The 57339-nt window shown below is 60.4% G+C and carries 50 protein-coding genes and 1 pseudogene (1 of these 51 only partly in view); 22 read left to right on the forward strand and 29 right to left on the reverse strand.

Translation table 11 applies throughout. The features are described from left to right. Positions 1 to 87 precede the first annotated feature (87 nt). Entirely contained in the window at positions 88 to 468 is a 381-nt protein-coding gene (locus tag ACZRJ6_RS08340) for a COG4315 family predicted lipoprotein (RefSeq protein ID WP_463967585.1), read from the reverse strand. A 152-nt stretch (positions 469 to 620) separates the two neighbouring features. Here ACZRJ6_RS08340 and phoB point away from each other — a divergent pair, with 152 nt between their 5' ends. From phoB to ACZRJ6_RS08355, 3 genes are all read left to right on the forward strand, one after another. Further along, positions 621 to 1310, forward strand: coding sequence for a phosphate regulon transcriptional regulator PhoB (phoB, locus tag ACZRJ6_RS08345; protein WP_133100722.1), 690 nt, complete (start codon positions 621 to 623; stop codon positions 1308 to 1310). Between the two features lie 140 nt (positions 1311 to 1450). Then, positions 1451 to 2737, forward strand: coding sequence for a phosphate regulon sensor histidine kinase PhoR (gene phoR, locus ACZRJ6_RS08350; protein WP_463967923.1), 1287 nt, complete (start codon positions 1451 to 1453; stop codon positions 2735 to 2737). Between the two features lie 122 nt (positions 2738 to 2859). Then, positions 2860 to 4200, forward strand: coding sequence for a hemolysin family protein (locus ACZRJ6_RS08355; RefSeq protein WP_463967584.1), 1341 nt, complete (start codon positions 2860 to 2862; stop codon positions 4198 to 4200). A gap of 104 nt (positions 4201 to 4304) precedes the next feature. Here the strand turns inward: ACZRJ6_RS08355 and ACZRJ6_RS08360 are convergent, their stop codons facing one another. The 8 genes from ACZRJ6_RS08360 to ACZRJ6_RS08395 form a co-directional block, all read right to left on the reverse strand. After that, complete coding sequence (locus ACZRJ6_RS08360) at positions 4305 to 5000, reverse strand: M23 family metallopeptidase (protein ID WP_463967583.1); 696 nt, start codon at positions 4998 to 5000, stop codon at positions 4305 to 4307. 79 nt (positions 5001 to 5079) lie between these two features. Next, positions 5080 to 5979: a response regulator gene (locus ACZRJ6_RS08365; RefSeq protein WP_463967582.1), complete on the reverse strand. Its 900-nt coding sequence runs from the start codon at positions 5977 to 5979 to the stop codon at positions 5080 to 5082. A gap of 167 nt (positions 5980 to 6146) precedes the next feature. Further along, positions 6147 to 6908: a phosphate signaling complex protein PhoU gene (phoU, locus tag ACZRJ6_RS08370; protein WP_133100717.1), complete on the reverse strand. Its 762-nt coding sequence runs from the start codon at positions 6906 to 6908 to the stop codon at positions 6147 to 6149. A 115-nt stretch (positions 6909 to 7023) separates the two neighbouring features. Continuing rightward, entirely contained in the window at positions 7024 to 7857 is an 834-nt protein-coding gene (pstB, locus tag ACZRJ6_RS08375) for a phosphate ABC transporter ATP-binding protein PstB (protein ID WP_065883786.1), read from the reverse strand. A 91-nt stretch (positions 7858 to 7948) separates the two neighbouring features. Then, on the reverse strand, positions 7949 to 9619 hold the full coding sequence (gene pstA / locus ACZRJ6_RS08380; protein ID WP_463967581.1) for a phosphate ABC transporter permease PstA: 1671 nt from the start codon (positions 9617 to 9619) through the stop codon (positions 7949 to 7951). Positions 9620 to 9634: 15 nt separating this feature from the next. After that, complete coding sequence (locus ACZRJ6_RS08385; RefSeq protein WP_463967580.1) at positions 9635 to 11920, reverse strand: ABC transporter permease subunit; 2286 nt, start codon at positions 11918 to 11920, stop codon at positions 9635 to 9637. Between the two features lie 178 nt (positions 11921 to 12098). Continuing rightward, entirely contained in the window at positions 12099 to 13088 is a 990-nt protein-coding gene (locus tag ACZRJ6_RS08390) for a phosphate ABC transporter substrate-binding protein PstS (protein ID WP_463967579.1), read from the reverse strand. Between the two features lie 217 nt (positions 13089 to 13305). Beyond that, a complete protein-coding gene (locus tag ACZRJ6_RS08395) occupies positions 13306 to 14595 on the reverse strand; it encodes an MFS transporter (RefSeq protein WP_149412546.1) in 1290 nt (429 codons plus the stop codon). Positions 14596 to 15076: 481 nt separating this feature from the next. On the opposite strand from ACZRJ6_RS08395, the gene ACZRJ6_RS08400 reads away from it, so the two are divergent. After that, positions 15077 to 15481 carry an acyl-CoA thioesterase gene (locus tag ACZRJ6_RS08400; RefSeq protein ID WP_149412545.1) on the forward strand — a complete coding sequence of 135 codons (405 nt, stop codon included), beginning with the start codon at positions 15077 to 15079 and terminating at the stop codon, positions 15479 to 15481. A gap of 56 nt (positions 15482 to 15537) precedes the next feature. Further along, positions 15538 to 16437 carry a D-hexose-6-phosphate mutarotase gene (locus tag ACZRJ6_RS08405; RefSeq protein WP_463967578.1) on the forward strand — a complete coding sequence of 300 codons (900 nt, stop codon included), beginning with the start codon at positions 15538 to 15540 and terminating at the stop codon, positions 16435 to 16437. A 7-nt stretch (positions 16438 to 16444) separates the two neighbouring features. On the opposite strand, the gene ACZRJ6_RS08410 is transcribed toward ACZRJ6_RS08405, so the two are convergent. The 5 genes from ACZRJ6_RS08410 to ACZRJ6_RS08430 all read right to left on the reverse strand — a co-directional run bounded on the left by ACZRJ6_RS08410 (position 16445) and on the right by ACZRJ6_RS08430 (position 20181). Further along, the gene (locus ACZRJ6_RS08410; RefSeq protein ID WP_463967577.1) at positions 16445 to 16981 is read right to left on the reverse strand and encodes a DUF3299 domain-containing protein; all 537 of its coding nucleotides are present in this window, start codon (positions 16979 to 16981) and stop codon (positions 16445 to 16447) included. 86 nt (positions 16982 to 17067) lie between these two features. Further along, positions 17068 to 17313 carry a GlsB/YeaQ/YmgE family stress response membrane protein gene (locus ACZRJ6_RS08415; protein ID WP_463967576.1) on the reverse strand — a complete coding sequence of 82 codons (246 nt, stop codon included), beginning with the start codon at positions 17311 to 17313 and terminating at the stop codon, positions 17068 to 17070. A 99-nt stretch (positions 17314 to 17412) separates the two neighbouring features. Beyond that, the gene (locus ACZRJ6_RS08420; RefSeq protein WP_463967575.1) at positions 17413 to 18498 is read right to left on the reverse strand and encodes a 5-(carboxyamino)imidazole ribonucleotide synthase; all 1086 of its coding nucleotides are present in this window, start codon (positions 18496 to 18498) and stop codon (positions 17413 to 17415) included. Between the two features lie 12 nt (positions 18499 to 18510). After that, positions 18511 to 19002 carry a 5-(carboxyamino)imidazole ribonucleotide mutase gene (gene purE, locus ACZRJ6_RS08425; RefSeq protein ID WP_149412540.1) on the reverse strand — a complete coding sequence of 164 codons (492 nt, stop codon included), beginning with the start codon at positions 19000 to 19002 and terminating at the stop codon, positions 18511 to 18513. Positions 19003 to 19257: 255 nt separating this feature from the next. Further along, positions 19258 to 20181: a LysR substrate-binding domain-containing protein gene (locus ACZRJ6_RS08430; protein ID WP_463967574.1), complete on the reverse strand. Its 924-nt coding sequence runs from the start codon at positions 20179 to 20181 to the stop codon at positions 19258 to 19260. A 181-nt stretch (positions 20182 to 20362) separates the two neighbouring features. On the opposite strand from ACZRJ6_RS08430, the gene aspA reads away from it, so the two are divergent. The 6 genes from aspA to ACZRJ6_RS08460 all read left to right on the forward strand — a co-directional run bounded on the left by aspA (position 20363) and on the right by ACZRJ6_RS08460 (position 27968). Next, positions 20363 to 21787, forward strand: a complete 1425-nt coding sequence (gene aspA, locus ACZRJ6_RS08435; protein ID WP_133100705.1) for an aspartate ammonia-lyase — start codon at positions 20363 to 20365, stop codon at positions 21785 to 21787. A 334-nt stretch (positions 21788 to 22121) separates the two neighbouring features. Continuing rightward, the gene (locus ACZRJ6_RS08440) at positions 22122 to 23573 is read left to right on the forward strand and encodes an alanine/glycine:cation symporter family protein (RefSeq protein ID WP_463967573.1); all 1452 of its coding nucleotides are present in this window, start codon (positions 22122 to 22124) and stop codon (positions 23571 to 23573) included. Positions 23574 to 23642: 69 nt separating this feature from the next. Further along, complete coding sequence (locus ACZRJ6_RS08445; RefSeq protein WP_463967572.1) at positions 23643 to 24629, forward strand: asparaginase; 987 nt, start codon at positions 23643 to 23645, stop codon at positions 24627 to 24629. 61 nt (positions 24630 to 24690) lie between these two features. Continuing rightward, positions 24691 to 25683: an AraC family transcriptional regulator gene (locus ACZRJ6_RS08450; RefSeq protein ID WP_463967571.1), complete on the forward strand. Its 993-nt coding sequence runs from the start codon at positions 24691 to 24693 to the stop codon at positions 25681 to 25683. 156 nt (positions 25684 to 25839) lie between these two features. After that, entirely contained in the window at positions 25840 to 26880 is a 1041-nt protein-coding gene (locus ACZRJ6_RS08455) for a histone deacetylase family protein (RefSeq protein WP_463967570.1), read from the forward strand. Next, positions 26877 to 27968: a polyamine ABC transporter substrate-binding protein gene (locus tag ACZRJ6_RS08460; RefSeq protein WP_463967569.1), complete on the forward strand. Its 1092-nt coding sequence runs from the start codon at positions 26877 to 26879 to the stop codon at positions 27966 to 27968. The genes ACZRJ6_RS08455 and ACZRJ6_RS08460 overlap by 4 nt, the downstream gene beginning before the upstream one ends. 33 nt (positions 27969 to 28001) lie before the next feature. Here the strand turns inward: ACZRJ6_RS08460 and pdxR are convergent, their stop codons facing one another. After that, positions 28002 to 29555, reverse strand: a complete 1554-nt coding sequence (pdxR, locus tag ACZRJ6_RS08465; protein ID WP_463967568.1) for a MocR-like pyridoxine biosynthesis transcription factor PdxR — start codon at positions 29553 to 29555, stop codon at positions 28002 to 28004. A 104-nt stretch (positions 29556 to 29659) separates the two neighbouring features. On the opposite strand from pdxR, the gene ACZRJ6_RS08470 reads away from it, so the two are divergent. From ACZRJ6_RS08470 to ACZRJ6_RS08480, 3 genes are read left to right on the forward strand one after another with little or no spacing between them, the layout of a single operon-like run. Continuing rightward, positions 29660 to 30283 (forward strand): FMN-binding negative transcriptional regulator, encoded by a 624-nt coding sequence (locus tag ACZRJ6_RS08470; protein WP_463967567.1) that lies wholly within the window; start codon positions 29660 to 29662, stop codon positions 30281 to 30283. Between the two features lie 11 nt (positions 30284 to 30294). After that, the gene (locus ACZRJ6_RS08475; protein ID WP_463967566.1) at positions 30295 to 30741 is read left to right on the forward strand and encodes an N-acetyltransferase family protein; all 447 of its coding nucleotides are present in this window, start codon (positions 30295 to 30297) and stop codon (positions 30739 to 30741) included. A 10-nt stretch (positions 30742 to 30751) separates the two neighbouring features. Beyond that, complete coding sequence (locus ACZRJ6_RS08480) at positions 30752 to 31423, forward strand: GNAT family N-acetyltransferase (RefSeq protein WP_463967565.1); 672 nt, start codon at positions 30752 to 30754, stop codon at positions 31421 to 31423. 40 nt (positions 31424 to 31463) lie between these two features. Here ACZRJ6_RS08480 and ACZRJ6_RS08485 read toward each other — a convergent pair whose 3' ends face one another. Together ACZRJ6_RS08485 and ACZRJ6_RS08490 are read right to left on the reverse strand one after the other, a co-directional pair. Beyond that, positions 31464 to 31739 carry a helix-turn-helix domain-containing protein gene (locus ACZRJ6_RS08485; protein ID WP_149412530.1) on the reverse strand — a complete coding sequence of 92 codons (276 nt, stop codon included), beginning with the start codon at positions 31737 to 31739 and terminating at the stop codon, positions 31464 to 31466. Beyond that, a complete protein-coding gene (locus ACZRJ6_RS08490) occupies positions 31736 to 33076 on the reverse strand; it encodes a HipA domain-containing protein (protein WP_463967564.1) in 1341 nt (446 codons plus the stop codon). The genes ACZRJ6_RS08485 and ACZRJ6_RS08490 overlap by 4 nt, the downstream gene beginning before the upstream one ends. Positions 33077 to 33298: 222 nt before the next feature. Here ACZRJ6_RS08490 and ACZRJ6_RS08495 point away from each other — a divergent pair, with 222 nt between their 5' ends. Continuing rightward, positions 33299 to 36271 carry an autotransporter outer membrane beta-barrel domain-containing protein gene (locus ACZRJ6_RS08495; RefSeq protein ID WP_463967563.1) on the forward strand — a complete coding sequence of 991 codons (2973 nt, stop codon included), beginning with the start codon at positions 33299 to 33301 and terminating at the stop codon, positions 36269 to 36271. A 75-nt stretch (positions 36272 to 36346) separates the two neighbouring features. On the opposite strand, the gene oadA is transcribed toward ACZRJ6_RS08495, so the two are convergent. Further along, entirely contained in the window at positions 36347 to 38170 is a 1824-nt protein-coding gene (oadA, locus tag ACZRJ6_RS08500; RefSeq protein WP_133100694.1) for a sodium-extruding oxaloacetate decarboxylase subunit alpha, read from the reverse strand. A gap of 11 nt (positions 38171 to 38181) precedes the next feature. After that, positions 38182 to 39597: an acetyl-CoA carboxylase biotin carboxylase subunit gene (locus ACZRJ6_RS08505; protein WP_133100693.1), complete on the reverse strand. Its 1416-nt coding sequence runs from the start codon at positions 39595 to 39597 to the stop codon at positions 38182 to 38184. Positions 39598 to 39789: 192 nt separating this feature from the next. On the opposite strand from ACZRJ6_RS08505, the gene ACZRJ6_RS08510 reads away from it, so the two are divergent. Next, complete coding sequence (locus ACZRJ6_RS08510; RefSeq protein WP_463967562.1) at positions 39790 to 40764, forward strand: LysR family transcriptional regulator; 975 nt, start codon at positions 39790 to 39792, stop codon at positions 40762 to 40764. On the opposite strand, the gene ACZRJ6_RS08515 is transcribed toward ACZRJ6_RS08510, so the two are convergent. From ACZRJ6_RS08515 to ACZRJ6_RS08525, 3 genes are all read right to left on the reverse strand, one after another. Beyond that, positions 40694 to 40888 carry a PA3496 family putative envelope integrity protein gene (locus ACZRJ6_RS08515; RefSeq protein WP_463967561.1) on the reverse strand — a complete coding sequence of 65 codons (195 nt, stop codon included), beginning with the start codon at positions 40886 to 40888 and terminating at the stop codon, positions 40694 to 40696. The two genes, ACZRJ6_RS08510 and ACZRJ6_RS08515, sit on opposite strands and share 71 nt — an antisense overlap. Positions 40889 to 41020: 132 nt before the next feature. Then, entirely contained in the window at positions 41021 to 41887 is an 867-nt protein-coding gene (gene hexR, locus ACZRJ6_RS08520; protein ID WP_133100690.1) for a transcriptional regulator HexR, read from the reverse strand. 162 nt (positions 41888 to 42049) lie between these two features. Continuing rightward, a complete protein-coding gene (locus tag ACZRJ6_RS08525) occupies positions 42050 to 44923 on the reverse strand; it encodes an EAL domain-containing protein (protein WP_463967560.1) in 2874 nt (957 codons plus the stop codon). A 278-nt stretch (positions 44924 to 45201) separates the two neighbouring features. Here ACZRJ6_RS08525 and uvrD point away from each other — a divergent pair, with 278 nt between their 5' ends. The 3 genes from uvrD (at position 45202) to ACZRJ6_RS08540 (ending at position 48990) form a co-directional block, all read left to right on the forward strand. Next, positions 45202 to 47385, forward strand: a complete 2184-nt coding sequence (uvrD, locus tag ACZRJ6_RS08530) for a DNA helicase II (RefSeq protein WP_463967559.1) — start codon at positions 45202 to 45204, stop codon at positions 47383 to 47385. Between the two features lie 191 nt (positions 47386 to 47576). Next, positions 47577 to 48446 (forward strand): Tim44 domain-containing protein, encoded by an 870-nt coding sequence (locus ACZRJ6_RS08535; RefSeq protein WP_350615105.1) that lies wholly within the window; start codon positions 47577 to 47579, stop codon positions 48444 to 48446. Between the two features lie 136 nt (positions 48447 to 48582). Continuing rightward, positions 48583 to 48990 (forward strand): SMI1/KNR4 family protein, encoded by a 408-nt coding sequence (locus tag ACZRJ6_RS08540; protein ID WP_133100686.1) that lies wholly within the window; start codon positions 48583 to 48585, stop codon positions 48988 to 48990. A gap of 9 nt (positions 48991 to 48999) precedes the next feature. Here the strand turns inward: ACZRJ6_RS08540 and ACZRJ6_RS08545 are convergent, their stop codons facing one another. Further along, entirely contained in the window at positions 49000 to 50757 is a 1758-nt protein-coding gene (locus ACZRJ6_RS08545) for a cation:proton antiporter (protein WP_463967558.1), read from the reverse strand. A 293-nt stretch (positions 50758 to 51050) separates the two neighbouring features. Here ACZRJ6_RS08545 and ACZRJ6_RS08550 point away from each other — a divergent pair, with 293 nt between their 5' ends. Beyond that, positions 51051 to 51536 (forward strand): acyl-CoA thioesterase, encoded by a 486-nt coding sequence (locus ACZRJ6_RS08550; protein ID WP_463967557.1) that lies wholly within the window; start codon positions 51051 to 51053, stop codon positions 51534 to 51536. A 62-nt stretch (positions 51537 to 51598) separates the two neighbouring features. Here ACZRJ6_RS08550 and pdxY read toward each other — a convergent pair whose 3' ends face one another. Continuing rightward, a complete protein-coding gene (gene pdxY / locus ACZRJ6_RS08555; RefSeq protein WP_149412519.1) occupies positions 51599 to 52471 on the reverse strand; it encodes a pyridoxal kinase PdxY in 873 nt (290 codons plus the stop codon). Between the two features lie 117 nt (positions 52472 to 52588). Between pdxY and ACZRJ6_RS08560 the strand changes: the two genes are divergently transcribed. Further along, a complete protein-coding gene (locus tag ACZRJ6_RS08560; RefSeq protein ID WP_463967556.1) occupies positions 52589 to 52981 on the forward strand; it encodes a DUF3301 domain-containing protein in 393 nt (130 codons plus the stop codon). Here the strand turns inward: ACZRJ6_RS08560 and ACZRJ6_RS08565 are convergent. From ACZRJ6_RS08565 to dksA, 4 genes are read right to left on the reverse strand one after another with little or no spacing between them, the layout of a single operon-like run. Beyond that, positions 52975 to 53937 (reverse strand): CobW family GTP-binding protein, encoded by a 963-nt coding sequence (locus ACZRJ6_RS08565; RefSeq protein ID WP_463967922.1) that lies wholly within the window; start codon positions 53935 to 53937, stop codon positions 52975 to 52977. The two genes, ACZRJ6_RS08560 and ACZRJ6_RS08565, sit on opposite strands and share 7 nt — an antisense overlap. 45 nt (positions 53938 to 53982) lie before the next feature. Next, a complete protein-coding gene (locus ACZRJ6_RS08570; protein ID WP_463967555.1) occupies positions 53983 to 54627 on the reverse strand; it encodes a DUF1826 domain-containing protein in 645 nt (214 codons plus the stop codon). Beyond that, on the reverse strand, positions 54627 to 55835 hold the full coding sequence (zigA, locus tag ACZRJ6_RS08575) for a zinc metallochaperone GTPase ZigA (RefSeq protein ID WP_463967554.1): 1209 nt from the start codon (positions 55833 to 55835) through the stop codon (positions 54627 to 54629). Before zigA ends, ACZRJ6_RS08570 begins: the two co-directional genes overlap by 1 nt. Positions 55836 to 55861: 26 nt before the next feature. Next, on the reverse strand, positions 55862 to 56266 hold the full coding sequence (dksA, locus tag ACZRJ6_RS08580) for an RNA polymerase-binding protein DksA (RefSeq protein WP_463967553.1): 405 nt from the start codon (positions 56264 to 56266) through the stop codon (positions 55862 to 55864). Between the two features lie 132 nt (positions 56267 to 56398). Here dksA and ACZRJ6_RS08585 point away from each other — a divergent pair. Further along, positions 56399 to 56503: pseudogene (locus tag ACZRJ6_RS08585) on the forward strand (glutamine synthetase); the annotation flags it as partial. Here ACZRJ6_RS08585 and ACZRJ6_RS08590 read toward each other — a convergent pair. Continuing rightward, on the reverse strand, positions 56500 to 57339 hold the 3' portion of the coding sequence (locus ACZRJ6_RS08590; RefSeq protein WP_463967552.1) for an N-acetylmuramoyl-L-alanine amidase. Its footprint extends 372 nt past the window's final position; the window shows 840 of its 1212 coding nt (coding positions 373-1212); the start codon falls outside the window, past its right edge; its stop codon occupies positions 56500 to 56502. The pseudogene ACZRJ6_RS08585 and the gene ACZRJ6_RS08590 overlap by 4 nt on opposite strands.

Below are 57339 nucleotides of genomic sequence, written 5' to 3' on the forward strand. Positions count from 1 at the left end.
CGCTGGCAAGCCCGCCCCCACATTTTTGATCGCATGCAGTCAATGTGGGAGTGGACTCGCCCGCGATGATCTCAAGGGCGACGTGGATTAAGGCTTGGCCACCTTCCACGCCCCATCCATTTTGTCATCGCCGGTCTTGTCACCGGCCGCTTTATCCATGACGAAGGTGTAGAGCGGCTTACCGCTGTAGGCCCATTGGCTCTTTTGGTCGTCACGGGTGATCACGGTCCATTTGCCCATGGGTTTGTCGGTGGATTCAGCCATCAGCGGTGGCCAGTTGGTAGCGCACTTGTCATTGCACATGGACTTGCCGTCGGCATCCTTGGCGAAGGTGTAGAGCGTCATGCCCTTGTGATCCACCAACATCCCGTCTTTGGTCATCGCCGGATCAGCCGCAAAAGCCAGTGTTGGCAGCGTTAACGCCGTCGTTACCAGCAGGACTTTCCAGGAAAAAGTACTGTGAGTCATCGGAACCTTCCTTTTGTGGTTGTCAGGATTCGGACCCAAAGCGTAGTTCAGGACAGCGCCGATTGCGCAGGCTACTAAAATACTGTCACACGACTGCAATAATTCCGTTATCTAATGCGGCGCAAGACAGTTAAATGACAAGAGGACTTAGCATGGTTGGCAGGAGCATTCTGATCGTTGACGACGAAGCGCCTATTCGCGAAATGATCGCCGTTGCGTTGGAAATGGCCGGCTATGACTGCCTGGAGGCGGAGAACTCCCAACAGGCCCATGCCATTATCGTCGACCGCAAGCCAGACCTGATTTTGCTGGACTGGATGTTGCCCGGCACTTCTGGCATCGAACTGGCCCGGCGCCTCAAGCGCGATGAGCTGACCGGGGATATCCCAATCATCATGCTTACTGCCAAGGGCGAAGAAGACAACAAGATCCAGGGCCTGGAAGTCGGCGCCGATGACTACATCACCAAGCCGTTTTCCCCACGGGAACTGGTCGCCCGCCTGAAAGCCGTACTGCGCCGCGCCGGGCCCACCGATGGTGAAGCGCCTATCGAAGTTGGCGGCCTGTTGCTGGACCCCATCAGCCACCGCGTCACCATCGATGGCAAACCTGCCGAGATGGGCCCAACCGAATACCGTCTGCTGCAATTTTTCATGACCCACCAGGAACGTGCCTACACCCGCGGGCAACTGCTGGATCAGGTCTGGGGCGGCAATGTGTACGTGGAAGAACGCACCGTCGACGTGCATATTCGCCGCCTGCGCAAAGCCTTGGGCGAGTCCTACGAGAATCTGGTACAAACCGTGCGCGGCACCGGTTATCGATTTTCAACAAAAAGCTGATAAGGCAGCGGGAAGCTGCCAGCTACAAGCGGCAAGTCAAAAGCCGCATCGCTTTGACTTGCCGCTTGTAGCTTGAAACTTGCAACTGCTCCGAAGGACGCAAAGTGAACCAAAACTGGCACAGCACCCTAATCCGCCACATGCTCTTGTTGATCACCGGCTGTCTGCTGGTGGGCCTGGTCAGCGGCTTCTACGGTTGGAGCCTGGCCGTCGGCCTCGGCCTCTATCTGGGCTGGACCCTCAAGCAATTGCTGCGCCTGCACGAGTGGCTGCGCCAGCATAAATCCGACGAAGCGCCACCCGACGGCTACGGCCTGTGGGGCGAGGTGTTCGACAGCATCTACCACCTGCAACGCCGTGACCAACGGGTGCGCGGGCGCCTGCAGGCAGTGATCGACCGGGTCCAGGAATCCACCGCCGCGCTGAAAGACGCGGTGATCATGCTCGACAGCGACGGCAACCTGGAATGGTGGAACAGCGCCGCCGAAACCCTGCTGGGCCTCAAGACGCCCCAGGACAGTGGCCAACCGGTGACCAACCTGGTGCGCCATCCGCGCTTCAAGGAATACTTCGAGCAGGACAACTTTGAAGAGGCCTTGGAGATTCCATCGCCCACCAACGACCGGGTGCGCATCCAGCTGTACCTGACGCGCTACGGCAATAACGAGCATCTGATGCTGGTGCGCGATGTCACCCGTATCCATCAACTGGAACAGATGCGCAAGGATTTCGTCGCCAACGTCTCCCATGAACTGCGCACGCCACTGACGGTGATCTGCGGCTACCTGGAGACGTTGCTGGATAACGTCGAAGAGGTGAACCCGCGCTGGAGCCGGGCCCTGCAGCAGATGCAGCAGCAAGGCTCACGCATGCAAACCCTGCTCAACGATTTGTTGCTGCTGGCCAAGCTGGAAGCCACCGACTACCCCTCGGACAACCAGCCAGTGCCGGTACAGAGCCTGTTGCAGACCATCAAGAGCGACGCCCAAGCCTTGTCCGGGCAGCGCGAACAGAGCATTTCGCTGGAGGCCGACCCGTCGGTCCTGCTCAAGGGCAGCGAGGGCGAGTTACGCAGTGCCTTTTCCAACCTGGTGTTCAACGCGGTGAAGTACACCCAGGACAAGGGCACGATCCGTATCCGCTGGTGGGCCGATCACCAAGGCGCACACCTGAGCGTGCAGGATTCGGGGATTGGCATCGACAGCAAGCACTTGCCACGCCTGACCGAACGTTTCTACCGCGTCGACTCCAGCCGCAACTCCAACACGGGCGGTACCGGCCTAGGCCTGGCGATCGTCAAGCATGTGCTACTGCGCCATCGCGCACGCCTGGAAATCGGCAGCGTGCCAGGTCAAGGCAGCACGTTTACCTGCCATTTCCCGCCGGCGCAGGTGACACGCTCACGGGTAGTCAGCCAGAACGAGTAGCCCCGCCCGGCAGTGGGCACTAGGCAAGCGCCGGTTCAGCCGCTACATTGGCTGACTTGAGCCTGCCTTTCAGGCCCACCTGTTCACCCTTTTTGACTCGACGGAACCCGCAAAACCCCATCATGGACCCTTCCCCTAGTATCACCCTCGCGACACTCTTCGCCGATTTCGGCATGATTCTTTTTGCACTGATCCTGGTACTGCTCAACGGCTTTTTCGTTGCGGCGGAATTTGCCATGGTCAAACTGCGCTCCACCCGGATCGAGGCCATCGCCCACTCCAACGGCTGGCGCGGACAGATCCTGCGCACCGTGCACAACCAGCTCGACTCCTATCTCTCGGCCTGTCAATTGGGTATCACCCTCGCCTCCCTGGGCTTGGGCTGGGTCGGTGAGCCTGCCTTCGCGCACATCCTGGAACCGCTGCTGGGCGCCATGGGCGTCGAATCGACCGAAGTGATCAAGGGCGTGTCGTTCTTTGCCGCCTTCTTCGTAATTTCCTACCTGCACATCGTGATCGGTGAACTAGCACCCAAATCCTGGGCCATTCGCAAACCCGAACTGTTGTCGCTGTGGACCGCCGTGCCGCTGTACCTGTTCTACTGGGCCATGTACCCAGCGATCTACCTGCTCAACGCCAGCGCCAACGCCATCCTGCGCATCGCCGGCCAAGGCGAGCCCGGCCCGCACCATGATCACCATTACAGCCGCGAAGAACTAAAACTGATCCTGCACTCCAGCCGTGGCCAGGACCCCAACGACCAAGGCATGCGCGTATTGGCCTCGGCCGTGGAAATGGGCGAGCTGGAAGTAGTGGACTGGGCCAATTCCCGGGAAGACCTGGTGACCCTGGATTTCAACGCCCCGCTCAAGGAAATCCTGGCGCTGTTCCGCCGCCATAAATTCAGCCGCTACCCAGTGTACGACGCGGTGCGCAACGAATTCGTCGGCCTGCTGCACATCAAGGACCTGCTGCTGGAACTGGCGGCCCTGGACCACATTCCCGAGTCGTTCAACCTGGCCGAGTTGACCCGCCCGCTGGAGCGCGTTTCCCGGCACATGCCGCTGTCGCAATTGCTGGAGCAGTTCCGCAAGGGCGGTGCGCACTTTGCCCTGGTGGAGGAAGCCGACGGCAATATCATCGGCTACCTGACCATGGAAGATGTGCTGGAAGTGCTGGTGGGTGACATCCAGGACGAACACCGCAAGGCCGAGCGCGGCATTCTCGCCTACCAGCCGGGCAAGTTGCTGGTGCGTGGTGATACGCCGCTGTTCAAGATCGAGCGCCTGCTGGGTATCGACCTGGACCACATCGAAGCCGAAACCCTCGCCGGGCTGATCTACGAAACCCTCAAGCGGGTGCCGGAAGAGGAAGAAGTGCTGGAAGTCGAAGGCTTGCGCATCATCATCAAGAAGATGAAAGGGCCGAAGATCGTGCTGGCCAAGGTGCTGATGCTCGATTAACTGTAGGAGCGAGCTTCCTCGCGAAGAACCAGAGAGCGCCGTTGGGTGCCAGGTTCCCCGCGTCATCGTTAACGACCATCGCGAGCAAGCTTGCTCCTACAGCCTCATGGCGTGCCCAACGCAAAGTTGGGCAAAGCCTGCACCGGCTGATTGAACTCGTACGGAATCGACACCAACCCCAACCCGGTGTTGCGCTGCACCACAAAATGCAGGTGTGGCCCGCTGCTGTTACCGGTATTGCCCGACAGCCCCAGCGCACTGCCCACCGCCACGCGTTGCCCCTCCCAAACGCTGACCGAGCCTTGCTTGAGATGCAGGTACACGCCCATCGTGCCATCGTCGTGCAGCACCCGCACGAAGTTGCCCGACGGATCACTGCCACGTCCGGCCTGGTCATTCTCGGTTTTCACCACCACCCCGCGCCGCGCCGCGATTATCGGCGTGCCTTCGGGCATGGCGATGTCCATGGCGTAGCGGCTCTTGACGTCACAATGGCTGAAGGTGCCGTTCGCGCCTTGGGTAAGACGAAATGGGCCGCCCTGCCAAGGCAAGGGGTAACGATAGGATTGGGTACGGGCGGACGGGGCTTGCAGCGGGTTCTGATGCTTTTGGGGAGCGAGTATCTTCCGCTTCGGGTGCTCGACCATCCGATCCTGGAATACAAACGCCTGCGCCCCCGGGGTCTGTCGGTCGCTGAAAAAGACGACGCCGTCAGCATCGGTGGACTTGTAGAGGGTCATGGCCATCGCCGACGTGGCGACCGTGAACAGTCCACAGAAAAGCACTGAGCGCGCGAGCATAAGGTAGGCCTGCCGAGAACGACTGAATGGCAGGCTAACAAGGGATCATGACAACGCTGTGTGGGGTCATTTGGGGAGATCATGCACCCGGTACAAAATGCTTCTGCGCCGTGCCGCGGGCAATCAGCCGGGAGATATAGTCCAGTTTCTGCGCATCCTGGTCGATAAAGCGGAAGGTCAGTTGCAGCCAGTCGCTGTCGGGCCGGGGCTCAAAGGCGACGATGGCATGCAGATAGCCGTTGAGACGGGCCACTTCGGCGTTGTCGCCCTGTTCAAGGTCGAGCACCGCGCTTTCCAGCACCTGGGGCAAGACTTCACCGCGACGCACTACCAGCAGCGCTTCCTTGATGCTCAGGGCCTTGATCACGCATTGCTGGGTGCCGCTGGACAGGCGCAGTTGGCCCTGGCCGCGACCGCTGGCCGCCGATGCTGCTGCCGGCGCTTGCATGGGCGGGCTGTTGAGCAGTCCTTTGCTGGGCGCCGCCACCGGGGCAGGCTTGACTGCTTCGGGCTTGCCACCGGTGAGTGCGCTCAGGGAGTCGTTGCCGAAGGCCGAGTTCATCTTGGTCGGGGCGCTGGCGATCAGCGCATCGAGGCGACCGATCTTGTTCAGTGCCTGCTTGACCTTGCTCAGCAACTGTTCGTTGGTGAAGGGCTTGCTGACGTAGCCGGAAACACCAGCCTGGATCGCCTGGACTACGTTTTCCTTATCGCCACGGCTGGTCACCATGACAAATGGCATGGCTTTGAGATGAGGCTGTTCGCGGCACCAAGTCAACAGTTCCAGACCGGACATTTCCGGCATTTCCCAGTCGCACAGGACCATGTCGAAGGTTTCGCGCATCAGGATGGCCTGGGCCTTTTTGCCGTTCACCGCGTCTTCGAGCTTGATACCGGGGAAGTAGTTGCGCAGGCACTTCTTCACCAGGTCGCGAATAAACGAGGCGTCATCCACCACCAACACACTGACTTTGCTCATCGACCCTTCATCCTATAAAAACCCCGGCAAGCATAACGCTTCGCTGATGGCATTTCGCCAAAACTCTTCAGTCACGCCGGGACCTTACCTGCGTCCGCAGCGCAAAATTCATACGCCACAAACGAAAACGCCCGACCAGAGGCCGGGCGTTTATTTCTCGGGCAATCTTACTTATCGTCAGAAACGCCTGGAACATTAGGGATTTGATCGGCTGTACCTTCAACTTCGGCTTTCATGCGCTTGAGGCCCATGTGCCGCACGTCGGTACCACGCACCAGATAGATCACCAGTTCCGAGATATTACGGGCGTGGTCGCCGATACGCTCCAGGGAGCGCAGGACCCAGATGATGTTCAGTACCCGCGAGATAGAGCGCGGGTCTTCCATCATGTAGGTGGCCAGTTCACGCAAAGCCGTTTTGTATTCGCGGTCGATGATCTTGTCGTACTGGGCTACCGACAAGGCCAGGTCGGCGTCGAAGCGGGCAAAAGCGTCCAGGGCATCACGAACCATGTTGCGCACCTGATCGCCAATATGACGCACTTCCACGTAACCACGCGGCGCTTCGCCTTCTTCGCACAACAGGATGGCCCGGCGGGCGATCTTGGTGGCTTCGTCGCCGATCCGCTCCAGGTCGATCACCGACTTGGAGATGCTGATGATCAACCGAAGGTCAGACGCCGCTGGCTGGCGACGGGCGAGAATGCGCAGGCATTCTTCGTCGATGTTGCGTTCCATCTGGTTGATCTGATCATCAATCTCGCGCACCTGCTGGGCCAGGCCCGAGTCGGCCTCGATCAGCGCCGTGACGGCGTCGTTGACTTGCTTCTCCACCAGCCCGCCCATGGCCAGGAGGTGGCTGCGCACTTCCTCAAGCTCGGCATTGAACTGCGCGGAGATGTGATGGGTAAGGCCTTCTTTGCTAATCATGCGTTTGCTCCGCAAAAGCTGTAAGCCGCAAGCTACAAGCTGCAAGCTGATGTATGTCGTTCCGTAAAATCGCTCTTACTTGCCGCTTGAGGCTTGCGGCTCGCAACTGCCCCTACTAGCCATAGCGCCCCGTAATATAGTCTTCGGTCTGCTTCTTCGCCGGATTGGTGAACAGGGTATCGGTGTCGCCGAATTCCACCAGTTTGCCCATGTACATGAACGCGGTGTAGTCGGACACCCGAGCGGCCTGTTGCATGTTGTGGGTCACGATAACGATGGTGAATTTGGATTTCAGTTCGTAGATCAGCTCTTCGACTTTCAGCGTGGAGATCGGGTCGAGTGCCGAGCACGGCTCGTCGAGCAGCAGCACTTCCGGTTCCACGGCGATGGTGCGGGCAATCACCAGACGTTGTTGCTGGCCGCCAGACAGGCCCAGGGCCGATTCGTGCAGGCGGTCCTTGACCTCATCCCACAGCGCCGCGCCCTTGAGGGCCCACTCCACGGCTTCGTCAAGGATGCGTTTCTTGTTGATGCCCTGGATGCGCAGGCCGTAGACCACGTTTTCGTAGATGGTCTTGGGGAACGGGTTGGGCTTCTGGAACACCATGCCCACCCGGCGACGCAACTCGGCCACGTCTTCGCCCTTGCGGTAGATGTTGGTGCCGTAGAGGTTAATCGCGCCTTCCACACGGCAGCCGTCCACCAGGTCGTTCATCCGGTTGAAGGTACGCAGCAATGTCGACTTGCCGCAGCCGGACGGGCCGATAAAGGCAGTCACACGCTGCTTGGGGATGTTCATGCTGACGTCGAACAGCGCCTGCTTGTCGCCGTAGTACAGGCTCAGGCCCGGGACTTCGATGGCCACGGTTTCCTGGGCGAGGCTCAGGCTCTGCTTGTCGCGACCCAGGGCTGACATGTTGATGCCGTGGGAATGGGTTTCATGTTGCATGGGATGCTCCCTGTGCTACCAATTCGTTTCGTTGATCCGCTGGGTCAGCGGCTTACTTGATTCAGTGTCTGGTGCCATCTCCTGTGGGAGCTTAACTATCCAGCGCTTTGTATTTTTCGCGTAGGTGGTTACGCATCCACACCGCCGACAGGTTGAGCGTGGCGATCACCATTACCAGCAGCAGCGCGGTGGCGTACACCAGCGGCCGTGCGGCTTCGACGTTGGGGCTCTGGAAGCCAACATCGTAAATATGGAAGCCCAAGTGCATGATCTTCTGGTCCAGGTGCAGGTACGGATAGTTACCGTCCAGCGGCAGCGACGGTGCCAGTTTCACCACACCCACCAGCATCAGCGGCGCTACTTCGCCAGCGGCGCGGGCCACGGCGAGGATCATGCCGGTCATCATCGCCGGGCTGGCCATTGGCAGGACGATCTTCCACAGCGTTTCCGCCTTGGTCGCGCCCAATGCCAGGGAGCCTTCACGTACGGTGCGGGGAATCCGCGCCAGGCCTTCTTCAGTCGCCACGATCACCACCGGCACTGCCAGCAGCGCCAGGGTCAGGGACGCCCAGAGCAGGCCCGGCGTACCAAAGGTCGGCGCCGGCAGGGCTTCGGCGAAGAACAGCCGGTCCACCGAACCGCCCAGCACGTACACGAAGAAGCCCAAGCCGAACACACCGTAGACAATCGCCGGTACACCGGCCAGGTTGTTCACCGCGATACGGATAATCCGTGTCAAGGTGTTCTGCTTGGCGTACTCACGCAAGTAAACCGCCGCCAGCACACCGAACGGCGTCACGATAATCGCCATGATCAAGGTCATCATCACGGTGCCGAAGATCGCCGGGAAGATCCCGCCTTCGGTGTTGGCTTCCCGTGGGTCGTCGCTGAGGAATTCCCAGATCTTGCTGAAGTAAAAACCGACCTTGGTCATGTAACCCATGGCGTTCGGCTGGTAAGCGTGAACCACTTTGCCGATGCTGATTTCCACTTCCTTGCCGTTGGCATCACGGGCAGTCAGGGCGTCGCGGTTGAACTGGGTGTGCAGGTCGGCTAGGCGCGCTTCGATATCCTTGTAACGGGCATTCAATTCGGCGCGATCGGCATCCATGTCGGCCTGGGCGGCGGCGTCAAGCTTGCCTTCCATTTCCAGCTTGCGGCCGTGCAAACGGATGCGTTCCAGACCGGCGTTGATCGCCCCGATGTCCGACTTCTCAAGACTCTTGAGGTCGGCGGCGAGCTTGTTGACCCGGTCCACGCGGGCTTGCAGTTCCGGCCAGGCCGCCGCGCCTTCGGCGATGACCTTACCGTCCTGTTTGACGTTGACCAGGGTGCCGTAGAAATTGCCCCACTCGCGACGCTCGATAGCCATCAACTCGACCGGCGTGGTCTGGTTGGTCAACCACTCGCCGACGATCCAGGTGAAGTCATTGCCGTTCAGGTCGCGGTTACCGACCTTGATCAGCTCGCGGGTCATGAATTCCGGACCTTGGTCCGGCACCGGTAAACCGGCGCTTTTCAGGCGTTCGCGGGGCACTTGTTCTTTCTGCACCACTTCGCCGATGACCATATGGTTAGCCTGGCCCGGTACGTCGTAGCTGGCCTGGATCAGGTCAGCCGGCCAGAAGTGGCCCAAACCACGCACGGCGATTACAGCCAGCAAACCGATGGTCATGATGACCGCGATGGACACCGCGCCACCGCTGATCCAGACGCCAGGGGCGCCGCTCTTGAACCATCCATTCAGGGAGTTCTGTTTCACAGACTTCTACCTTTCTTAAAGCGACGAGTATTTCTTGCGCAGACGCTGACGGATCAGCTCGGCGAGGGTGTTCATGACGAAAGTGAACAGCAGCAACACCATCGCCGAGAGGAACAGCACGCGGTAATGGCTACCACCGACCTCCGACTCAGGCATCTCCACCGCCACGTTGGCCGCCAGGGTGCGCAGGCCTTCGAACAGGTTCATTTCCATGATCGGCGTGTTGCCGGTGGCCATCAGCACGATCATGGTTTCACCTACTGCGCGGCCCATACCGATCATCAGTGCCGAGAAGATCCCAGGGCTGGCGGTGAGAATCACCACGCGAGTCATGGTTTGCCATGGCGTGGCACCCAAAGCCAGGGAGCCCAGGGTCAAACCGCGGGGCACGCTGAATACGGCGTCTTCGGCGATGGAGTAGATGTTCGGGATCACCGCGAAACCCATGGCCAGGCCCACTACCAGTGCGTTGCGCTGGTCGTAGGTGATGCCCAGGTCGTGAGAGATCCACATGCGCATGTCGCCGCCGAAGAACCAGGCTTCCATGTACGGGCTCATATACAGCGAGAGCCAGCCAATAAACAGGATCACCGGGATCAACATCGCACTTTCCCAGCCATCCGGGACTCGCAGGCGGATCGACTCAGGCAGGCGGCTGAAGGTAAAACCAGCCACCAGGATGCCAATCGGCATCAGCATCAGCAGGCTGAAAATTCCCGGCAGGTGCCCTTCGACATACGGCGCCAGGAACAGGCCGGCGAAGAAACCGAGGATCACCGTCGGCATCGCTTCCATCAACTCGATCACCGGCTTGACCTTGCGGCGCAGGCTCGGTGCCATAAAGTAGGCGGTGTAGATGGCGGCAGCGATGGCCAAGGGCGCAGCCAGCAGCATGGCGTAGAACGCAGCCTTGAGCGTACCGAAGGTCAGTGGCGCCAGGCTCATCTTGGGTTCGAAGTCGGTGTTGGCGGCGGTCGATTGCCAGACGTATTTAGGCTCGTCGTAGTTTTCGTACCAAACCTTGCTCCACAACGCGCTCCAGGAGACTTCCGGGTGCGGGTTGTCCAGCAGCAACGGCTGCAGCTTACCGCCCGCTTCAACGATGATGCGGTTGGACCGTGGCGACATGCCGAAAATGCCTTGGCCTTCCACGACCGGGTCCACCAGCAAGGTGCGGTGGGCGGTGCTGTGGAATACGCCGAGCTTGCCGGAGGCGTCGAGGGCAACGAAGCCTTTGCGACGTTCTTCAGCGGTGATTTCAACGATCGGCGTGGTGCCCATCTGGAAGGTGCGGATTTGCTTGAGGCGTTGCTCGCCATCCGGGTCGCGGGCCATGAACCACTGGGCCAAGCCACCCTTGGAGGTACCGATGATCAGCGAGATACCACCTACCAGTTGAGTACTGGCCGTCACTTCGCTTGCACCGTCTTCCAACAGTTTGTAGCGACCGTTAAGGCTCTTGTCCCGCAGGCTGAACACATCGGCCAGGGCGCGACCGTTGATCACGTACAGCCACTGCTGGCGCGGGTCGACGAAGATGGCTTTCACCGGCTCGGTCATTTGCGGCAGCTCGATGCGCTTCTGCTCGCTGGTGACTTCGCCGGTCATCATGTTTTCTTCGCGGCTCAGGGACAGCACGTTCAGGAAGGCGCCGGCGGAACCGGCCACCACCAGCGAGGTGTCGGTGGCGTTGAGGGCAACGTGTTCCAATGGGCGACCCTGCTCGTCGAGGACGATCGGCGTTTCACCGTAAGGGTATTCGACGGCAGGCGAGATGGTCTTCTTGCCGTCCGGGTAGGTCACCTTGTAAGTGTGGCGGAACACCAGGGACTGGCCGTTGGACAGGCCGAGGATCACCAGCGGGCTGCCCGGCTGGTCTTCAGCAAAGGAGACGACGCTGGCACCGGCCGGCAGCGGCAGATTGACCCGCGCCAGCTCGACACCGCTGTCGACACTGAAGAACAACGCCTGGCCCTTGTCGGAAATCCGCATGGCGACCTGGTTCTGCTCTTCCAGGGAAATCATCAGCGGCTTGCCGGCGTCCTGCATCCAGGCAGGCGTGAGGGCATCTTCCTTGGTCAGGCTGGCACCCTGGAACAGCGGCGCAACTACATAGCCGAGGAAGAAGAAGATCAAGGTGATCGCGCCCAGGACGGCGAGGCCGCCGATCAGGACGTACCAACGGGTCAGGCGATCCTTGAGCGCGCGAATGCGGCGCTTGCGTTGCAGCTCAGGCGTATTGAAGTCAATGCGCTTGGGAGGAGAAGTCGTCGTCATGGTGGAATTGGCCAGATCATTCATGCGCACACCCTAGCGATTCTGTATGACAGAAAGATGACAATGCAGTGACGCAAGAAATCCGCCGCGTAGCAGGGCTGGCAGCGGACCGAAAAATTGGAGGCGGAGTCCAGGTATTACAGACCCCGCCCGGGCCTTGAGCCGAGACATCGTCCAGGCTCAAGGCAGTTTTACTGGAGGCTTATTGGCCGCCTTCTGTCAGACCCAGGTCAGCCAGTGCCTTGGCGGCAACTTTGGCTGGCAGTGGGATGTAGCCGTCTTTCACTACAACTTCCTGGCCCTGTTTGGACAGAACCAGCTTCACGAACTCAGCTTCCAGCGGGGCCAGAGGCTTGTTCGGGGCTTTGTTGACGTAAACGTAGAGGAAACGCGACAGCGGGTAGCTGCCGTTCAGGGCGTTTTCTTCGGTGTCTTCGACAAACTTATCGCTGCCTTTCTTGGCCAGGGCCACGGTCTTCACGCTGGCGGTCTTGTAGCCGATGCCCGAGTAACCGATGCCGTTCAGCGAAGAGCTGATGGACTGCACGACCGAAGCCGAGCCTGGTTGTTCGTTGACGTTTGGCTTGTAGTCACCTTTACACAGGGCTTCTTCCTTGAAGTAGCCGTAGGTGCCAGATACCGAGTTACGACCGAACAGTTGCACTGGCTTGTTGGCCAGGTCACCGGTCACGCCCAGGTCGCCCCAGGTTTTAACGTCAGCTTTGCCGCCGCACAGACGAGTCGCGGAGAAGACTGCGTCGACTTGCTCCATGGTCAGGTGCTGGATCGGGTTGTCCTTGTGCACGAACACAGCCAGGGCATCCACAGCCACCGGGATGGCGGTTGGCTTGTAGCCGTGCTTCTGTTCGAAGGCCTGCAGCTCGTTGTCCTTCATCTTGCGGCTCATCGGGCCCAGGTTAGCGGTGCCTTCAGTCAGCGCTGGTGGCGCTGTGGACGACCCAGCGGCTTGAATCTGGATGTTGACGTTCGGGTATTCCTTTTTATAGGACTCGGCCCACAGGGTCATCAGGTTAGCCAGGGTATCGGAACCAACGCTGGACAAGTTGCCCGACACACCAGTGGTCTTGGTGTAGGACTTGATTGCAGGGTCAACACCAGCGGCCACCGCGTGGGCAGTCGCAACGCCAGCAGCGACAAAAGTCATTGCCGCCATCAAACGCTTCAGTTTCATGCCTTACTCCTAGCAGATAGGGATAGTTGGATCGGGGCCAAGTATCGGCAGGCCGTGTGAACACTCTATGTCTGGAATATGACAATTAGATGAAAGGCCAGCATTGGACGCAAAAACTGATAGGGAAGGACGAGGCGGCTGGCTTTGGGGCTGCTGCGCAGCCCAACGGGGGCAAGCCCCCTCGCCACAGGGTTATGTAGCAGCCTTCAAGGGATGTTTAGCGCCCTTTTTTCCACAGGTATCCACCCACCAACATCCCCATCACACAAATGACGGCGACGTAGTAAGCCGGGCCCATCGGACTTTCCTTCATCAGCAACGACACCGCCAACGGCGTCAGGCCACCAAATACTGCGTAGGCCACATTGTAGGAGAACGACAAACCGCTGAAGCGCACCACCGGCGGGAAGGCCTTGACCATCACGTAAGGCACCACGCCGACCACGCCGACAAACAGGCCGGTCAGGGTGTACAGCGGGAACAGCCAGTCCGGGTGATTAAGCAGGCTGTGGTAGAGGGTCCAGGACGTTGCCAGCAACAGTGCGCAACCGGCGATCAGCACGCGGCCGGCACCAAAACGGTCCGCCAGGGCGCCAGAGAGGATGCAGCCTAGGCTCAGGGTGACGATCGCCAGGCTGTTGGCTTGCAGCGATACGGTCGGGCTGAAGTGGTAGATGGTCTGCAGCACGGTTGGCGTCATCAGGATCACCACGACGATGCCGGCGGACAGCAGCCAGGTCAGCAGCATCGACAGCACGATGGCGCCACGGTGGTCACGCAACACAGCGCGCAACGGTAATTCAGCCGCCAATGTCTTGCGTTGCTGCATTTCGGCGAAGATCGGTGTTTCGTGCAGCCAGCGACGCAGGTACACCGAGAACAGGCCGAACACACCGCCCAGCAGGAACGGGATCCGCCAGGCGTAATCGGAGACTTGCTCCGGGGTGTAGAGGGTGTTGATGGCGGTGGCCACCAGGGAGCCCAAGAGGATGCCGGCGGTCAGGCCACTGGTCAGGGTGCCGCAGGCATAACCGATATGCCGTGGCGGGACGTGTTCGGAGACGAACACCCACGCACCCGGCACTTCACCGCCAATCGCCGCGCCCTGGATAACGCGCATCAGCAGCAACAGAACGGGGGCCCACAGGCCGATCTGCGCGTAGGTCGGCAGCAGGCCCATGATCAGAGTGGGTACGGCCATCATGAAAATGCTCAGGGTGAACATCTTCTTGCGACCCAGCAGGTCGCCGAAGTGGGCCATGATGATGCCGCCCAACGGCCGCGCCAGGTAACCGGCGGCGAAGATGCCGAAGGTCTGCATCAGTCGCAGCCATTCGGGCATGTCTGGTGGGAAGAACAGTTTCCCGACCACGGTGGCGAAAAACACGAAGATGATGAAGTCGTAAAACTCCAGCGCCCCGCCCAAGGCAGACAGCGACAGGGTTTTGTAGTCGTTGCGGGTCAGCGGGCGCGACGTTGGCGCACTGCTTGCGGGCACGGAGGACATGGCAAGGCTTCTCTTATTAGTCAGAACGGCAAGCCCGGCAACGCTGGCTGAGCCAGGGCGGGTTCGGCAAGATAGCAAATCGCTTGAAAAAGCACAGCGCTGACCCGTTCAACCATTCAAATGTCCGAAATAATCCCGCGCCTGCGTCGTTTTCGCCGGTGGCAGGAAAAGAGTACGAGCACAGTTGCCGGAAAAAGCCCCATTACAGCTGCTATTTGCCGACCAAATGAGCCTCTGGAGGTCGTCGTGGCGACGACGTGTCGATATACTCGGCCCTTGCAAGCGCGCAACCCGCATCCTTGAGGGGCTGCTGTGCCAAAACGCCGTTGGGTGCCCCCAGCCGGTTTGGCAGAGTTTCCCTTTAGTACGCCTTACGAGAAACGTATCGAACGGAGTATGTTTGTGCTGAAACGTTTTTCCAACAGTCGGCTATCCACTTGAAATACCCATAAAAGCGTCACGGGTCAGAGGCACCCCCGGCATGATCGAACTCGAACAAGAAGATCCTATCCCGCAAGGCGATCTCGCTTTGCAAATCACCGCCCTGCCACGTGAAACCAACGGTTTCGGCGATATCTTCGGCGGTTGGCTGGTAGCCCAAATGGACCTGGCCGGCACGGCAATGGCCAGCAAGATCGCAGGCGGACGCGTGGCGACCGTGGCGATTGATCGCATGGCTTTCCTGGTCCCGGTGGCGGTCGGCGCACAGCTGTCCTTCTACACCCAGGCCCTGGAAATCGGCCGCAGCTCGATCAAGATGATGGTCGAAGTGTGGAGCGATGACCCGCTCTCCAGCGAATGGCGCAAGGTCACCGAGGCGGTATTTGTGTTCGTTGCCATTGATGGCAGCGGCCGCACCCGGTCGGTTCCGTCGCGGGCGCGTTAAACATCACTGCGTTTTGACGGTCCATTGCCCATTGCCTGCCATTAAGAGTGCTTTGTATGCCTACGCCCCACGTTGAAACCGTGAAAATCGACGAACTGGATTGCTGGCGCATTCGTCACAACGGCGCCGAATTGATGGTGGCCCAGCAGGGCGCGCATATCTTCAGTTACCAGCGACAGGGCGAGCAGCCGGTGATCTGGCCTAACGATGAAGCAGTATTCAAGACAGGCAAAGGCATCCGTACCGGCGTGCCGGTGTGCTGGCCGTGGTTCGGCATCTTTGACCGTAACCCGCAAAGCGTGCAGGCCATGCGTCACAGCGATGAGCCCGCAGGGGCTCACGGCTTCGTCCGAGCGGTAGACTGGGAATTGGCAGGCATCGAAAACGAAGGCGAGGCGCTACGAGTGGAATTCGTGTTGCCGGTGCCCGAAGGTGGTTTCCCAGGCTGGCCCCATCAGGTCGACCTAAAGATGAGCCTGTTGCTGGATGATCAACTGCATATCCGCCTGACCAGCCATAACCGTGGCACCGACAGCGTGACCATCAGCCAGGCGTTGCACAGTTACTTCGCCGTCAGCGATGTGCGCAATGTGCAGGTCAAAGGCCTCGACGGCCTGGACTACATCGACACCACGAATGATTGGAACACCGCGAAACAGTCAGGCCTGCTGCACTTTACCGGCGAAACCGACCGCATCTACCTCGACACACCGGCGCAGTTGAATATTGTCGACCCAGACTGGCAGCGTCGCATCCAGCTGACCAGCACCGGCTCGCGCTCAACGGTGATCTGGAACCCGTGGACCGAACGGGCCAAGGCCTTCAGCGACATGGCCGACGACGGCTGGCAGCGCATGCTGTGCATCGAGACGGCGAATGTGATGGACGACGTGGCGACCTTGGCACCAGGTGAGAGCCATACCTTGGGTGTGAGCATCACCAGTATCGCCTTGTAAATCGCGCCTACAAGTCCGACTCCTTGACCACCCGCACCTTCCCTGCATCCAGCGCATAAGCCGCATCAGCCAGGTCATTGTTGACCGTCTCCACCGTCAACGTGCCGGTCACCCACAGCGGTGTATAGATGTCATCGAGCGTCAATCCCTTGGGATAACGCACCAGCACCAATTGGTTGGGCGGTGGCGGCGGTACGTGAATGCACGCGCCTGGGTACGGCACCAGGAAGAACAGCGTGCTGCGACCCTTGCCGTCGGTTTCCAGCGGCACCGGATAACCGCCGATACGGATGTTCTTGCCGTTCATCGCGGCCACGGTCTTGGTGGAATACATCACCGCCGGTAAACCCTTGCTCTGCTTCAAGCCACCCTTGTCGGTAAAGGTGCCATTGGCTTCGGGGGAGTCGTGGTCAATATCCGGCATTTGTTCGAGGGCTTTCTGGTCCGACTTGGGCATCAGTTCCAGCCAGTCGGTTTCCGGCAGCTCGCCAGCGTGGGCCAGGCCAGTGCCCAGTAAAAGAACAGTCAACAGAAGACGGCGCATGGAGGGGCTCGGCAAAAGAAAGGACGAAAGTCGCCGGGCATTCTAGCCCTCTGCGCCTGCGCAGCGCAGAGGGCATGGTCGCTGAATTACTTCTTTTTCAGCAGACCGTAGATCACCAGCAGCACGACGGCACCTACTAGCGCACCGAAGAAGCCGGCGCCCTGGCCAGCCTGGTAGATACCCAGCGCCTGGCCACCGTAGGTAGCAATCAGGGAGCCGGCGATACCCAGCAGGATGGTCATGATCCAGCCCATGCTGTCGTCACCTGGTTTCAGGAAACGTGCCAGCAGGCCGACAATCAAACCGATAAAAATGGTTCCAATAATACCCATGGCATTTCCCTCTGAATGAATTTAGCTAGAGCCTAGTCAGACTTTGGCATCCTGCAATCAGAGGCTGGCGGATACCAATGGTTCCCGCCAACTCATGGCTTATTGCTCGGCGATCAGCGCCTCGACCTTGAGGATCTGCTGCTCCAGGGTCGCGCGATCCGCGCAACGCAAGTTGGCATGACCGACCTTGCGCCCGACCTTGAACGCCTTGCCGTAGTGGTGCAGATGGCAGTCATCAATGGCGATGACCTTGTCCACAGGCGGGACAACACCGATAAAGTTGAGCATTGCGCTCTCGCCGACCTTGGCCGTCGAGCCCAACGGCAAGCCCGCTACCGCCCGCAGGTGGTTTTCGAACTGGCTGCACTCGGCGCCTTCGGTGGTCCAGTGCCCGGAGTTGTGCACCCGCGGGGCGATTTCGTTGGCCTTGAGGCCGCCGTCGACTTCAAAGAACTCGAACGCCATCACGCCGACGTAATCCAGCTGCTTCAATACGCGGCTGGAATAGTCTTCGGCCAGGGATTGCAGCGGGTGGTCGGTGCTGACCACAGACAGCTTGAGGATGCCGCTGTCGTGGGTGTTGTGCACCAGCGGGTAGAAGCGGGTTTCGCCATCGCGAGCACGCACGGCGATCAGCGAGACTTCACCGGTGAACGGCACGAAGCCTTCCAGCAGACAGGCGACGCTGCCCAGCTCGGCAAAGGTGCCGACCACATCGGCGGCGGTGCGCAGGACTTTCTGACCCTTGCCGTCATAACCCAGGGTGCGGGTTTTCAGCACGGCGGGCAGGCCGATGGCAGCGACGGCGGCGTCCAAATCCACCTGGGACTGGATATCGGCGAATGCCGGTGTCGGGATGCCGAGGTCCTTGAACATGCTCTTTTCGAACCAGCGGTCGCGAGCGATGCGCAAGGCTTCGGCGCTCGGGTACACCGGGACGAACTGCGACAGGAAGGCCACGGTTTCGGCTGGGACGCTTTCGAACTCGAAGGTCACCAGGTCGACTTCTTCGGCCAACTGACGCAGGTGATCCGGGTCGCTGTAGTCAGCCCGAAGGTGTTCACCCAGGGCAGCCGCGCAAGCGTCCGGCGCCGGATCAAGGAAAGCGAAGTTCATCCCCAGCGGAGTTCCCGCCAAGGCCAGCATGCGGCCCAGTTGGCCGCCACCGATTACACCGATTTTCATCAATCAACAACCTCAGGCGATGCGTGGGTCTGGATTGTCCAGGACGTTGTCTGTCTGCTCAGCGCGGAATTTTTTCAGTGCCACGTGAAACTGCGGGTGCTTGGCGCCCAGGATGCTGGCGGACAGCAAGGCTGCGTTGATCGCACCAGCCTTACCGATCGCAAGCGTTGCCACCGGAATACCGGCCGGCATCTGCACGATGGACAACAGCGAGTCTACGCCCGAGAGCATCGACGACTGCACCGGCACGCCGAGTACAGGCAGATGGGTCTTGGCCGCGCACATGCCCGGCAGGTGAGCTGCGCCACCTGCACCGGCGATGATCACCTCGATGCCACGGGATTCTGCTTCATCGGCATACTGGAACAGCAAATCTGGCGTGCGGTGGGCGGAGACCACCTTCACTTCATAAGGAATGCCGAGCTTTTCCAGCATATCGGCGGTGTGGCTAAGGGTGGACCAATCGGACTTGGAGCCCATGATCACGCCAACCAATGCACTCATCGTCGTGCCTCTTCTCTCTGGGCGCCCGCAGGCGCGTCAAAAAACAAACAAGCCACGCGGGAAATCCGGCGTGGCTTGTTGTACGAATTAGGGCCGGTTGGACCGGCCGAAGGCCGCGCAGTATACCGTAATACTGTAGATAAACAGCCCCTTGGACGACCATCTGTCTTACACCCTGAACCGGTGGTTTTATTGACTCCAAGGTCAGCGAAAACACCGTAAATCAATGTGGGCGCTGGCAAGCCAGCGCCCACATTAACCGAGCTCCGCCGGGGAGCTCTGCGCCACGCCACCTTCCAACTTGCGCCACAACAACCGCACATTGGCCTTGCGCACCAGCGCACAGCGGTACACGCGAATCTCCAGCGGTACATGCCATTGCGGACCGCCGCAGACTACCAACTCACCCCGAGCCAGTTCGGCACGCACGCTCAAGCGCGGCACCCAGGCGATGCCCAGGCCTTCCAGGGCCATGCTTTTAAGGCTGTCGGCCATGGCGGTTTCATAAATGGTGGTGAATCGCAGCGCGCGCTGGCGCAGTAGCAAATTCACCGAGCGCCCGAGAAACGCCCCCGCGCTGTAGGCCAGCAGCGGCACACTGCCTTCGCCTTCCAGGTCGAACAGCGGCTTGCCGTCAGCATCAGCGGCGCATATGGGGAGCATTTCGGTGTTGCCCAGGTGCAGCGACGGGAAGATTTCGGCATCCATCTGCATCGCGGCGTCCGGGTCGTAGAACGCCAGCATCAAATCGCATCCGCCCTCACGCAGTGCATGTACGGCGTCGCCAACGTTGGTGGCCACCAGCCGCGTCGCGATGTTCAAGCCTTCGTTGCGCAACTGGGCGATCCAGCGCGGAAAGAAGCCCAGCGCCAGTGAGTGCGCCGCCGCCACTTGCATGACTTCGCCCTGCCCGCCTTCCAGGTGATGCAGGTGACGCAGCACTTCACCCAGCTGTTCGACCACGGTACGCGCCGTCACCAGAAACAACTGCCCCGCCGCTGTCAGCTCAACCGGCGTGCGCGAGCGATTAACCAACGTCAGTCCCAGCGCCGCCTCCAGGCTGCGGATGCGTCGACTGAACGCCGGCTGGGTGACGAAGCGCCGCTCTGCCGCCTGGGAGAAGCTGTGGGTGGCGGCCAGGGCGCTAAAGTCTTCCAGCCATTTACTTTCCAGATTCATCTCGTCCTCCCCGGACACGCACCATTTTGGTTCACACGTCCGACATGATAGCCGGGTCACACCGACATTATGCCGTTTATGCATAGGCCAGTGCTTAATAGCATTGGCCCAAAATCTTCTGCAAGCCTAGCATTCACAGCGTTCCGGCCTAGCCCGGGTCCATATTGAGATGATTTCCGTCATGTCCTCCGCTGCATCATTCCGTACCGAAAAAGACCTGCTTGGCGTACTCGAAGTACCTGCTCAAGCGTATTACGGCATCCAGACCCTGCGAGCGGTGAATAACTTCCGTCTCTCTGGCGTTCCGATTTCGCATTACCCGAAATTGGTGGTCGGTCTGGCGATGGTCAAACAGGCCGCCGCTGACGCCAACCGCGAGTTGGGCCAGCTCAGCGAAGCCAAGCACGCTGCCATCAGCGAAGCCTGTGCCCGTCTGATCCGCGGCGATTTCCACGAAGAGTTCGTGGTGGACATGATTCAAGGCGGCGCTGGCACTTCAACCAACATGAATGCCAACGAAGTCATCGCCAACATCGCGCTGGAGGCCATGGGCCACAGCAAGGGCGAATACCAATACCTGCACCCCAATAACGACGTGAACATGGCGCAGTCGACCAACGACGCCTACCCGACCGCGATCCGCCTGGGTCTGCTGCTGGGCCACGACGCACTGTTGGCCAGCCTCGACAGCCTGATCCAGGCGTTCGCCGCCAAGGGCGTCGAGTTCAACCACGTCCTGAAGATGGGCCGCACCCAACTGCAAGACGCCGTGCCGATGACCCTCGGCCAGGAATTCCGCGCCTTCGCCACCACCCTGGGTGAAGACCTGGCGCGCCTGAAAACCATGGCGCCGGAGCTGTTGACCGAAGTCAACCTGGGCGGCACCGCCATCGGTACCGGCATCAATGCCGACCCACGTTACCAGGCCCTGGCCGTCCAGCGCCTGGCGACCATCAGCGGTCAACCGCTGGTACCGGCTGCCGACCTGATCGAAGCCACCTCCGACATGGGCGCCTTCGTACTGTTCTCCGGCATGCTCAAGCGTACTGCGGTGAAGCTGTCGAAGATCTGCAACGACCTGCGCCTGCTGTCCAGCGGCCCACGCACCGGGATCAACGAGATCAACCTGCCGGCACGCCAGCCAGGCAGCTCGATCATGCCCGGCAAGGTCAACCCGGTAATCCCGGAAGCGGTCAACCAAGTGGCGTTCCAGATTATCGGCAACGACCTGGCGCTGACCATCGCGGCCGAAGGCGGCCAACTGCAACTGAACGTGATGGAGCCGCTGATCGCCTACAAGATCTTCGACTCGATCCGCCTGCTGCAACGGGCCATGGACATGCTGCGCGAGCACTGCATCGTCGGCATCACCGCCAACGAAGCCCGCTGCCGTGAGCTGGTGGAGCACTCCATCGGCCTGGTCACCGCGCTGAACCCTTACATCGGCTATGAAAACGCCACCCGCATCGCCCGCATCGCCCTTGAAAGCGGCCGCGGCGTGCTGGAACTGGTGCGTGAAGAAGGCTTGCTCGACGACGCCATGCTCGACGACATCCTGCGCCCGGAAAACATGATTGCCCCGCGCCTGGTGCCCTTGAAGGCCTAAGCGTTGCTGCACCGCTCACCAGGTTGAGGGACTAGACACCTCTCACCTTTTGAGGGCTTGGAGATTCATTCTCCAGGCCCTTTTTTTTGCCTGATAAGAGCGTGTAGCTGAAACCTTTAATCGCCCCGTGCAGACGTATAGCGCTCGCCTAGGTATAGTGCCGCCCCTCTTCGCGTCAGTGGTCGGCGGTAACAAGACCCTGGGATGAGCGAAAGCCGCATGAATAACAACCCGCAAAAAGGATTGGGGTCGAACCGTCGTGCACTGCCTGGTGCATTGCGGCGAATCGCGCCGTTCAGGGTTTGCCATTAGAAAAATCAGCGAGGAATACTCCATGCTTGAAGTCATCAACGACTTCCTCTCAGGGAAAGTACTGATCGTGCTCATTGTCGGGCTCGGTGGTTACTTCACGATCCGCTCGCGTTTCGTTCAACTGCGTCACTTTTTTCATATGTTTTCGGTGTTTGGCAACAGCCTGAAAAGCAGCGCTGGCCAACTCAGCTCGTTCCAGGCACTGATGCTCAGCCTCGCCGGCCGAGTGGGTGCCGGTAACATCGCCGGCGTCGGTATCGCTGTAACCCTGGGCGGCCCCGGCGCCGTGTTCTGGATGTGGGTCACCGCGCTGGTGGGCATGTCCTCAAGCTTTATCGAGTGCTCTCTCGGCCAGCTCTACAAGCGCTGCGACTCCGAGGGCCAATACCGTGGCGGCCCGGCCTATTACATCCAGCATGGCCTGCACAAGCGCTGGCTGGGGATGGTCATGGCGTTCCTGTTGCTGGTGACCTTCGGTTTTGCCTTCAACGGCCTGCAAGCCCATGCCGTGACCCACTCGCTGAACAACGCCTTTGGCCTCGATACCACCTACACAGGCCTAGGCCTGGCGGTGCTGCTGGGCCTGGTGTTCGTCGGTGGGATCAAGCGGATCGCATCGATTGCCGACTTGCTGGTACCAATCAAGACCCTGGTCTACATCGCCGTGACCGTGTACGTGATTGTGCTGCAATTTGACCAGGTGCCGACCATGCTGATGACTATCGTCAAGAGCGCCTTTGGCTTGGACCAGGCTTTTGGTGGCCTGGTGGGCAGCGCCATCATCATGGGTGTGAAACGCGGCGTGTTTGCCAACGAAGCCGGCCTTGGCAGTGCGCCCAACGTCGCCGCAGTGGCCTCGGTCGAGCACCCGGTGGCTCAAGGCGTCGTGCAAGCGTTCAGCGTGTTCCTCGACACCTTCGTCATCTGCACCTGCACTGCGTTGCTGATCCTGCTCTCGGGTTTCTACACGCCGGGCTTTGAAGGTGACGGCATTGCCCTGACCCAGAACTCCCTGGCGGCGGTGGTCGGTGACTGGGGCCGGATGTTCATCTCGGTAGCCCTGGCGTTGTTTGTGTTCACCTCGATTCTGTACAACTACTACTTGGGCGAGAGCAACCTGCGCTTCTTGATCGGCGAAAACCGCAAGGCACTGATCGGCTATCGCGCCCTGGTGCTGGTGCTGATTTTCTGGGGTTCTATTGAAAACCTCAGCACGGTGTTTGCCTTCGCCGACATCACCATGACCATGCTGGCGTTCGTCAACCTGATCGCCCTGGCGCTGCTGTTCAAGATCGCCATGCGCATCCTGCGCGACTACGACGACCAACGCGCTGCGGGCATCAAGACCCCGGTATTTGATTCCAGCCAGTTCCCGGATCTGGACCTGGACTTGAACGCCTGGCCAGCCACCCCGCTGAAGCCTGCGCCAACGTCGCAGACCAGCGCTGAACCGGTCGCCCAAGCGCAACGCTAAGGGTGACACGCCGCGTGGCCTTGGGCATGCTCTGGGCCACGCGGTGTACTCGTTCAGGAGATTTTTTCGATGACCCCTTCACACAACGTCATGGTGCTCTACACCGGTGGCACCATCGGCATGCAGGCCAGCGCCAACGGCCTGGTCCCTGCCTCCGGTTTTGAAGCGCGGATGAGCGACTACCTCGCCAGCCAACCTCAACTCAAAATGCCCGCCTGGCGCTTGCGGGAAATGTCGCCGCTAATCGACAGCGCCAACATGACCCCCGCCTACTGGCAGCGTTTGCGTATCGCCGTGATCGAAGCGGTGGATGAAGGCTACGATGCCGTGCTCATCCTGCACGGCACCGACACGCTGGCCTACAGCGCGGCTGCCATGAGCTTCCAACTGCTGGGCCTGCCGGCGCCGGTGCTGTTCACCGGCTCCATGTTGCCGGCCGGCGTGCCCGACAGCGATGCCTGGGAAAACGTCAGTGGTGCTCTGGTTGCCCTGGGCAACGGCCTGGCGCCGGGTGTTCAGCTGTACTTCCATGGCGAGCTTTTGGCCCCGACCCGCTGCGCGAAAATTCGCAGTTTTGGCCGGCATCCGTTTGCCACCTTGCAGCGCAACAGCGGCGTGGCCAAGGCCGATGCAATTCCCCTGGCCCTGAATTATCGTCACGATAAAGCACTCGCCAGCGTCGGCGTGCTGCCCCTGGTGCCCGGCATTGACGCTGCGCAACTCGACGGCCTGATCAACAGCGGCATTCAAGCACTGGTGCTGGAATGCTTTGGCAGCGGCACCGGGCCAAGCGGTAACCCTGAGTTTCTCGCCAGCCTCCAGCGGGCCCGGGATCAGGGCATCGTGGTCGTGGCTATTACCCAATGCCATGAAGGTGGCGTGGAGTTGGATGTGTATGAGGCCGGCAGCAGCTTGCGTGGCGTTGGCGTGTTGTCGGGCGGCGGAATGACCCGTGAAGCAGCGTTCGGCAAGCTCAATGCATTGATCGGTGCCGGGCTTGCATCCGTCGAAATCCGCCGACTGGTGGAACTGGACCTGTGTGGCGAGCTGAACTGATCGTCAGCGGCTGCGGCATGTAACTTGCTCTCTTCCAGCCAACCATTGGCTGGAAGCCTCCATGCTTCACTCTCACCTCACCACCCTCAACGCCGTATCACTGGTACTCAATACCTTCAAGGCCGAAGGCGTACCCAGCGAGGCGCTGCTGGCCGGCAGCGGTATCTGTGGCGCGGACTTGAGCCGTGCTGACACACGCATCACCACCAACCAAGAGATGCGCGTCTGCGCCAATGCCGTGGCCCTGCGCCGTGACATCGGCCTGGAACTGGGCCAGCGCATGCATGTGTCGTCCTACGGCATGCTTGGCTATGCGCTACTGACCAGTGCCACCTTCGGTGACGCTTTGCGCCAGGCCCTGCGCTACCCGGCGCTGTTGGGAACACTTTTTGAGTTGAGCCTGGAGGAAGACGGCCAACGGATTTGGTTAACTGCCAGCGATTATCGGGAGAACCCGGCGCTGACTGAGTTCAATGTCGAGTTTTGCCTGGCCTCGCTGAAAGTCATCTGTGACGATCTGCTTGGCCAGCCCCTGCCCTTGCTCGGCGCCCGGTTCGAACACTGCGCCCCCGACTACAAGACGCGTTATGCCGAGAGCTTCGACTGCCCATTGCAATTTGAAGCCACCGCCAATGCCTTCGCCTTCGACCGGCACTGGCTTGATCAACCGTTGCCCCTGGCCGATGCCATCACCCACCGGGCCATGGCCGAGCGCTGCCGCAAGCAAAACACCGAGTTCACCGGGCGCCAGGCCTGGCTGGGTCGGGTGCGCCTGCTGCTCGCCGCACAATTGAACGCGGCACCGGGCATTGATGGATTGGCCGAGCAGATGAACTGTTCGCCGCGCACCTTGCGCCGCCATCTCCATGACCTGGGCTGCAGCTACCAGGAACTGCTGGACGAACTACGCTTCGAGCGGGCCAAACAGTTGTTGGGAGAGGATGAACTACCGATCTACCGGATCGCCGAGCAACTGGGTTTCAGCGAAACCGCCAGCTTCCGGCATGCCTTTGTGCGCTGGAGCGGAGTCGCGCCGAGCCAGTTTCGGCCTTGATGCGCCATGGGTGGGCGCGGCTGCTTCATTGAGGGGCGAATAACGGACACATACATTGGCCATATTGATCCCCTTTTGGCCGCTCCTGCCGTTCTCCAAAACCCGGCACGCCGCAACACTGCAAGGCACACCCGTGAGCCTTTGGAGAACAACAATATGCTGACGATCTACTCAGACGATCATCATCTGCACCACGGCCGTTGCGAGTTGATGGACGGGCAATTGATGCCCTGCTTCGAAATGCCCTCCCGGGCCGACCACGTACTGCAACGGGTCAAGGATCGCGAACTGGGCCCGGTGCAGGCGCCCCAGGACTTTGGCCTGGCACCGCTACAACGCATCCACAGCCGCGACTACCTGGACTTCTTCAAAGGTGCCTGGCAACGCTGGAGCGAATTTGGCCAGGACGGCGACCTGCTGCCCTACACCTGGCCCGCCCGCACCTTGCGCCGCGTGTTGCCCACTAGCCTGCATGGCCAGTTGGGTTATTACAGCTTCGACGGTGGCGCGCCGATCACCGCCGGCACCTGGCAAGCAGCCTACAGCGCCGCCCAAGTGGCGCTGACGGCTCAACAAGCCATCCAACAAGGCGCCCGCAGCGCCTTTGCCCTGTGCCGTCCACCGGGACACCACGCCGCAGGCGACTTGATGGGCGGCTATTGCTACCTCAACAACGCCGCCATCGCCGCTCAGGCATTTCTCGACCAAGGCCACAAAAAGGTCGCGATCCTCGATGTGGATTACCACCACGGCAACGGCACCCAATCAATTTTCTATGAGCGCAGCGACGTGCTGTTTACCTCGATCCACGGCCACCCGGAGGCGGAGTTTCCATTTTTCCTGGGCTATGCCGACGAGGTGGGCGAAGGGGCTGGCGAAGGCTTCAACGTCAACTATCCGCTGCCGGCAGGTTCAGGCTGGGACAGTTGGAGCGCGGCCCTGGAGCAGGCCTGCCAGGAGATCGACCGCTACGGCGCTGACATCATCGTGGTCTCCCTGGGCGTGGACACCTTCAAGGACGACCCCATTTCCCAGTTCAAGCTCGACAGCCCGGACTACCTGGCGATGGGCCGACGCATCGCCCAATTGGGCAAGCCGACGCTGTTCGTGATGGAAGGCGGCTACGCCGTGGAAGAAATCGGCATCAATGCCGTCAACGTACTCGAAGGCTTTGAACACGAGGGATCTGCACAATGAACACGCTCAAGTATCTGCTCCTGTGCGCTGCGCTCCTTGGGGGCACTGTCCAGGCCGAAGAGAAAACCCTGCGGGTCTACAACTGGTTCGACTACATCACCCCCAAGGCCCTGGAGGACTTCAAGGCGCAGAACCCTGCGATCAAGCTGGTCTACGACATCTTCGACACCAATGAAGCCCTGGAAGCCAAGCTTTTGACCGGCAACTCCGGCTATGACGTGGTGGTACCGTCCAATGTGTTCCTGGCCAAGCAGATCGAGGCCGGGGTGTTCCAGCCCCTGGACCGCGCCCAGTTACCCAACTGGAACCACCTCGATCCCAAGCTGATGAAGCTGATCGAAGCCAACGATCCCGGCAACAAATTCGCCGTACCCTACATGTACGGCACCATCCTTATCGGTTTCAACCCGGACAAGGTCAAGGCCGCGCTGGGAACCGACGCGCCGGTGGACAGCTGGGACCTGATCTTCAAGGAAGAGAACATCAGCAAGCTCAAGCAGTGCGGCGTCGCCCTGCTGGATTCGCCGTCGGAAATCTTGCCCCTGGCCTTGCAGCATCTGGGCCTGGACCCCAACAGCAGCAACCCCAAGGACTACGTCAAGGCCGAAGCGCTGCTGATAAAAATCCGCCCCTACATCACCTACTTCCACTCGTCCAAGTACATGGCCGACATCGCCAACGGTGACATCTGCGTGGCGGTCGGCTACTCCGGCAGCTTCTCCCAGGCCGCCAACCGCGCCAAGGAGGCGAAGAACGGCGTGACCGTGGACATGCGCCTGCCCAAGGAGGGCGCACCGATCTGGTTCGACATGCTCGCCATTCCCAAAGGCTCGAAAAACCCGCAGGACGCCTACACCTTCATCAACTACCTGCTGCAACCCCAGGTGATTGCTCCCGTCAGCGACTTCGTCGGCTACCCCAACCCCAACAAGGATGCCACCGAGTTGGTCGACCCGGCGATCCGCAACAACCCCAACCTGTACCCCACCGAGGCAGCAATGGCCACGCTGTACACCTTGAAACCCTTGGGCCGTGACGCCGAACGCGCCAGGACTCGCGCCTGGACCAAGATCAAATCCGGGACCTGAGCCACACTCCCTCAAGGTTGACCACTCGGAGCGTTATCGGGTCTGCCATGCCTTGCGCAACCGTGCCAGCGCATCGGCGATGGCGGCCTCGGGCACAGCAGCAAAACCCAACACCAGCCCGGCGCGCTGATCAGGCGCAGTGCTGGAGTCGGGCAGCCAATAGTTGCTCAAGCCATTGATCTCGACATCCACCGCACGGGCCTGGTCCAGCAGCTCATGCTCACGGGCCAGGCTGTCGACTCGTACCGTGAGGTGCAGCCCTGCCATGACGTTGGGCAGGCTGCCCACACCTGGCACATCGGCGGGCCAGCCGGCCAGCAAGGCGTTGCGCCGGCTCAAGGCAGCGCGACGCATGCGCCGGATGTGTCGCTGGAAATGCCCCGCCGCCATGAACTCGGCCATTACCGCCTGAGTGCTGACTTCCGAGTGCCGCACATCCACGGCGCGGCGTTGGGCGAAGGCGCTCACCAACCCTTGTGGCAGCACCAGGTAACCCAGGCGCAAAGCCGGGAAAGCTACTTTGCCGAAGGTACCGACGTAGAGCACTCGCCCGCTGCGGTCCAAGGCCGCCAACGGCGCCAGGGGCGCGCCGCTGTAGCGGTATTCGCCGTCATAGTCGTCCTCGACGATCCAGCCACCGCTGCGCTCGGCCCAGGCCAGCAATTCCAGGCGCCGGGCCAGGCTCATGACCACCCCCATCGGGTACTGATGGGACGGTGTGACGTAGGCCAGGTGACAAGCACTGAGTGCATTCAATGCAGTGCAGTCGATGCCGTCACTGTCCACCGCCACGCCGTGGAGTTTTGCCCCGGCAATGGCGAAGGCGTGACCTGCCGCGCGATAGCCCGGATTTTCAATCGCCACCGTGTCCCCAGGCGCCACCAGCAGCTGTGCACAAAGGCTAATTGCCTGTTGCGCGCCGCTGGTGATCACTATTTGCTCAGCCGTGCATTGCATACCCCTGGAACTGCGCAGGTAGGCCGCGATCAGCCCACGCAGTCGCTCATCCCCCGCCGGGTCGCCATAACACAGTTGCTGCAGGTCTGGCTTGCGCCAGAAAGCCGCACTCAGCTTGGCCCATACGTCAAACGGGAACAGATCGAAGGCCGGTACGCCGACGCGAAAAGCCCGCGGCGGGCCGGTGGGTGGCAGGGGCAAATGGTTGTTTTCCAGCCGTCCCAGCGCCGGACTGTGGATAACTTCACTGGATGAAAATCCAGGTGAATTCGGTGCAATTGTGGATAAGGCTGGGGATAAGCCTGTTGATAACCCTGTGGATGGTTTTGTGGATAGTTTTTTGGCTGCCCCTGGGGTTTGCGGCAATTGAGCCACATAAGTCCCGTCGCCGACCCGCCCTTCGATAAAGCCTTCGGCGTAGAGCTGATCGTAGGCGCGCACCACGCTGTTGCGGGAGATCGACAGCGCCATCGCCAGGTCACGGCTGGCCGGTAGCCGGGTTCCGCTGACCAGCCGCCCATCCAGCACCCGCATTCGCAACGCCTGGTAAAGCTGGTGCGTCAGGCCCTGGCGACGGTCCAGCTCAATGCCGGCAGGGTTGAACGACAGTGGGGGCTCTATCGGAGGCATAGCAGGCATTCCAAAAAATTGGACCTATAAAATTGACCAAAGATGGCTCTTACAACGAACCATTAGCCTGCCTAGGATGCAGCCATTCGCCAAGGAAAATCTTCATGTACACACCCCGTGCCTTCGCCCTCGACGATTTGCCCCAATTGCAGCAACTGATCCAACACACACGCTTGGCGCAGTTGGTGACGTTTGGTGAACATGGCCTGCAAGCCAGCCACTTGCCGCTGCTGCTCAACCCCGATGAAGGCCCTAGCGGCACACTGTACGGGCACGTGGCCAAGGCCAATCGGCAGTGGCAGGACCTGCAGAATGGCAGCGAGGCGCTGGTGATTTTTGCCGGCGCCGAGGCCTACGTCAGCCCGGCGTTTTACCCGGCCAAGGCCGAGCACGGCAAAGTGGTGCCCACCTGGAATTACCTGGCGGTGCATGCTTACGGCCAGGCTGAGGTGTTCACCGATGCCCAGCGCTTGCTCACCCTGGTCAGCGCCCTGACCGACCGTCACGAATCTGGCCGTGCCCAGCCGTGGAAGGTGACTGATGCGCCAGCCGAGTACATTGAAGGCATGCTCAAGGCCATCGTCGGCTTCGCCCTGCCGATCCAGCGCCTGGAAGGCAAACGCAAACTCAGCCAGAACCGCAGCGCGGCGGATATCGCCGGTGTACGTGAAGGGTTGGCCGCCAGCACCGACGTGCGCGACCAGACCCTCGCCCAACTCATTCCTTAAGGAGCCCCATCATGAGCCCGATCGAGATCCGCCAGGTTAGCGCCACCGACCAGGTTGCCTGGCTGGCGCTGTGGCAGGCGTACCTACGCTTCTACAACACCGAACTGCCGGATGCCGTCAGCCAGAGCACCTGGCAGCGCCTGATCAACGCCAACGAGCCAACTCACTCGGCCCTGGCATGGAAAGACGGCACCGCCGTGGGCATGGTCAACTTCATCTACCATCGCTCCAACTGGAGCATCGAGAACTCCTGCTACCTGCAGGACTTGCTGGTGGACCCCGCGCAACGGGGCACCGGCATAGGCCGCAAGCTGATCGAATTCGTCTACGCCACCGCCAAGGCCGATGGCTGCTGCAAGGTCCACTGGCTTACCCATGAGACCAACGCCACGGCCATCCAATTGTACGAACGCATTGCCGAACGCCCCGGCTTCATCCAGTTTCGCAAAGGTCTTTAAGGAGAGCAGCATGACAACAACGCTTGCAGACTGGAAAGGGGCTCCCGCACCCTCCATTACCCTCATCGAGGGGCGCTTCATCCGCCTGGAAAAGCTTGACCCCGTCCGCCACGGCGACGGCCTGTGGCAAGCCCTCGATGGCCCCGGTGCCGATCCCAAGCTGTGGGACTATTTGCCCTACGGCCCCTTCCCCGAGCGCGGCGCCTTCGATACCTGGTTGAACAACCACTCGGCCAACAGCGACCCGTACTTCTTCTGCGTGATCGACCGCGCCAGTGGCGACGTGCAGGGCATCCTCAGCCTGATGTCCATCGTCCCGGCCCAGGGCCGCATCGAAATCGGCCACGTCACATTCGGCGCACCGATGCAGCGCTCGCCCAAAAGCACCGAGGCGGTGTACCTGCTGGCCAAGCATTCGTTTGAACTGGGCTACCGTCGCCTGGAGTGGAAGTGCAATAACGGCAACGCCCGCTCCAAGTACGCGGCCGAGCGGTTGGGCTTCAGTTTTGAAGGCGTGTTTCGCCAGCACATGGTGGTCAAGGGGCAGAATCGGGATACAGCGTGGTATTCGATCCTGGACTCGGAATGGTCAACGATTGGGGCGGGGTTTAAGCGGTGGCTTTCGGATGAGAATCAGACAGGTTCGGGCCAACTGAAGACGCTGGTTGAGTGCCGCAGCTAGCCAAATGATCGTTCCCACTCGTGAGAACGATCAATGTCGCCTAAATACTGCGCCGAACCTTCACCACCCCCATCTTTAATCCAAACGGCCTGAACACCGCATTCAACGATTTCAGCGTCTGATTACCCTCGCCATGTTCGATATGCACCAAGGTGCGCACAGAAATTTTGCACATCTTGGCGAACTGGCTTTGATGCAGGCCGGTGACTTCGGTTCGCAGGCGGCGTACGGCTTCGCCTATTTCGAGCGTGCCTTGGGCCAGCCCTTGCTCGATGCTCTCGATGACGAGTGCACGTTGCTCAATGGAAAGACTCATCTCAGCCCCCAGTCGGTCAGGCGTTGATCCAAGTCGCGCAGTGCGATGCGCGGATGACTCCACGTCACCTGTGGCAAGCCACTGGCAACCAGAATGTCCGGCAAAGCCCTCAGTACTTCGGCATCTTGGCGCAGCCGTTCGAAGGCCTGAATGGGTTCAACCACCTGCGAAAGTGCCTCGCAAACACCACGCCAGTTGATGTCTCCCGCCACTTCCAGTAGGCCGGGCCATTTCGTTGTACGGGTGATGCCTTCGTCATCCATGACCATGGGTGCCAGGTCGTAAATAGGCGCGAGGCGCAAGCTGTCTTGCCCCCGGATAATGGACGTGTTCCGCCCATGATTATCCGAGTTCCCCAGTATCTTGTTCAGCAAGTCGCGCCGTAGATAATCGGCGACCAAATCGGCCACTTGACCATCCTGGCCAGCTGCTTTCCATAAATCGACCAACAGGTACACCACCTTCACATGGTCCATGGAACTGCCGGGGGCCGTGATGCCTGCCGCCGAGTAAATCGACTCGACCGCGAAACGCTCCACGCCTTGAGCGCCAACGGCGCGATCAAATCGGTGCATCCATAAACTGGGCTTGGAGGCCTCCTCCAGCGCCAGCCCCTGGGCCGCGACGGTCTCAATCCCAAGCGACTGCAGGGCCCTGTAGTAGTGGTATTCACTTCTGAGAATATCTTGGTCCCGCTGTAAGCCTTGATTGCGAGCGAACTTGATAAACCAATGTTGGCTGACCTGGTCATCATCCAGTACCGCATCGGGATACAAAAGCCCGTCATGACTTTGAGTCATGAGCAACTTGGGCGCCTCGCCGCCCGCACCCGTCGCACCGCCAATGGCCGCACCTTGTTCATAGGCGTATTCGAGGAAGCGGTTATCACGCTCGATTACGTCTTGGCGTACAAATCCGATGGCGGGCCGACCGCCCTCTCCCCGAACAGACTCCTTGATACGCATATGCCCGATGGGAGCAGGTGTACTGCGCGCCAGTAGAAACAAGTCGGCACTGATGCCGTCAGGCTTTTCACCGGCCATACGATTTAAAAGGAAGCGTTTGGCCGCACCTGCCGGTGCAATGTCGTACAGGAAGGCGGGGGCATGCTTGAGCGATTCCTGCCCCCAGGTTGGCGGCACTCTGACGCTGACTGACGCAGCAAACAGGGTTTCAATTCGGTCCAGGTGATCAGCCAGATAGGCAGACTCGTATCCAAAACGGCAAGGGCTGGCAAAACCGCTTTGCGGTTCGGCAAACTCCAGGATCATTGCGTCCTGCCAAAGTCCGGCATCAAAAACTTGTAGGGTCAGTTTAAAAGTCGATTCCGTCTGCAATTTAATGCGCCTGAATGTCAGTTAAGGTCGGCTGATTTGCAATATAGTGCATAACTACAATCTATGCAGACTGATAGACGCAATAAAATGCGCATTCTCCGTTCAGACATCGAAAAAACCGCATTAAAGTGCAGATCCTTTACCCGTCATCCCTCCGACATAATCCTGTAAAAACCCTGCGCTATACAGGTCGACTTGTTTCCTACAACAAGGTCGTCCGCCATGCCATTTTTGCCCCATCGTCTTGCACTCGCCATCACCTTGCTGGCCGGCAGCAGTTACATTGAAGCGGCCCCGGCCCCAGTCAAGACGGTACAGATCGACACACCCACCACCACCGCGCAAACCCTGGGTGGCAGTGATTCGTTGACGATCTCGGCACCAGGCAGCATCAGTACCGCCAAGGTGGCCGTCACCCTCAAGGACGGCACCAGTGGCAAGGGCGTGGTGATCGACAACACGGGCAAGGTCACGTCCACCGGTGGCCGGGCCATCGACAGTGCGGGCGACCTTGCCAATGCCCGTACCTACAGCATCTACAACCGCGCCGGCGGGGTGATCCAGGGCGCCAATGATGCGCTGCGCATCGACAGCAACTTCACCAGCGGCAGCCTGTTGATCGATAACAGCGGCACCATTCGCTCCACCACCGGCCAAGGCCTGGACCTGGACGCGATCCGCAGCAGCAACGTGAGCACCACCATCATCAACCGCGCAGGCGGGCTGATTCGTGGTGAGGCCAGTGACGGCATGAAAACCGGTGCCAACGCTACCATCACCAACTACGGCGAAATTTCCACCGGTGATACTCACTCCCGGGATGACAAGTTCGACGGTGTCGACATCGATTCGGCCAGCGGCGTAACCGTAACCAACTACGGGACTATTTCCGGTGGTCGTCACGGCATCACCACTGACCTGGGTGCAACGCTGGCCAACTACGGCACAGTGATCGGTCGCAATGGCTCGGGCTTTGGTTCCGACGGCGACGGCACGGTGATCAACCACGGCACCATCACCGGAGCCTTCTCCGGGCTGCAACCCGATGGCGACGGTGACGGCGTGGACATCGACAAGATCGCCCATATCGAAAACTACGCAGTGATTCAGGGTGCGGGGGCCGGTGGCGTCGACAAGAACGGTTTTGCCAACGGTAGTGAAGGCATCGCCCTTGGCGGCGGCTATGTATTCAATGGTGTCGGTGCGCTGGTCAGTGGCGCCAACAACGCGATCCTCGTGGACGACGGCAGCGACGGTTCGGGACTGGCGGCCACCACCCTGGAAAACCATGGCACCCTCCAGGGCCTGGATGGCTATGGCGTGAAGTTCGTCGGCGAGTTTGCCGACACCGTGATCAACGCAGGCCTCATCAGTGGCAGCAACGGCCTGGCCCTGGACCTGGGCGGCGGCGATGACAGCCTGACACTGCGCAATGGCAGCCGTTTTATCGGCGTGGTCGACGGCGGCACCGGGTACGACCGCCTCACAATGGATGACGCGACCGGCGCCAGCTTCGGTGACAGTCGCAACGTCGAATGGCTGGACGTCAAACAAGGCACCTGGACCCTTACCGGCAGCGGTGACTTCAGCGACGGCGGCGAGATTTTCAGTGGTGCCAAGCTGATCAACCAGGGCGGGATCAGCGGCAATATGACCGTCGATGAAGGCGGGGTTTATGCCGGTGGCGGCAGTGTCGCCAGCTTGCTCGTAAAAGGGACATTGCAGACCAACACCGCCCTCGGCACCGCCACCATCACCCGCGACCTGACCATGACCAGCGGCTCGACCCTTGCCTATGGCGTCAACGCCGACGGCAGCAGCGCCCCGATCAAGGTCGGCGGTACCGCCAACCTCAATGGCGCGACCCTGGCGGTCAATCCCGGTAGCGGCACTTACCCGTGGCAGAGCCACTACACGGTGCTGCAAGCGGGCAGCATCAACGGCATCTTCGCCAAAGTCACTAGCGACTATGCCTTCCTCACCCCGACCCTGGATTACAGCGCCACTCAGGTCGGCCTGACGTACACCCGCAACGACGTGGCCTTCAATCAGCTCGCCAGCACCGGCAACGGCACCAGCGCCGCCAACAGCCTGGCGACCCTGGGCAAAAACAACGCGCTATATAACGCCCTGCTCAACACCACCAACACCAGCGCGGGCGCGGCCATTGAGCAACTGGCCGGCAGCAGCACTGCCAACCTGACCAGCGTCACCCTGGGTGCCAGCGCCCAGGTCGGTGGCAGCATGCTCGCGGCCATGCATCAATTGGGTGGCGGCGCAGGGCTGCTGGTGGGGCTTGATCAGCAGGACACGCCGGTTCTCGCCGCCAGCGGTGTTCCTGCTGCGGCGCGTAATCTCAACGATCCGAACGCCCAGGGCCGCCTGTGGCTGCAAGGTATCGGCAGCTACGGCAAGCTCGACGGCGACCACGCCAGCAACGGCCTGACCCAACGCACCAAGGGCAGCGTGCTCGGCGCCGATTGGGCGCTCAATCCTGAGTGGCGCGTGGGCGTGTTGGGCGGCTACTCCAAGACGGATCTAGATACCACCGGTGTCGACGGCAGCGTAGACAGCTGGCACGCCGGCATCTACGCCATGCGCCAACGCGGGCCGCTGGCCTTGCGCTTGGGTGCTGCGTACAGCGGGCACCAAGGGGACAGCAAACGCACCGTGGCCTTCAACGGTTTCAGCGACCGCCCCAAAGGCGACTACGACGCCAACAGCCAGCAAGCCTTCGTCGAACTGGGCTACGCCATGGGCAGCGGGCGCCTGAGTGCCGAGCCGTTCGCCAACCTCGGTTATCAGCGCTATCACCGTGACAGCTACAACGAAAAAGGTGGCGCCGCCGCCCTGCATGTCGACGGGCAAACCCAGGACAACGTCAGCAGCACCTTCGGTCTGCGCCTGGCGCACCTGAGCCAGCTGGAAAACGGCATCAGCCTCACGCCGCGAGCCAGCGCCGGCTGGAAACACACCTACGGCGACGTCGACAGCAACACCCGCCAGGCCTTCCTGATGGGTGGCACGGCGTTCAATGTCGAAGGTAGCGCCCTGGATCGTGACAGTCTCATGCTCGAAGCCGGGCTGGATGTCGGCTTGTCAGCCCGCCATACCATCGGTGTGGGCTACAGTGGCGAAATAGGCAGTAACAGCCGCAATCATGGCGTCATGGGCCAATGGACCATGGCTTTCTGAAATACCCTTACCCCAGGCGAAAAAAAGGGGGCAGATGCCCCCCGAGGTTTAAACGGTAGTTTCGAAGGCTGTGTATCAGCCTTCGATTTCGATGAGTATTTCGCCAGGGTTGACCCGGTCGCCCTTGGCCACATGAACGGCGGTGACCTTGCCGGCAATCGCCGCCTGGACTTCGGTCTCCATCTTCATCGCTTCAGTGATCAGCACGGCCTGGCCGGCCTTGACTACGTCGCCTTCCTTGACCAGCACATCAACGATATTGCCCGGCATCGCGGTGCTGACATGGCCCGGCTCGCTGGCCTGTTTGCGCTTGCTGGTGCCGCCGCCGACAAACTCGTTGAGCGGTTCGAAGACCACCTCTTCCGGCATGCCGTCGATGGAAAGATAAAAGTGGCGCTTGCCTTCGGCCTTGACGCCGACACCTGTGATGTCGACGCGGTAGCTCTCACCGTGAACATCGATGACGAACTCGGTCGGCACGCCTTCACCGCCAGCACGAGCGACACCGCCAGCTTCGGGGATCGGCAGCAGCACTTCCGGGGTCAAGGTGCCAGCTTCACGCTCTTCGAGGAACTTGCGCCCGATGTCCGGGAACATGGCGTAGGTCAGCACGTCTTCTTCGGACTTGGCCAATGCACCGATTTCGCCGCGCAATCGGGTCATTTCCGGCTTGAGCAGATCCGCCGGACGCACGTCGATGACTTCTTCGCTGCCAATGGCCTGACGCCGCAGTTTTTCGTTCACGGTGCCCGGCGCCTTGCCGTAGCCGCCTTGCAGGTAGAGCTTCACCTCGTTGGTGATGGTCTTGTAGCGCTCGCCGGCCAGCACGTTGAAGAACGCCTGGGTTCCGACGATTTGCGAAGTCGGTGTTACCAACGGTGGGAAGCCGAGATCTTCACGAACCCGTGGAATTTCGGCCAGCACTTCGCTCATGCGGTTCAGCGCGCCCTGTTCTTTCAACTGGTTGGCCAGGTTGGAGATCATCCCGCCCGGTACCTGGTTGACTTGCACGCGGGTATCGACAGCGGTGAATTCGCTTTCGAACTGGTGGTACTTCTTGCGCACGGCATAGAAGTACAGGCCGATTTCCTGCAGCAACCCCAGGTCCAGGCCGGTGTCGAATTCGCTGCCTTTAAGGGCGGCGACCATCGACTCGGTGCCAGGGTGGCTGGTGCCCCAGGCGAAGCTGGAGATGGCGGTGTCGATATGGTCGGCGCCGTTTTCGATGGCCTTGAGTTGGCACATCGCGGCCAGGCCAGCGGTGTCGTGGGAGTGGATGAATACTGGCAGGCTTTGCTCGGTCTTCAGTGCCTTGACCAACTCGCCCGTGGCGTACGGGGTCAACAGACCAGCCATGTCCTTGATCGCCACCGAGTCGCAACCCATGGCTTCCATTTGCTTGGCCTGGGCCACGAACGCGTCGATGGTATGCACCGGGCTGGTGGTGTAGGCGATAGTGCCCTGGGCGTGTTTGCCGGCGGCTTTCACCGCCTCGATGGCGACCCGCAGGTTACGCACGTCGTTCATCGCATCAAAAATGCGGAACACGTCGACGCCATTGACCGCGGCCTTGGCGACGAAAGCTTTGACCACGTCGTCGCTGTAGTGGCGGTAACCCAGCAGGTTCTGGCCGCGCAGGAGCATTTGCAGGCGCGTGTTAGGCAACGCCGCACGCAGTTTGCGCAGGCGCTCCCACGGGTCTTCTTTCAGAAAGCGCACGCAGGCGTCGAAAGTCGCGCCGCCCCAGACTTCCAGGGACCAGTAGCCGACTTTGTCGAGTTTGTCGCAGATCGGCAGCATGTCGTCGGTGCGCATGCGAGTCGCCAGCAACGATTGGTGGGCGTCGCGCAGGATGGTGTCGGTTACGAATATTTTTTTGGAAACAGGAGTCTTGGACATTGTTGTATTCCTCACAGGCCTGCGTGGGCGGCGATGGCGGCGGCGATGGCCAGGGCCAGCTCTTCGGGTTTGCGCTTGATCGAGTAGTTGGTCAGCTCAGGGTGGCTTTCCACAAAACTGGTGTTGAACTGGCCGCTACGGAATTCCGGGTTGCGCAGGATTTCCTGGTAATACGCCGCGGTGGTCTTTACGCCTTGCAGGCGCATGTCGTCCAGGGCGCGCAGGCCACGGTCCATGGCCTCTTCCCAGGTCAACGCCCAGACCACCAGCTTCAGGCACATGGAGTCGTAGTACGGCGGAATGGTGTAGCCGGTGTAGATCGCCGTGTCGGTGCGCACGCCGGGGCCGCCGGGGGCGTAGTAACGGGTGATCTTGCCGAAGCTGGGAAGGAAGTTGTTTTTCGGGTCTTCGGCGTTGATGCGAAACTGCAACGCGAAACCACGGTGCTGGATGTCTTCCTGCTTGACCGACAGCGGCAGGCCAGAGGCGATGCGGATTTGCTCACGGACAATGTCGATGCCGGTGATTTCTTCGGTGATGGTGTGTTCCACCTGCACCCGGGTGTTCATCTCCATGAAGTACACCTCGCCTTCGGCGAGCAAAAACTCCACGGTACCGGCGTTCTCATAGCCCACGGCCTTGGCGGCGCGCACGGACAGATCGCCAATATAGGCGCGCTGTTCAGGGGTCAGTTGCGGGCTTGGAGCGATTTCGATGAGCTTCTGGTTGCGACGCTGGATCGAGCAGTCGCGCTCGAATAGATGTACGACGTTGCCAAAGCTGTCACCGAGGATCTGCGCCTCGATGTGCTTGGGATTGACGATGCATTTCTCCAGGAACACTTCCGCCGAACCGAAGGCCTTGGTGGCTTCGGAAATGACGCGGGGGAAGGCTTGTTCGAGTTCTTCAGGGCTGTTGCAGCGGCGAATACCGCGACCGCCACCACCGGAGGTGGCCTTGAGCATCACCGGGTAGCCGATGCGATCGCCTTCAGTCAGCGCTTCGGCAATGTCTGCAACGTTGCCTTCGGTGCCAGGCGTAACCGGCACGCCGGCCTTGATCATGCTGCGGCGGGCTTCGGTCTTGTCGCCCATGCGGCGAATGACTTCTGCCGACGGGCCAATGAATTTAATACCGCGCTCGGCGCAAATGTCTGCCAGCTCGGCGTTTTCCGAGAGGAAGCCGTAGCCGGGGTGCAGCGCGTCGCAACCGGTCTCCACCGCCAGGTTCACCAGCTTGCGCGGGTTCAGGTAACCGGCCAGGGGCTCGGCACCGATGCTGTGGGCCTCGTCGGCACGCTTTACATGCAGGGCGTGGCGATCGGCATCGGAATAGACCGCGACCGAACGGATACCCATCTCGGCGCAGGCTCGCACGATACGTACGGCAATCTCACCACGGTTGGCGATCAGGATCTTTGTTATCACTTGGAAATTCCCTTGAGCCGATGGCTACCTTCGACCTGCTAGACCAGGTCGGCGCGTGACCAGATGTTTCAAGCCAGTCGCGTGACACACACTATGCGCATGTAGGGATTAACAAAAATCAATAATAATTGGGTTGTGTATAAGTAAAGACTTATAGTCAGCGCAATAGAGGCCTGCTGGAGTGTTGTAATAATGCGTAAGTCATTGATGCGTATGACATTGCGTCAGTTACAGATTTTCAATGAGGTCTGTGATTTACGCTCCTACAGCCGTGCAGCCGAGGAAATGTCACTCACTCAACCGGCCGTCAGCCTGCAAATCAAGCAGCTGGAAGTGCTGGTAGGTCAGCCGCTGTTCGATTACGTCGGCAAAAAGCTCTACATGACCGAAGCCGCCGAAGCACTGCAACGGGCCAGCCGAGATATTTTCGGGCGCCTGGAAAACCTCGACATGCAGCTCTCGGACATGCAGGGCTCGTTGCAGGGCCAACTAAAGCTGGCGGTGGAGTCCAGCGCCAAGTATTTCGTGCCGCACCTGTTCGCCGCCTTCAAGCGCCAACATCCGGAAGTTAACCTGCAGTTGACGGTGGTCAATCGCGCCCAAGTGATTAGAAGGCTTTCCGACAACCGCGATGACTTGGTCATCATGTCCATGGTGCCCCAGGACATGGGCCTGGAATTCCTGCCATTCCTCAACAACCCGATTGTGGCGGTGGCCCTGCCCGATCACCCGCTGAGCCAGCAAGGAACGCTGCGCTTGCAGGATCTTGAACCCTACACGCTGCTAGTGCGCGAGCCCGGCTCCGGGACGCGCAAAGCCTGCGAAGAGTACTTCAAGGAAAAACGCGTGCACTTCACCCAGACGGTGGAAGTGGCCTCGGCGGAGGCGCAGCGCGAATGCGTAGTCGCAGGTTTGGGCGTAGCGCTGCTGACGCGCCACGCCCTGAACCTGGAGCTGGCCACCGGCGGGCTCAAGGAGCTGCCGGTAGAAGAGCTGCCGCTGTACCGCAGTTGGTGCCTGGTGCAGGCCAAAGCCAAGCGCCTGTCACCGGTGGCCCATGCATTTCTGGGCTTTATCCGCAGCGAGCGGGTGCAGATCAGCGCCCTGGCTGAGCGCTTCGCAGGGCTGCCGCCGGCGCCTGCCAATGCAGTTCCGGATAGTCGGTGATGTCATGGAGCAACTGGCGCTGGTCACAGTGATCTTCAATTGCGCGACGGAACGCCATGCGGCGCTGGTCTTCCTGTTGCCGACGAGTCTTGAGGGTGCTGCTTTCTTCGTATTGCCGGGCCATTTCGAGTCTCCCAATGCGAGTACGGGGAGTTCAGAGTGGGCCCTTCGGATGACGATTTAGCGGCGCAGGGATGACAGAGATGTGAAAGTTACCCTGTGGCAATCCGACAAGTCTCCTCGCCACAGCCCACGTTCAGTCGTCGAGGGCTTTGACCGACTTGGGCGACAAGCGAAGGCTGCGCAGACTGCGCTTGACGCTCTTGAGGTGGTTGACCAGGCTCGGGCCGCGGGCCATGGCCACGCCCATCGCCAACACGTCGATCACCACCAGGTGGGCGATACGCGAAGTCAGCGGGGTGTAGATTTCGGTGTCTTCGTGCACGTCGATCGCCAGGTTGATCGTCGACAGCTCCGCCAACGGCGTCTGGCTCGGGCACAAGGTGATCAGCGAGGCGCCGCTTTCACGCACCAGGTTGGCAGTGATCAGCAGGTCCTTGGAGCGCCCGGACTGGGAAATGCAGATCGCCACATCAGTAGGCTTCAACGTCACCGCCGACATCGCCTGCATGTGTGGGTCGCTGTAGGCCGCTGCTGTCAGCAGCAGGCGGAAGAATTTGTGCTGGGCATCCGCCGCCACCGCGCCGGACGCGCCAAAGCCATAAAACTCCACGCGCTGGGCCTGGGACATGGCCGTCACCGCCTTCTGCAACTCCACCGGATCGAGCTTTTCTCGCACTTCCATGAGGGTGTGCAAGGTGGTGTCGAAGATTTTCAGGCTGTAGTCGGCGACCGAGTCGTCTTCGTGAATGGCGAACTGCCCGAAGCTCGCACCGGCCGCAAGGCTCTGGGCCAGCTTCAGCTTCAAGTCCTGGAACCCGGAGCAACCGATGGCGCGACAGAAGCGCACGATGGTTGGCTCGCTGATACCGACGCTGTGGGCCAGGTCCGCCATGGAACTGTGCATCACGGCCGCAGGGTCAAGCAGCACATGATCGGCAACCTTGAGTTCCGATTTGCGTAACAGGTGGCGCGACTGGGCGATATGTTGCAACAGGTTCAAAGGGAAGGACTCTTGTTATTGGCTGATGCCGGGGATGTAGCAAGCTTGTAGTTATACTACAAGAATTGCTGGTTTGCCCGTTCGATGCATCACTTAATCGCCCTGCTGCCCCCTGATTTAGCGGGCAGGCTCTTTGTAGCCGGTGGTGCGGCCTGGACTCCACTATCGAAAATCTGCATTTTTCCGTAACAAATCCGCCAACCCTTCGGCCTCCATCGGCCGGCTGATCAAATAGCCTTGCACCTCATCGCAATGCTCGGCCCTGAGGAAATCCAGCTGCTGCTGATCTTCCACGCCCTCGGCCACCACCTTGAGGGACAAGCCATGGGCCATGGCGATGATCGCCCGGGTAATCGCCGCGTCTTCGCGGCCCTGGCCCAGGCCCCGGATAAACGTCTGGTCGATTTTCACGTAGTCCACGGGGATACGTTTGAGGTAACTGAGGGACGAGTAGCCGGTGCCAAAATCGTCGATGGCCAGCTTGACCCCCAGGTCGCGCAGTTGCTGGAAGGTAGAGATGATGTGCTCAACGCTGTCGAGCAACTGGCTTTCGGTCAGCTCCAGTTCCAGGCACTGCGGCGCCAACCCGGTTTCTTCCAACACCTGGCGCACCAGACTGACCAGCTTGCCCTGGCGTAATTGATGTACCGACAGGTTGACCGACACGCGGATCGGCGCCAGCCCCTGGCGCTGCCACTCGCACGCCTGCCAGCAGGCCTGGCGCAGGACGAACTCACCCAAAGGCACAATCAATCCGGTCTCTTCCGCCAAGCCAATGAAATCGCCGGGCGGCACGCTGCCCCACTGCGGATGATCCCAGCGCACCAGCGCTTCGGCGGCGTTCATCTTGCCCGTCACCAGGCACAGTTTGGGCTGGTAGAACACCTTCAGCTGACGCTCATCAATGGCCTTGCGTAACTGGTTCTCCAACTGCAAGCGCTCCAGGGTGCTGGCTTGCAGGCTGTCGGTATAGAACTGGAAATTATTGCCGCCCAGATGTTTGGCATGTTGCATGGCCATGTTCGACTGGCTGACCAGCGCGGAAACTTCCCGTGCATTATCCGGCAACAGGCTGACGCCCATGGAAGCACTGACCACCAGTTCATGCCCTTCCACCGCCACCGGTACCCGTAGCTTGGCCAGCAGGCGCGTCGCCACCCGCGCCAGGCTCGACAAGCTGCCATAGGCGTCAAACAGCACCGCAAACTCATCGCCGGAAAGCCTGGCAATGGTGTCAGCTTCTGGCAAGGCGTTGATCAGCCGACGGGCCATTTTTTGCAACAACTGGTCGGCGACTTCGTGGCCAAGGCTGTCATTGAGGAGCTTGAACCGATCCAGGTTGATGTGCAGCAAAGCCAGGCTGCGACCGCCCTGGCGCACCCGCTGATGGGCTTCGCGTAGCCGCTCGCGGAACAACGAGCGATTCGCCAGCCCCGTCAACTCATCGTAGTGCGTGAGGTAGCGCATGCGCTCTTCAGATTCGCGTCGCGCCGACAGATCGGCGAAGAAGCCCACGATATGACTGACGTTTCCGCGAACATCGCGCACGACGTTCAGCTGTAGCCACTGAGGGTAAAGCTCGCCATTTTTCCGTGCCTCTACCAGTTCACCCTGCCAGGTGCCTTGGCTTTGCAAGGCTTGGCGGATCGCCGGAAAGTGGCGCCGGGCATCGCGGCTGCTAGGCAACTCGACGACATTGCGCCCGAGCATGTCGTCGATTTCAAAACCGGTCACGCGGCTGAACGCCTGGTTGACGGCGATCAACGCATAATTGGGGTCGAGAATCACAATGCCTTCACTGGCCGCCTCGAATACCGTCGATGCGAGCCGTAGCTGTTCTTCCAGAACCTTGCCAGCGCTGATGTCGCGCCGGGTGCCGAGCATCCGCGTAACGCGCCCGCTGGCCGAGCGCTCCACGGCGCGGCCGCGGTCCTGGATCCAGACCCAGTGGCCGTCGCCATGGCGCACCCGGTATTCCACCAGATAGTCCTCGCTGCGGCCTTTCAAATGCTCAACCAGGGCGCGCTTGAGCAGCGGCAAATCGTCTGGGTGCAGGCGCGGCTTGAGGTGACTAAGCATCGCCGTGACATATTCCGGCTCCAGGCCGAACAGCTCCTTGAGCTGGGTGTGGTGGACTTCGTCGCTCTGCAGGTTCCAGTCCCACAGGCCCAACTCGCTGGCCTGCAACGCCAACGCCAGGCGCGCTTCGCTTTTGCTCAAGGCCGAACTGGCGGCGTCCAGTTCCTGGCTGCGCTGCTCGACGCGGTTCTGCAAACCGATCTGGGCCTCACGCAGCTCTTGCTCGACCTGACGCCGCTGCTCGACTTCGCGAACCAGATCCTGATTCAACTGTTCGCTGCGCTGCTGGGCCTGCTGCAAGTGCTCTATCAACGCCTGATTCTGGAAGCGGCGCCGCAGCCCACGCTGAATCAAACGGTTGACCTGCCACGCCACCACGCTCAGGGACGCCAGCAGAATCAGGCCCAGGACCCCCCAACCTTGCAACTGCGGATCGCCGCTCCAGAACAGATAGACGATGGCCGGCACCAGGCAGGGCAAGGCAAACGACAGAAATGCCAACAGGCTCACCGCATAGGCAACGCTGGCCGACAGTGTTGCCGCGCCGATCAGGCCGAATACCCAGGCCTGTTGCGCAAAGCTGTCTACCGGCACCAGGGCGATGGCGGCGCTGGCCAGGGTCAGGCCGCCTACGGCCGACCCCAACATGAACATACGGCGCCAGATCGGCTGCGCCTGTCGACTGGGCATGGCGCAATCGAACGCGGCCACCTGGATCACCCGCAAAGCCACCAGCGCCAGCAGCCATACCAGCCAAATGCTGACTAACACATAGCGCTGCGGGCTCCAGAGCAACCAGGCGCAGACCAGACCGTTAAGCAACATCAATAAGGTGGGCAGCAGCGAGCCTTGGTACAACAGGCGCGTGCGCTCGACTGCCATCTCCATGGCGTAGTGTTTGCGGATAACCTGCGCAGGCGCCGCGGAGGTGCTTGGCGGGTTAGTGCTGAGGGTCATAGGCAGTGTTCTTATAATGGTGAGCCCGAAACGTCGACGGAGCATACACAAGCAAGCGGACAGACCAAACTGCTCCACGTCATAAAAACCGTGCAATAAATGGCCGCAAACCTTGGGGCCAGAGGACTTGAGTGAGGCGGGGCGCGGGCTACAGAGGTTGACCGACCGGTCATCACCGCAATTGGATTGTTTGCCCCTTGTCCATCGCTGGCGGTTTTTCCTTCGGCCTCCCGACATTGAGATTTGCCCACCTTCCCCCGGCACCCTAGAATGCGCCGATGCGCGATGATCTCTCCCTTTTGCTGAATTCTCTCAACGATGCCCAACGCCAGGCCGTAGCGGCCCCCGTTGGCCGTCAGTTGGTCCTGGCCGGTGCTGGCTCCGGTAAAACCCGAGTGCTGGTGCACCGTATCGCCTGGTTGATCCAGGTCGAAAACGCCTCGTCTCATTCGATCCTGTCGGTGACCTTCACCAACAAGGCCGCTGCCGAGATGCGCCATCGCATCGAGCAGTTGATGGGCATCAGCCCGGCCGGCATGTGGGTCGGTACCTTCCACGGCCTGGCGCACCGCCTGTTGCGGGCCCACTGGCAGGAAGCCGGCCTGAGCCAGACCTTCCAGATTCTCGACAGCGACGACCAGCAACGCCTGGTCAAGCGGGTAATCCGCGAGCTGGGCCTGGACGAACAGCGCTGGCCGGTCCGTCAGGCCCAGTGGTTTATCAACGGCCAGAAAGACGAAGGCCTGCGCCCGCAACATATCCAGGCCAGCGGCGATCTGTTCCTGGCGACCATGCGCAGCATCTATGAAGCCTACGAGGTTGCCTGCCAGCGCGCCGGCGTCATCGACTTCTCCGAACTGCTGCTGCGCGCCCTCGACCTGTGGCGCGACCACCCCGGTTTGCTGGCGCACTATCAGAAGCGCTTCCGCCATGTGCTGGTGGACGAGTTCCAGGACACCAACGCCGTGCAGTACGCATGGTTGCGCTTGCTGGCCAAGGGCGGCGACAGCTTGATGGTGGTGGGCGACGATGATCAGTCGATCTACGGCTGGCGCGGCGCGAAGATCGAGAACATCTACCAGTACTCCGATGACTTTCCAGACGCAGAAACCATTCGCCTGGAGCAGAACTATCGCTCCACTGCCGGGATTCTCAAGGCCGCCAACGCCTTGATCGCCAACAACACCGGACGCCTGGGCAAAGAGTTGTGGACCGACGGCGATGAAGGCGAAGCAATCAACCTGTATGCCGCCTTCAACGAACACGATGAAGCGCGCTACGTGGTGGAAACCATTGAAAGCGCCCTGAAAACCGGGCTGGCCCGCAGCGACATCGCCATTCTGTATCGCTCCAACGCCCAATCGCGGGTGCTGGAAGAAGCCTTGCTGCGCGAACGCATCCCGTACCGCATCTATGGCGGGCAGCGCTTCTTCGAGCGAGCCGAAATCAAGAACGCCATGGCCTACCTGCGCTTGCTGGAAGGCCGTGGCAACGATGCGGCGCTGGAGCGGGTGATCAATCTCCCGGCCCGGGGCATCGGCGAAAAGACCATCGAAGCCATTCGCGATCACGCTCGCCACAGCGATGTGTCGATGTGGGAAGCCATGCGCTTGCTGATCGCCAATAAAGGCCTGACCGGCCGTGCCGCCGGTGCGTTGGCCGTGTTTGTCGAGCTGATCGAGAACCTGGCCGCCAAGTGCATGGAAATGCCCCTGCATCTGATGACCCAGACCGTTATCGAACAATCCGGCCTGATCGCCTACCACGAAGCGGAAAAAGGCGAGAAAGGCCAGGCTCGGGTAGAAAACCTTGAGGAGTTGGTCAGTGCCGCCCGCGCCTTCGAAAACAGCGAAGAAGATGCCGAGCTGTCGCCGCTGTCGGCCTTCCTCGGGCATGCGTCGCTGGAAGCTGGCGATACCCAGGCCGATGAGCATGAAGACAGCGTGCAGTTGATGACGCTGCACAGCGCCAAGGGCCTGGAGTTCCCTTATGTGTTCCTGGTGGGCATGGAAGAAGGGCTGTTCCCTCACAAGATGAGCCTGGAGGAACCGGGACGCCTGGAAGAGGAGCGCCGCCTGGCTTACGTCGGCATCACCCGAGCCATGCAGAACCTGGTGATGACCTACGCCGAAACCCGACGCCTGTACGGCAGCGAGACCTACAACAAAGTGTCACGCTTCGTACGCGAAGTGCCGAAGGGGCTGATTCAGGAAGTGCGGCTGTCCAACAGCGTCAGCCGGCCGTTCGGTGGCGGCCAACAGCAGAATTCCAGCAGCATGTTCGCTGGTGCGGAAATCCCGGAGACACCATTCAGCCTCGGCCAGCAGGTCAAGCACGCGATCTTCGGCGAAGGCGTGATCCTCAACTTCGAAGGCGCCGGGGCCCAGGCTCGGGTACAGGTGAACTTTGCCGAAGGCAGTAAATGGTTGATGCTGGGTTACGCCAAGCTGGAAGCCGTCTAAGCCACCGGTCAAAGATGAACGGTAATGGCCCACCCCTTGCTTTTACGGGAGATGGGCCAATATCTGTAATACGTCCTACAGATCATTCTGTATCGGTCTTACGCAAAAGCCCGAAACATTATGCCGCTAGCCACTGACATTACACCTGTGCAACATGGCGCGCGTGCAGTCCACAAATGGGAATTCCCTTTATGAAACGTTTTCTTAGCATCGCCATGGCATTGTGCATCGGCCTGACGATGAGCCTCGACGCCAACGCCAAGCGCTTTGGTGGCGGCAAAAGCTCCGGTGCCGCGCCGAGCCACCAGACCAGCCAAATGGCGCCATCGGCCGGTGCCGGCGGTGCCGCTGCAACCGCAGGCGCGGCCGGTGCCGCTGGCGCTGCTGCCAAGGCCGGCGGTGCTTCGCGCTGGCTGGGCCCTCTGGCCGGTATCGCTGCCGGCGGCCTGCTCGCTTCCATGTTCATGGGCGGCGGCTTCCAGGGCATGCAGATCTTCGACATCCTGATCATGGCGATCATCGCCTTTGTGATCTTCCGCTTTATCGCCGCTCGTCGTCGCAAGCAGCAGGAGCACATGGCTCCAGCCGGCGCGCCAATGCAGCGTGAAGCGTTCGAGCAGAAACCAGCCATGGGCTCGATCTTCGGCGGCTCGGCAGCACCTGCCGCCGCTCGTCCGGTGATCAATGCACCAGCCTGGTTCAACGAAGAGCGTTTCGTTGAGGCGGCCCGCAACCACTTCCAGTCCCTGCAGCAACACTGGGACGCCAACGAAATGGACAAGATCGCTGAGTTCGTGACCCCACAACTGCTGGAGTTCCTCAAGCGCGAACGTGCCGACCTGGGCGACGCCTTCCAGTCGACCTACATCGACGATCTGCGCGTACAACTTGAAGGTGTAGATGATCGCGCCGACAAGACCATCGCCACCCTGACATTCAGCGGTGTGTCGAAGACCTCACGTTTCGACCAGGGCGAAGTGTTCAGCGAAAGCTGGAACATGGAACGTCCGCAAGGCGAAAACCAGCCTTGGCTGGTGGCCGGTATCCGTCAGAACAGCTGATCCGCACACGCGTTGAGCTGGCAGTAACAAAAACCCCGGACTTGTCCGGGGTTTTCCATTTCACGGTTGCACTTATAGCGAGCTACTGTATAAAGCGCCCCTATAAACCGCGCCAACTAGCACGAGGATCCCGGCCGTGGAAGAAGTCATCGAACAATTGCGTGAAGCTAACGAACCTGTCCCGGTTCCTCTGGAACTGCCTGACGACGACGACCTGGTGGAGATTGAAGAACAGTTGTTCATCAATATCCCCTTTGTCTTCAAAGAGTTTTTGCTGACTGTCAGCGACGTGGTTTATGGCAGCCTGGAGCCTGTGACCGTTACCGACCCACAGTCCCACACCTATCTGCCGGACGTTTGTGCGACCGCTTGGGATATGGGCGTTTCTCGCGAACTGATCCCAATCTGCCAAGACGGCGACGACTACTACTGCGTCGAAGAAGACGGCACCGTCGTACTGTGGTCCGGCGAAGAAGAGATCGTCACCGAAGAAACCTGGGAATCGGTCTGGCACTGGGCGCGGGACGTCTGGCTGGAAAGCTGAGCCCCGCGCCTACAAGGTGTCCTTGTGGTTATCCAGGGTTTCCAGCAAGGCAACCTGCATCCGCGTATGCACGCGGATGAACCAGCGCCAGAGCACGGCGGCCACCGCAGCCGTCACCACGGCGATCAGCACCAGCAACTTGTTGGTCGGCAAGATACTGGCCGACAAGGCTGCCAATAGCAGGAAGATCACCAGCAGCGAGAGTACCGGGATCACTTCAGCGATCACCCGGCGCACTCGCTGGGTGTGCCGCCCGGCCATTTCCGGCTTGACGCTCATCTCCGCCAGCAGCATCGACAACGCCTTGAGCTTGCGGTATGCCGCAATCAGGAACGGCAGCGACAACAGCAATGCCCCGCCCCAGATCAACGCTTTTTGCCAGCTTGGATCGCTGATCCAGCCTTGCAACAGATCGCCAATGCGCACCGCGAAATAGCTTCCAGCAAAGAAAATCGCGATCACCAAGGCTAAATTGACCCCCACCTGCAGAATGATTTTGCGGATCATCGACGCCAGCATCGCGCCCTCGCCTTGGGGCTGAATGCTGCGTAGCCATTCGCCATACATGCCGAACACCCGGCTCATACGCAGGGGCATCACGGCGGCAATCTTCAATGACAGCGGGTCGGCGGCACGAATCAGGTAGGGCGTCAGCAGTGTGGTGAGCACCGAAACGGCGACCGCCACCGGATAGAGGAAGTCGCTGGTGACCTGTAAGGTCATCCCCAAGGCGGCGATGATGAACGAGAATTCGCCAATCTGTGACAGTCCCATCCCCACCCGCAACGACGTTCGGCCATCGTTACCGGCGATAAAGGCCCCAAGGCCGCAGGACAGCATCTTGCCCAGCACTACCGCAACGGTAATCACCGCAATCGGCCAGGCGTATTGCACCAGGATCAGCGGGTCGATCATCAAGCCGATAGCGACAAAGAAGATGGCGCTGAACATGTCGCGAACCGGCTCGATCAGGCGCTCAATCTTCACCAACTGCCGGGACTCGGCCATGATCGCACCGATCAGGAACGCCCCCAGCACCATGCTGTATTCCAGCTTGACCACTAACAGGCAGAAACCAAAACACAGGCCCAGGACGGTGGTTAGCAGCATCTCGTTGCTTTCAAACTTTGCCACATACGCCAACAACCGTGGCACCAGCAAAATGCCGATGACCAGGGCGACGATCATAAACAGCGAGAGTTTGCCGACCGTAGAAAACACTTCGCCGGAGCTGACCGTGCCGCTGACGGCGATGCTCGACAGCAAGGCGATGATGCCGATGCCGAGAATGTCTTCGACGATCAGCACACCAAAAATCAACTGGGCAAAACGTTGATTTTTCATCTTCAGGTCGTTGAGGGCCTTGACGATGATGGTGGTCGAGGAAATGGCCAGGATCGCGCCGAGGAACAGCGAATCCATGGTATTCCAATCGAACCAGCGGCCAATCTCGTAGCCGATCCAGATCATCAGGATGATCTCCAGAAAGGCCGCAATAAACGCCGTGGCACCCACTTTGAACAACTTGCGCAGGCTGAACTCCAGGCCCAGGCAGAACATCAGGAAGATCACCCCCAGCTCGGCCAGGGTCTTGATGGTGTCTTCGTCGTGGATCAGGCCGAATGGCGGGGTGTGCGGGCCGATGATAAAACCGGCAACGATATAACCCAGGACTACCGGCTGCTTGAGGCGATGAAACAGGACCGTCACCACGCCCGCCACCAGCATGATCACGGCCAAGTCCTGGATAAAGCTGATGGCGTGCATGGCGAGGGGCTCCTTGAGGGTACTGGCGCTTTCCCGGCTCCCACACAGATACTCAAACGGGTCGCAATGAGCGGAAGGAAAAGTCTGCCTTGAACGTAAGAAATGCCCGTGAAGTGGGCTTTTCAAGGGTAACACCGCGACTTCCAGCGAAAAGCCGGTGCAATATATGGAAACAGATAGAGCCAGGCGTGACGGCAAGCCGCGTCCCGGCGTCCCGTTAGGGATGGCTCTGCAAAGATTCCAGCACCCGCAGAGGTGCCTCCCCAACCAATGCCTACAACCGTGAGTGTGCTATGGAACCCGGAAACGCCCAGCTGTCGATGACGGTATTGATGACCCCTGACATGGCCAACTTCTCAGGCAATGTCCACGGCGGCACCCTGCTCAAGTACCTCGACGAAGTGGCTTACGCTTGCGCCAGCCGTTACGCCGGACGCTACGTTGTAACCTTGTCGGTGGACCAGGTGATTTTTCGCGAGCCTATCCATGTCGGCGAGTTGGTGACCTTCCTGGCCTCGGTCAACTACACCGGCAATACATCGATGGAAGTCGGGATCAAGGTAGTGACCGAGAACATCCGCGAGCGCTCGGTGCGTCACACCAACAGCTGCTTCTTCACCATGGTCGCGGTCGACGACCAACACAAGCCGGCGGCCGTACCGCCGTTTCAGCCGCAGAACAGTGAAGACAAGCGCCGCTTTATGCAGGCCAAGCAGCGTCGACAGATTCGCCAGGAGCTGGAGAAGCGGTATCAGGAAGTCAAGGCAGACGGGCCGTAGGATGTAAGAGCTGGCTTGCTCGCGAAAACACTTGCGACAACTTGACCGCTAAACAAGAGTATCTACAGCCCTATCGGCGTAGCCTCAAAGCGCACTCGTGGATGTGCAATTCGATCCTGGGCCCGCACCAGTTCCAGCTCGTAGCTCGCGCAGGCCTGAGTCTCCAACAGCACCTCATGCACCGCAGCAGCGGTAAACTCGAAGGCTGCCAACAGACTATCTCCCAATAACACCCGCGCCAGGAACAGGCCTGACGTCAGGTCGCCCACGCCCACCGGTTGCCGAGGAAACGCCAACAGTGGCCGGCGCAGGTGCCAACTGCCTTCGGCAGTCACCAGCAGCATCTCGAAGCCGTCCGGCAGTTTGCCGGGGTAGTCCAGGTGCTTGACCAGCACCGCTTTCGGCCCACGAGCCAACAGCGCCCGCGCCATGCCCAGGCAATCGAACAGCGACTGCGGCTTGCGGCCAGCAAAGCTGTCCAGTTCCAACTGGTTGGGGCACAGGAAGTCAGCCATGGCGGCGGCCTCGTCCAGCAGGAAATCACTGACTTCCTGCGGCACGATGCACCCTTTTTCCGGGTGGCCCATCACCGGATCACACAGGTACAAAGCCTTGGGGTTGATCGCCTTGATCCGTGCCACGCCGGTGAGGATCGCCCGGCCCTGGGCCGCGCTACCCAGGTAACCCGAGAGCACCGCATCGCAGTTGCCCAGTTCGCCAATGGCCGCGATCCCTTCGACCAATGCAGGAATCTGCTGCGGCGCCAACACTTCGCCCGCCCACTGGCCATACTGCGTGTGGTTGGAGAATTGCACCGTGTTGAGCGGCCACACATTCACACCGACCCGCTGCATGGGGAACACAGCAGCGCTGTTGCCGGCATGGCCAAAGACCACATGGGACTGGATCGCAAGCAGATGAGGCGTACGTTTCATGCAGGGGATTTCCATAAAACCGTTGAAATTCAGGCCGCGCAGTATGCGACTAAACGCAGCCTGTACGACAGACCGGAGACGCAGTTAAGCTGGTCATACTTTGTTGGAGTTCATCGAATGCTGACCCTGGGAAATATCTTCGTGCTGATACTGCTGGCGACCGCTGCCGCCTGGGTGTGGCACAACCACGGCCTGCGCGAGCGGGCGCTGGAACGGGTCAAGCAGCATTGCGCCAAGCTCGATATCGAATTGCTCGATGGCGCCGTGGCGTTGAAACGCATCGGTTTTGTGAAAGATGCCAACGGTCGTCGGCGGTTGGCGCGGGTCTACAACTTTGAGTTCACCGTGACCGGTGAGGCGCGACACCCTGGGACCATCACCCAGTTCGGCGCCCACAGTGCGCAGATTGAACTGGCGCCCTACCCCTTCGAGATCAAGACGCCACTGCCCAGCGCCGAGGTGATTGAGATGAGCCAGTGGCGCCAGGAGCACGGCAAGGGCCGTCAGTAACGGCAATCGGCCAATCCGCGCTGTAAACTGACGACGTCCTGCGCCTCGCTGAAAATCAGCTCAACCCGCGAATCCCGACGCCACTCACTGGGCTGCCAGGTTATCGTGATGTTATCCACAGCGTTGGCTGAAACCCAACCAGCAGGGCTGTGGATAACCAGCTTGGCCCGCCGCCAGTCCAGCGCTTCCAGCCATTGCCGCACACGCTGCGGGTCCAATTGCTGGCTCGGATGCCAGCGCCAGCCAATGCTCCAGCCACCTTCCTGGGCCTGACTCAGGCAGATCGGCACGGCCGGATCGCTCCAGATCGCCGGTATCTGCGTCACGCCCTTGGGCACCTCGAAGTTATCCACAGCGGCACCGGCCTGTGCTGAAAGACCCGGAAGTTGCGCCAAAGGCACGTGCGCCTGACGCGTCCAGTAAACGGGACAGGCCGGTAACTGACTTGCAATCATCGTGCGCTGCGTGGCGCTCAGCCCCTCATCCTTGTTCAACACCAGCAAACCGGCGCTGGCCAGGGCCTCGCGTTGTGCGGTCGGCAGCGGTTTTCCCGCTGCCAGGGCCTGGGCGTCCAGCACCAGCACACAGGGTTGGACCGCCAGCACGTCCTGCCATGGCGCTTCGCGTAGTTGCTTGAGCAGTTGTGCCGGATGACCCAGCCCAGACGGTTCGATGAACAACCGATCCGGATTTGCCTTACGCAACAAACGGCCCAGTCCTACCTGAAACGGCACACCATTGACGCAACACAGGCAACCGCCCGCCACTTCGCCCAAGGCAATACCGTCGTCATCGCGGGTCAGCAGTGCCGCGTCCAGGCCGATCTGCCCAAACTCATTGATCAACACCGCCCAGCGCTCGTTGGCCGGGCGTTGGCTGAGCAGGTGTTTGATCAGGCTGGTCTTACCGGCGCCCAAAGGGCCGGCAATCACGTGGGTAGGAATGTTCTGCAGCATGTTGGACATCATTCTGACCGTGTAGAGACGTTTGATCCTACCCGGTTACGCCAACCAATCCAGCGTCAGAATCAGCCGTCGTTGATCACCCGTCAGCTGCGGCGAGCGATGGATCAGGCCGAACCCTTCATTGCCGTGCCACTTTTCGCCTTTGAGCAGGGCGACTTCCCCGCAATGGACTTGCTCGATGTGGTGCTCGGGTTCTGCGTCTGCCTGACTCAGGTGCCGCCGTTCCATGACCCCTTCCCGCAACCATTGACTGCCAATCCCCGCGTAAGTGGTGATCAGCCGCACCGGCACATGATCGACGTGAAAACGCGGGCACATGGCTTTGTCCAACAGCCTTAACCGCACACCAATGCGCTTGGCACCGAGCAAACAGGAAAAGCCGCTGATCAGCCACGACACATCGGCGATAAACCCTTCGTAGCCTTCAAGATCGCTGAAATTCGACGCCAAACCGCGCAAGTTTGGCTCGTCATCTTCGCTGGCCAGTTCAACGACCAACGATTCGGCCAACGGCTCATTCCGCGACAGCAGCAAGGTGCCGAACTCGGCGATATGCAGCGGCAACTGACGCTGCCACAGCGCCAGGTTCACGCCGTCTTCCAGGATGTCGGTCAGCACGGCCGGGGTTTCCCCCAGGCTCTGGCGGATCACCGGACGCAATTTCATTATTGGGGCAAGCATCAGGCGGCAGCCTCCTCATACCAAGGGCCAAAGGGATCAGCCAGCAAGCGCCAGCCTTCGACGCCCAAGGCCATCTCTTCATCAGTCAGCAGGCAAGCGTCCAGTTCAGTAGTCATCCTCGCAAAATCGATGTTCTGCCCGATAAACACCAGTTCCTGACGGCAGTCTCCGGTGCTCAGCTGCCAGTTGCCCATGATTGCCGCGACATTTTCTTCGTCCTGTGGCCACTCGTTCTTCGGCACAAAGCGCCACCAGCGTCCGGCAAAACCATGGCGCATCAAGCCTCCGGCCTGGGACCAGCTTCCCGCGTCCTGGTGCTTGCTGGCCAACCAGAAAAAACCCTTGGAGCGCAGCAATTTGCCGTTAACCCACGGGCGGTCGATAAAGTCGAAAAAGCGTTGGGGATGGAACGGGCGACGGGCTCGATAAGCGGTGGACGCGATGCCGTATTCCTCGGTTTCAGGCACATGTTCGCCGCGCAGCTCCTGCAACCAGCCTGGCGCCTGGGCCGCGCGTTCAAAGTCGAACCGGCGGGTATTGAGAATCTCCGCTAGCGGCACTTCGCCCATGACCATAGGGATGATGTGCGCCTGGGAATTGAGGCACGCCAGGATCGCCATCAACTCCTGGCGCTCGCTGCTGCTGATCAGATCAATCTTGCTGATCAGGATGACGTCGGCAAATTCGATCTGTTCGATCAGCAGGTCGGTGATGGAGCGCTCGTCCTCCTCACCGAGGGTTTCGCCTCGGGACGCCAGGCTTTCAGCGGCCTGGTAGTCGAGCAGGAAGTTCATGCCGTCGACGACGGTGACCATCGTGTCGAGGCGGGCGATGTCCGCCAGGCTCTGGCCGTCTTCGTCACGGAAGGTAAAGGTTTCGGCTACCGGCAGCGGTTCGGAAATGCCGGTGGATTCGATCAGCAAGTAATCGAAACGACCTTCCTTGGCGAGTTTTCCGACTTCGATGAGCAAGTCTTCACGCAAGGTGCAACAGATGCAGCCGTTGCTCATCTCTACCAGTTTTTCTTCGGCGCGATTGAGGATGACATCGCGCTGGACCTCGCCGCCATCAATGTTGATTTCACTCATGTCGTTGACGATAACCGCCACCCGCAGATTTTCGCGGTTACGCAGGACGTAGTTGAGTAGCGTGCTTTTACCGGCGCCGAGAAAGCCGGAGAGCACAGTAACGGGGAGACGGTTGGGCATCAGGTATTCCTCATCAGGTTGGCCGGTCAAATCGCCCGTTGATGGCGTTCGCGCAGCTCTTCACGTTCTTTGGCTTCGATACACAGGGTGGCCGTGGGACGCAGTAACAGGCGCTTGAGGCCGATCGGCTCACCCGTTTCGCGACACCAGCCGTATTCACCGCGGGCGAGGTGCTCCAGAGCTTCGTCGATCTTGTCCAACAGCTTTTTCCCCCGCTCCAGCAGGCGCAGTTGCCATTGGCGCTGTTCTTCGGCGCTGCCAACATCCGCTGGGTCGCTGTTGGGTTCTTGCTCACGCAGCACCATAAACTCGGCATCGATGCGCGCTTGCAGCTCATTACGCTGCGCCAGTAACAACTCGCGGAAGAAGCCTTGCTGGGCTTCATTCATGTAATCAGCGGACGATTGGGTGAGGAGGTCTTGCTCGGTCATTGGGAGAGGTTCACGGGTCAGGCTGTTTTTTGATGTTATATTATAACAACACAAATAAGCCAATCCCTCCTTGCCCACCACGACGAAGGGCGCAATGCTGGGGCCATCGACACTCCGAGAAACGCTATGAAATACGTGTTCTATACCCGGCGAGTGGGCTGGACCACCCTCAACCGGTTCTCCAGTTCCGGAGGGTCCAGCGCCAAGTTCACCTACAGCCGTATTACCGGCTGTTAAACCTGGCCTTTTTTCTGCTCCTGGGCCCAGGCCATGTAGCTGTTCACTGGCGGGTTCTTCTGGAAGTAGCGCTGCAGACCTTCAAACAACCCATCCGCCACCGCCTGTTGATGACGGGGGGTGACCAGTCGCTGACTGTCGCGGGGGTTGGAAATAAAGCCGGTTTCCACCAGGATCGACGGCACGTCCGGCGACTTGAGCACGGCGAATCCGGCTTGTTCCACACGTTTTTGATGCAACGTTGTGATGCCCGCCAGACTGCCCAATACGGTGCTGCCCAGTTGCAAGCTGGCGGCGATGGTGGCGTTCATCGACATGTCGAGGATCACCCCTGCCAACATCGGGTCCTTGTCCTTGAGACTCAGCAGGCTAGTGGCGCCCAGCAGGTCAGCGCCGTTTTCCCGTTGGGCCATGAAGCGCGCCGTTGCCGACGTCGCACCGCCCTCTGACAATGCATAGACCGAAGCGCCAGACGCCGAGAGCCGGGGCGCCGCATCGGCGTGCACCGAGATGAACATGTCGGCGTTGTGCTTGCGGGCAATCTCCACCCGTTTGCGCAGTGGCACGAAGAAGTCGTCGTTGCGCACCAGTTTCACGTCGAAGCCCTTCTCGCGCTTCAAGCGTTTGGCCAGCAACTGGGCGATGGACAGCACCACGTCTTTTTCTCGCTCGCCCTTTGAGCCGATGGCACCTGGATCTTTGCCGCCATGGCCGGGGTCGACCACAACGATGATGTCGCGCTTCAGGTGAGGCTTACCCACCGAAGCAATCAGCGGCGCTGTGGCAGCAGCTATGAGCAAAGGCGCTTTCGTGGCACTGGTCAAGTCCAGCACCAG

This window comes from Pseudomonas sp. C321 (genome assembly GCF_055407105.1).

Bases quoted from the DNA above. Each gene is read 5' to 3' on its own strand.
- ACZRJ6_RS08340 (WP_463967585.1), bottom strand. From the start codon at position 468: ATGACTCACAGTACTTTTTCCTGGAAAGTCCTGCTGGTAACGACGGCG.
- phoB (WP_133100722.1), top strand. From the start codon at position 621: ATGGTTGGCAGGAGCATTCTGATCGTTGACGACGAAGCGCCTATTCGC.
- phoR (WP_463967923.1), top strand. From the start codon at position 1,451: ATGCTCTTGTTGATCACCGGCTGTCTGCTGGTGGGCCTGGTCAGCGGC.
- ACZRJ6_RS08355 (WP_463967584.1), top strand. From the start codon at position 2,860: ATGGACCCTTCCCCTAGTATCACCCTCGCGACACTCTTCGCCGATTTC.
- ACZRJ6_RS08360 (WP_463967583.1), bottom strand. From the start codon at position 5,000: ATGCTCGCGCGCTCAGTGCTTTTCTGTGGACTGTTCACGGTCGCCACG.
- ACZRJ6_RS08365 (WP_463967582.1), bottom strand. From the start codon at position 5,979: ATGAGCAAAGTCAGTGTGTTGGTGGTGGATGACGCCTCGTTTATTCGC.
- phoU (WP_133100717.1), bottom strand. From the start codon at position 6,908: ATGATTAGCAAAGAAGGCCTTACCCATCACATCTCCGCGCAGTTCAAT.
- pstB (WP_065883786.1), bottom strand. From the start codon at position 7,857: ATGCAACATGAAACCCATTCCCACGGCATCAACATGTCAGCCCTGGGT.
- ACZRJ6_RS08385 (WP_463967580.1), bottom strand. From the start codon at position 11,920: ATGAATGATCTGGCCAATTCCACCATGACGACGACTTCTCCTCCCAAG.
- ACZRJ6_RS08390 (WP_463967579.1), bottom strand. From the start codon at position 13,088: ATGAAACTGAAGCGTTTGATGGCGGCAATGACTTTTGTCGCTGCTGGC.
- ACZRJ6_RS08395 (WP_149412546.1), bottom strand. From the start codon at position 14,595: ATGTCCTCCGTGCCCGCAAGCAGTGCGCCAACGTCGCGCCCGCTGACC.
- ACZRJ6_RS08400 (WP_149412545.1), top strand. From the start codon at position 15,077: ATGATCGAACTCGAACAAGAAGATCCTATCCCGCAAGGCGATCTCGCT.
- ACZRJ6_RS08405 (WP_463967578.1), top strand. From the start codon at position 15,538: ATGCCTACGCCCCACGTTGAAACCGTGAAAATCGACGAACTGGATTGC.
- ACZRJ6_RS08410 (WP_463967577.1), bottom strand. From the start codon at position 16,981: ATGCGCCGTCTTCTGTTGACTGTTCTTTTACTGGGCACTGGCCTGGCC.
- ACZRJ6_RS08415 (WP_463967576.1), bottom strand. From the start codon at position 17,313: ATGGGTATTATTGGAACCATTTTTATCGGTTTGATTGTCGGCCTGCTG.
- ACZRJ6_RS08420 (WP_463967575.1), bottom strand. From the start codon at position 18,498: ATGAAAATCGGTGTAATCGGTGGCGGCCAACTGGGCCGCATGCTGGCC.
- purE (WP_149412540.1), bottom strand. From the start codon at position 19,002: ATGAGTGCATTGGTTGGCGTGATCATGGGCTCCAAGTCCGATTGGTCC.
- ACZRJ6_RS08430 (WP_463967574.1), bottom strand. From the start codon at position 20,181: ATGAATCTGGAAAGTAAATGGCTGGAAGACTTTAGCGCCCTGGCCGCC.
- aspA (WP_133100705.1), top strand. From the start codon at position 20,363: ATGTCCTCCGCTGCATCATTCCGTACCGAAAAAGACCTGCTTGGCGTA.
- ACZRJ6_RS08440 (WP_463967573.1), top strand. From the start codon at position 22,122: ATGCTTGAAGTCATCAACGACTTCCTCTCAGGGAAAGTACTGATCGTG.
- ACZRJ6_RS08445 (WP_463967572.1), top strand. From the start codon at position 23,643: ATGACCCCTTCACACAACGTCATGGTGCTCTACACCGGTGGCACCATC.
- ACZRJ6_RS08450 (WP_463967571.1), top strand. From the start codon at position 24,691: ATGCTTCACTCTCACCTCACCACCCTCAACGCCGTATCACTGGTACTC.
- ACZRJ6_RS08455 (WP_463967570.1), top strand. From the start codon at position 25,840: ATGCTGACGATCTACTCAGACGATCATCATCTGCACCACGGCCGTTGC.
- ACZRJ6_RS08460 (WP_463967569.1), top strand. From the start codon at position 26,877: ATGAACACGCTCAAGTATCTGCTCCTGTGCGCTGCGCTCCTTGGGGGC.
- pdxR (WP_463967568.1), bottom strand. From the start codon at position 29,555: ATGCCTCCGATAGAGCCCCCACTGTCGTTCAACCCTGCCGGCATTGAG.
- ACZRJ6_RS08470 (WP_463967567.1), top strand. From the start codon at position 29,660: ATGTACACACCCCGTGCCTTCGCCCTCGACGATTTGCCCCAATTGCAG.
- ACZRJ6_RS08475 (WP_463967566.1), top strand. From the start codon at position 30,295: ATGAGCCCGATCGAGATCCGCCAGGTTAGCGCCACCGACCAGGTTGCC.
- ACZRJ6_RS08480 (WP_463967565.1), top strand. From the start codon at position 30,752: ATGACAACAACGCTTGCAGACTGGAAAGGGGCTCCCGCACCCTCCATT.
- ACZRJ6_RS08485 (WP_149412530.1), bottom strand. From the start codon at position 31,739: ATGAGTCTTTCCATTGAGCAACGTGCACTCGTCATCGAGAGCATCGAG.
- ACZRJ6_RS08495 (WP_463967563.1), top strand. From the start codon at position 33,299: ATGCCATTTTTGCCCCATCGTCTTGCACTCGCCATCACCTTGCTGGCC.
- oadA (WP_133100694.1), bottom strand. From the start codon at position 38,170: ATGTCCAAGACTCCTGTTTCCAAAAAAATATTCGTAACCGACACCATC.
- ACZRJ6_RS08510 (WP_463967562.1), top strand. From the start codon at position 39,790: ATGCGTAAGTCATTGATGCGTATGACATTGCGTCAGTTACAGATTTTC.
- ACZRJ6_RS08515 (WP_463967561.1), bottom strand. From the start codon at position 40,888: ATGGCCCGGCAATACGAAGAAAGCAGCACCCTCAAGACTCGTCGGCAA.
- ACZRJ6_RS08525 (WP_463967560.1), bottom strand. From the start codon at position 44,923: ATGACCCTCAGCACTAACCCGCCAAGCACCTCCGCGGCGCCTGCGCAG.
- uvrD (WP_463967559.1), top strand. From the start codon at position 45,202: ATGCGCGATGATCTCTCCCTTTTGCTGAATTCTCTCAACGATGCCCAA.
- ACZRJ6_RS08535 (WP_350615105.1), top strand. From the start codon at position 47,577: ATGAAACGTTTTCTTAGCATCGCCATGGCATTGTGCATCGGCCTGACG.
- ACZRJ6_RS08545 (WP_463967558.1), bottom strand. From the start codon at position 50,757: ATGCACGCCATCAGCTTTATCCAGGACTTGGCCGTGATCATGCTGGTG.
- ACZRJ6_RS08550 (WP_463967557.1), top strand. From the start codon at position 51,051: ATGGAACCCGGAAACGCCCAGCTGTCGATGACGGTATTGATGACCCCT.
- pdxY (WP_149412519.1), bottom strand. From the start codon at position 52,471: ATGAAACGTACGCCTCATCTGCTTGCGATCCAGTCCCATGTGGTCTTT.
- ACZRJ6_RS08560 (WP_463967556.1), top strand. From the start codon at position 52,589: ATGCTGACCCTGGGAAATATCTTCGTGCTGATACTGCTGGCGACCGCT.
- ACZRJ6_RS08565 (WP_463967922.1), bottom strand. From the start codon at position 53,937: ATGCTGCAGAACATTCCTACCCACGTGATTGCCGGCCCTTTGGGCGCC.
- ACZRJ6_RS08570 (WP_463967555.1), bottom strand. From the start codon at position 54,627: ATGCTTGCCCCAATAATGAAATTGCGTCCGGTGATCCGCCAGAGCCTG.
- zigA (WP_463967554.1), bottom strand. From the start codon at position 55,835: ATGCCCAACCGTCTCCCCGTTACTGTGCTCTCCGGCTTTCTCGGCGCC.
- dksA (WP_463967553.1), bottom strand. From the start codon at position 56,266: ATGACCGAGCAAGACCTCCTCACCCAATCGTCCGCTGATTACATGAAT.